Here is a 57671-nt window from a genome sequence, read left to right on the forward strand (position 1 = left end):
TCGCCTCGGCCGTCGAGGAGCAGACCGCGACGACCAACGAGATGGGCCGCAACGTTGCCGACGCCGCCACCGGCGCCTCCGGCATCGCGCGGGGCCTGTCGCAGGTCGCCGACTCCAGCGAGAGCGCAGCCCGCTCCGTCGCCAACACCACGGAGGCCGCGAACGAACTCGCCCAGCGCGCCGCGGAGCTCCAGACCCTCGTCGGACGCTTCCACTACTGATCCTCGCCCACCGCGGGCACAGCGAAGGGACACTCCATGTCGACGCAGTACTGCACGTTCCGCCTCGGCGGCCACCTCTTCGGTGTCCCCGTCGAGACGGTCCAGGAGGTGCTCCGCGAACAGGCCCTCACCAAGGTGCCACTCTCCTCGCGGGAGGTCTCCGGCCTCATCAACCTCCGCGGCCAGATCGTCATCACGATCGACCTGCGCGAGCGGATGGGGTTGCCGGCTCGCGAGGAGGGGCAGGAGGTGACGAACGTCGTCGTGCGGACGGCGGACTCCGCGACGAGCCTGCTCGTCGACGAGATCGGGGACGTGCTCGAGCCGGACCTCGACCGGTTCGAGGCGCCGCCGGACACCGTGCCCCCGCGTGTGCGCGACCTCGTCACCCAGGTCTGCAAGCTCGACCACGAGCTCATGCTCGTCCTCGACACCACGAAGGGCGTGGACGTCGACGTCGCCGCCTGACCTGCGGGGGAGTCCCCTCCGCCACCGCCTCTGATCGGATGGCGTCCTCGGTGACGTCATCCGATCACGCGTGCCCGCCCCCGAGTCGACGACGTCGGGGGCGTCCTCGCGTCCGTGAGGGTGAGGGTGAGGGGGCGCGGCCCGGCCGGGGCCGGTGTTCAGAGCTCTTCGCCGGCCTCGATCCGGTCGAAGAGCGCGACGCGGTCGACGTGGCGACCGCCCTCGAAGGACGCCTCGAGGAATGCGTCGACGCAGGCCAGCGCCATGTCGACGCCGACGAAGCGTTCGCCGAGGGCGATCATGTTCGCGTCGTTGTGGCGTCGCGACATCGCCGCCGAGTAGGGCTCGATGCAGACGACGCACCGTGCGCCGGGCACCTTGTTGGCCGCGATCGAGATGCCGATGCCGGAGCCGCAGACGAGGACGCCGAAGCGGGCCTCGCCCGAGGTGACGACATGCGCGGCGCGCGAGCCGTAGATCGGGTAGTCGGTGCGCTCGGGGGAGTTCGTGCCCACATCGAGGACCTCGTGACCGAGGCCGCGCAGGTGGTCCACGATGGCGTTCTTGAGGGTCAACCCGGCATGGTCGGCGCCCACGGCGATCTTCACGGTGACTCCTAGTCCGGCCCCGGGGCCGGCTCGCAGACGAGGCCGACCCCGGTCGGGGCGGCGCCACGATTCTGGCACGCCCCCCGACAGGCCCCGCGCCTGCGACCGATTCCCTTGTTTCGCGCGCGGATTCGCCGATGAGCAGACGTCAGGCCACTTCCTGCGCGTCCCTCCAGGAGTCCCTCGTGTCGTCCAGCTCGCCCACCCGTTCGCCGTTCTCCCGGGTGCCGCTCGCCACCAAGATCCTCTCGATCGGCGTCATCGGTGTCCTCGGGCTCCTGCTGTTCGCCGTCGCGACCTGGACGGGAGACCTCGCCTCCACCGACGCCACGGGGGAGCACGAGAGGCAGACCTCCCTCGCGCAGGACGCGTCCCGCATCGCGGCCCTCGACACCCGCCTCAAGGGTGCGACGACCGTGTACGTCCTCCAGGTCAACAAGGGCGACTGGGACGCCGCCGCCCCCGACTCCCCGGCCCGCGCCGCGGCCACCCAGGTGCACGACGAGAAGGCGTCCCTGCTCGGCGGACTGCCCACCTCCGGGATCGGCCCGCGGCAGATCGACGACATCGTGCGTCTCAAGGAGCTCGACCGGGAGTACGTGGAGGCCGAGAACGAGGGCGCTCGGGTCTATCTCACGAAGGACCGCAGGGGCGGCGCCCGGCACATCGACCGATCGTGGGCCCGGCTCGCCGAGAGCGGTACCGTCGCCGAACGGCTCGCCGAGTCGGCGACGGCCGCCGCCGAACAGGCCCAGGCCGACGCCGAGGCGGCCGCGGACCGTCGGCGCCTCGTCTCGATCGTCACCCTCGTCCTCACCGCCGGGGCGGTCGTGGCCCTCGCGTGGCTCGTCGCCCGGTCGGTCGCCGGGCGGATGCGCCGCGTCGAGCAGACCCTCACCGGCATGGCCGCCGGGGACCTCACCCGCCCGACCGGTGTCGAGCCGGGCGACGAGATCGGCGATCTCGCCCAGGCCGCCGACGCCACCCGGGAGTCCGTGCGTGCGGTCCTCGTCGCGATGGACGGCGCGACCACCGAGGTCACGCAGGCCAGCCGGCGCCTCGCCGAACACGCGGGGGAACTCGACCGCGGGGCGAGCGCCGCCAGTCTCGACCTCGAGGCCGTCTCCGGGTCCTCGGGCGAGGTGACGCATCACGTGCAGACCGTCGCCGCGGGCACCGAGGAGATGACCGCGAGCATCCGCGAGATCGCGAAGTCCGCCGGGGATGCGGCCGGAGTCGCCGCGGGGGCCGTCGCCGTGGCCGACCGCACGAACGGGACGATCGCGAAGCTGGGGGCGAGCTCGGCGGAGATCGGTGAGGTCGTCAAGGCGATCACCTCGATCGCCGAGCAGACCAACCTGTTGGCGCTCAATGCGACGATCGAGGCCGCTCGGGCCGGTGAGGCCGGCAAGGGCTTCGCGGTCGTGGCGAACGAGGTCAAGGACCTCGCGCAGGAGACGAGCAAGGCCACCGAGGACATCGGCCGCCGGATCGAGGCGATCCAGGCCGACACCGAGGAGGCCGTGACGGCCATCGCCGAGATCTCCGCGATCATCGCCCAGATCAACGACACCCAGTACGCGATCTCCAGCGCCGTCGAGCAGCAGAGCGCGACGACCGACGAGATGGGCCGCACCGTGCACGAGGCCGCGAACGGGGCCACGTCGATCTCCGACCGCGTCGCCCAGGTGAGCCGCATCGCGAGCGCCAACATGGACGCCTCGCGTGGGACCGCGGCGGCCGCCTCCGACCTCGGGGCCAGGGCGACGGAGCTGCGGGAGATCCTCGAGCGCTTCCGCTACTGACCCCCCGCCGCGATGACGTCGTCGATGACGTCATCGAATCCAGGGTCATGACCCCCGAATCGATGACCTCATCGATGACGTCATCCGATCGGTGGGCGCCCGGCGAGGGCCACGGTTCGGCCGGTTGCGCGGGACCGCTTGAGAACGTAGCGACCTCGCCGATGAGTGGGTGTGGCACCCGTCGGAGACGCGGAGCCCGCCACCGGGCCGCCGAACGGTGGCGAGGAGACCCCGACCGGGTCATGAGACCTGAGCAGCGAGGACGACGATGCGTGCACTGGTGATCGACGATTCGCGCGCGATGCGCACGATCCTGACCCGGACGATGGAGAATCTCGGGTTCGAGGTGGAAGCGGTCGCCGACGGCAGGCTGGCATTGGAGGCCGTCGAGCGGGGTCCCCTGCCGGAGGTCTGCCTGATCGACTGGAACATGCCCGTGATGAACGGGCTCGAGTTCATCGTCGAGGTGCGCAAGAACCGGGCCTGGCGCGACATCACGTTGATGATGGTGACGACCGAGGCCGAACAGGCCAACATCGTCCGTGCCCTCGCCGCCGGTGCTCACGAATACGTCATCAAGCCGTTCACCCCGGAGGTCATCGAGGACAAGCTCGCGATGCTGGGACTCCTGTGATGGCCGGGCCCAGAATCCGCGTGCTCATCTGCGACGACTCCATCGTCATCCGCCGCCTCATCACCGACGTGCTCAAGGCCGACGCCGAGATCGAGGTCGTGGGGACGGCGGTCAACGGCAAGAACGCGCTCGACAAACTCGCGATGCTCAAGCCCGACATCATGACGCTCGATGTCGAGATGCCCGTGATGGACGGGCTGGAGGCCCTCGTCGAGCTGCGCCGGCGTGACAAGAAGCTGCCGGTCATCATGTTCTCCACGCTCACCGAGCGCGGTGCGGGTGCGACGCTGGACGCGCTCGAGCGAGGCGCGAGCGACTACGTCACCAAGCCGGCGAACGTCGGTTCGGTGAGTGAGTCGATGGAGGCGGTGCGCAGCCAGCTCATCCCCAAGATCAAGTCCCTCACCGGGAGGGCGCCCATGCCGCCGAAGCGGGCCCGTCCCGCCTTCGGTGGGGAGCCCCCGCGGGGTCCGGCCGCCCCCGGCGCGCCCGGCGCACCCTCCGCGGGTGGTCCGATCACGACGGCCGGGCGCACCGGCAAGGTCGACGTCGTCGCCATCGGCGTCTCGACCGGTGGGCCCGACGCCTTGACCACGGTGATCTCGCATCTGCCCGGGAGCCTGCCGGTGCCGATCGTCGTCACCCAGCACATGCCGCCCGTGTTCACGCAGCTGTTCGCCCAGCGGCTGGACACGAAGTCGGCCCTGCACGTCGTCGAGGCACGCAACGGCGAACCCGTCGCGCTCGGCAAGGTCCTCATCGCCCCCGGCGACTACCACATGCGGTTCAAGCGCTCCGGGGACACCGTCACCGCCGTCACCGACCAGGGGCCGCAGGAGAACTACTGCCGCCCCGCCGTGGACCCCATGTTCCGGTCGGCCGCCGAGGTGTACGGCGGCAACGTGCTCGCCGTGATCATGACCGGAATGGGTCAGGACGGGCACCGCGGTGCCGAACCCATCCTGAGGGCGGGCGGCGCGCTCCTCGTCCAGGACGAGGCGACGTCGGTCGTCTGGGGAATGCCCGGTGCAGCCGTCGCCGCCGGGTTGCCGTGCGACATCATCCCTCTGCCGCAGCTTGCGGAGGCCATCGCGTCCCGCGCCTCATCCGGCCGTGGCACCATCTCGAGGAGCAGGGGAGCATGAGCCTTTCCGGATCTGACGTCGACTTCATCAGTCAGGTCGTGCGGGCGCGGTCGGCGATCGTCCTCGATCGCAGCAAGGAATACCTGATCGAGTCGCGTCTCGTGGCGCTCGCCCGTGAACGGGGCGATGCGTCGATGAGCGACCTCGTGCGGGCCCTCCGGGCGAACCCGACCGGGCCCGTCCGCGACCAGGTCGTCGAGGCGATGACGACGAACGAGACCTCGTTCTTCCGCGACGGCCACCCGTTCATGGCCCTGTCCAACGAGATCCTGCCCGGCCTGCTCGTGCAGCGCGGCCGGGAGCGTGCCCTCAACATCTGGTGTGCCGCGTGCAGCTCCGGCCAGGAGCCGTACACGATCGCGATGCTCATCCAGGAACTCATCGGGGCCGACCCGAGCTGGCGCATCCGGCTCCTCGCGACCGACATCGACAACAAGATGCTCGCCCGCACGCGAGAGGGCGTCTACACCCAGTTCGAGATCAACCGCGGCCTGCCCGCGCCGCTGCTCGTGCGGTACTTCGCCCGTCACGGCATGAACTACCAGGTGGATCCGCGGCTGCGGAAGATGATCGAGACGAGGTTCCTCAACCTCGCCGAGCCCTTGCCGCCGATGGGGCAGATGGACATCGTGTTCCTGCGCAACGTGCTCATCTACTTCGACGTCGACACCAAGCGCTCGATCCTGCAACAGGTCAAGAAGGCCATGCGTCCGGACGGCTACCTCTTCCTCGGCGGTGCCGAGACGACGATGAACGTCGACGACGGGTGGGAGCGGCAGAACATCGGCCGTGCCGCCGTCTACCGACCCCGCTGACGGGGACGGGTCGTCGGTCTCGGGCCGGGACGGTGAGGGGCGCCGGGGCATGGGCCGTGGGGCGGGTGGACGCCGGTGGCGGGGGTTCGCGCAACGGATGACCCTTCCCGGTCAGGCGTGCCCCTACTCTGGGCGCACCACTCCGGGTCACGTCCCGGTCCACCCCTCCCGGAAGAAGACCCGATGGAAGCTTTCGACCACCTCGTGACGGGGGCGAACGAGTACCTCACCGAGTGGGGCCTCGTCCCCCTCCTCGCCGTCTGCGGCCTGCTCTTCACGCTGCGCACCCGCGGCATGCAGTTCCGTTCCGCTCGCACGATGGTGCGGGTGATCGGCAGATCCCGGTCGGGGCAGGAGGGCGGCATCAGCTCCTTCCAGGCCTTCTGCATCAGCCTCGCGAGCCGCGTGGGCACGGGCAACATCGCCGGCGTCGCCATCGCCCTCGCGCTCGGTGGGCCGGGAGCGATCTTCTGGATGTGGGTCATGGCGCTGCTCGGCATGGCCACGGCGTTCGCCGAGGCCACCCTCGCGCAGATCTACAAGCAGCCGAACGACGACAACACGTTCCGCGGCGGGCCCGCCTACTACATCCAACGCGGCCTCGGCTCCCGCCCGGCAGGCATGGTGTTCGCCGTGTGCCTCATCTTCGCGTTCGGAATGGCCTTCAACATGGTCCAGGCGAACACGATCGCCGACGTCCTCTCCTCCGGGCACCGGGTGTCGCCGACGGTGACCGCCCTCGGTCTCGCCGCGCTCACCGCCGTCATCGTGCTCGGTGGCATCCGTTCGGTCGCGCGCGTCACCGAGTTGATCGCCCCGCTCATGGCGCTCGCGTACTTCCTGCTCGCCCTGGCCGTCATCGTCGTCCGGGCCCCCGAGGTACCGGGCGCGATCGCCGACATCCTCCGTGGCGCGTTCGGGCTCGACCAAGCGCTCGCGGGCACCGCGGGCGGCATGGCCGCGGCGCTCATGAACGGCGTCAAGCGGGGCATGTTCAGCAACGAGGCCGGTATGGGTTCGGCACCGAACGCCGCCGCGACGGCGACGGTCAGCCACCCCGCCCACCAGGGGATCGTGCAGGCCACCGGCGTCTTCGTCGACACGATCATCGTCTGCACGGCCACCGCCGTGATGATCCTCCTCGCCGGCCCGTCGGTGTACGTCCCCGGCCAGACGACGCGCGATCAGGCCGGCGCCTCCCTCACCCAGACCGCCCTCGCCTCCGAGCTCGGCACCTGGGTGGTGCCCGTGATGTCGGTGCTCATCTTCGTGTTCGCCTTCAGCTCCGTACTCGGCAACTCCACCTACGCCGAGGTCAACATGGACTTCCTCGGCGGCGGCCGCCTCGGCCGGATCGGCATCCGGCTGCTCGTCGTCGTCTCGGTGCTCATCGGCGCGCTCGCGAAGCTGGGCACCGTGTGGGATCTCGCCGACCTCGCGATGTCGCTCATGGCCCTCATCAACCTCGTCGCGCTGCTCTTCCTCGGCAAGTACGCCGTGCAGGCCCTGCGAGATCTCGAGCGGCACGAGCAGCGTCCCGAGGACGCGCGATACGTGCTCGACGAGCTGCCCGTCCGTCCGCGGGGCATCGTCGAGGGTGTCTGGCCCGAGCACGGCGCCACGGCTGCGGCCCCCTCCGCCGTCCAGGACCCCCACGGGAAGAGCTGACGCTCCCGCTCCCACGCGACCCCGTCCCGCCACCCGCGGGGCGGGGTCGCGCGCGTGCAGGGCCGGTCGAGACGGCGGGGAGTCGGCCACAGCGCCGGGCCGCGCCCGTCCAGGGTCACGACACGACCCGGGCGGGGATCCGTTGAGGTCGTGGGGGATTCGTCGGACGCGGCAGGCCTGTGTCCGAACCCACGATCTCGTTGCATCCATGCAGGTCACAGCGTTGTCCGTGGGTCGTTAGCGCTCAGGACCGCCCAGGGGACGCCGATGAGGGGTGAGGCCACGGATGGCTGCGGTCGCCACGGAGGGATGCCGGCGGGGTTCCTGCCACGACCCCGACACCTGCCATTCGAAGGGGAGCCGACACGCATGAGTTTCTTCATCGGCGACATCACGACGCGCACGCTCAACGAGGCCATGACCGGTCTGTCGATGCGTCAGCGCACGATCGCGGACAACCTCGCGAACATCGACACCCCCGGGTTCCTCGCCGGCAAGGTCGACTTCGAGAGCGTCCTCGCCGAGGCGTACGCCGAGGGACGAGACCCCGGCCGCATCGACATCGCGACCGCCCGCTCGCTCGAGCCCACGCGCACCAACGGCAGCAACGTCAACCTCGACGAGGAGGCCGTCGCCGGCCAGGAGACCCTGCTCACCCAGCAACTCATCGCCCAGGCCCTCACCGGCAAGTTCCGTTCGCTCCGCACCGCCATCAGCGGTTCGGGCGCCTGATCGAGAGGGTCCTCATGAGCGCCATGTTCGCCGCGATGAACGTCTCCCACTCGGGCCTCACCGTCAACCGCAAGTGGCTCGACGCGGTGAGCGACAACATCGCCAACATGAACGACGTGTCCCGCACGGACGAGGCCGCCTTCCAGGCGCGGTACGTCGTCGCCCGCGCCGCCGACTACGGCAAGCCCGCCGGCGCCTACGTCGCGGGCAACGTGTGGGGCAACCCCGAGGGCCGCGTCGTCGACATGCCCGACCATCCCCTCGCCGACGCGCGGGGACAGGTGCGGGTGCCCGACATCAACCTCTCCGACCAGATGGCCCAGCTCATGCAGGCCCAACGCGCCTATCAGGCCAACCTCGCCGCGGTGGAACGCACGAAGGCGACCTACGAAGCAGCGATCGGAATCGGCAAATGAGCATCGCCCCCCTCACGCCGTCGTTCGGGTTCGGCGTCACGCCCGGGTTCGGCCTCAATCCGGCCTCCGGTGTGTCGGCCACCCCGCCGCGCACCGACATCGCTCTCTCCGACCCCCGCCAGGGTGTCGCCTCGTTCGGTCAGATGCTCGCGGGGCGCATCGAGGCGTACGGACCGTCCTCGGTGCAGGCCGTGGGGGCGACCGGCCCTGCGACGATGCCGATCACCGCCACCGGGGGTGCGGCGCCGACGACCTTCGCGCAGCCCGAGGTCACGGCCGCGAACATGACGACCTGGGCCTCCGAGCCCTCCGATCTCGGCCGCGGGCAGCAGTCGGGTGCGACCGGCATGGTCGGGCGACAGCTCGGTGACCTCTCCGCGCTGCACGAGCGCAGCGACAAACTCGCCGTCGCCGCCGCCACCGGGAACCTGCAGGACATCCACGAGTACACGATCGCGGCGAACGAGGCGCAGGTGGCCACCCAGCTCGCCGTCAACGTGCGTGACAAGGCCCTCCAGAGCTTCAACGACATCATCCGGATGCAGCTGTGAACCAACGATTCTCGTCCGCCTTCACCAAGATCAGGACCACCTGGGGCTCGTTCACCGCCGGCCAGCGTGCCGTGACGGTGATCGCGCTCGTCGTGGCCCTCGTCGGTGGCGTCGCCTTCTACCAGTGGGCGAGCAGACCGACCATGGCCCCCGCCTTCACCGGTCTCTCCAGCTCCGATGCCGGAGCGGTCACGGCCAAGCTCGACGAGCTCGGCACGACCTACGAACTCGCCGACGGCGGCTCGACCGTCGAGGTGCCGGCCGAGCAGGTCGCCAAGACGCGGATCGACCTCGCCGCCGCGGGCCTGCCCGCGAACACCGAGAACAGCCAGGGTTACGGTCTGCTCGATCAGCAGAACTTCGCCTCCTCCGACTTCCAGCAGAAGATGGCCGCCAAGCGGGCTGCGGAGGGTGAGCTGCAGAAGGCCATCGACAGCCTCGATGCCGTCCAGAAGTCGACGGTGCAGCTCGCGTTGCCCGACGAGCAGGTGTTCACCGCCCAGCAGACGCCCACGACGGCCTCGGTCCTCGTCACGCCCAAGCCCCAGCAGCAGCTCAACGCGGGCCAGGTCGAGGCCATCGTCCACCTCGTGAGCAGCGCGGTGCCCAAGCTCACGGCGAACAACGTCACGGTCACCGACAGCTCCGGCCGTCTGCTCTCGGCGACCGGCGCGGGGGGTGCCGCGAGCGCCCTCGGCGACCAGCGTCTCGCGCAGGCCCAGGGCCTCTCGGCAAGCGCGCAGCAGAAGATCCAGGCGATGCTCGACAAGACCGTCGGGGTCGGCAACTCCTCGGTGACCGTCTCGGCCGACCTCAACTTCGACAACACCAAGGTGCAGTCGAACGAGTACATCCCCGCCCAACCCGGGGCCGTCCCCGTCCAGGAGGACCTCGAGACCGAGAACCTCCGCGGCAACGGTCAGACGCCCACCGGCGGTGTGCTCGGCCCGGACAACATCACCGTGCCGCAGGGCAACGCCGGCCAGAGCAACCAGCAGTACAACACCGAGAAGCGCAAGACGATCAACCCGGTCGGCACCCGCACGACCGTGACCGAGCAGGCGCCCGGTCGACTCGCCCGCATGGGCGTCGCGGTCGTCCTCGACGCGAACAAGACGGCGGCGATCAGCCAGACCGAGATGAACCAGCTCGTCGCCGCCGCGGCAGGCATCGACACCACACGTGGAGACGTCGTCAAGGTCAGCCGGATGCCGTTCGACACCCAGGCGTCCGCGGCCGCCGAGGCCGAGGCCAAGGCCGCGGCCGAGCAGGCCCGTCAGGACCAGCTCGTCGAGCTCGCGAAGAACATCGGTCTCGCCCTGTTGCTTCTGCTCGCCCTGCTCATCGGGTTCCGCAAGAGCCGCAAGAAGACGAAGACCGTCGAGATCGGCGACCTCGCCTCCTACGAGACCGACGCGCTCGGCCCCGCCGGGGCGATGCCGATGCCGGCCCTCCCGCCGCCCCCGGCCGAGTACGCCCTCGAGGACGACGAGATGCCGATCATCGAGGCCACGCCGATCGACCCGCAGTCCGAGGCCCGCACGCAGGCCCGCGCCGAGATCACCGCGCTCGTCGAGGAGAACCCCGACGAGGTCGCCCGGCTCCTGCGCGGCTGGATCGCCGAACGCAAGTGACCGCACGGCACACCGCGCACCGCGCACCGCACAGCCCTGACGAGGACGGAAAGGAGAGCACGTGAGCAACGCCGTCGCCCCTCACCTCACCGGTGTGCGCAAAGCCGCGATCCTGCTCGTGCAACTCGGGAAGGACGCCTCCGCGGCCATCCTCAGGTCGTTGCCGGAGCACGAGGTCGAGGCGCTCACCGCCGAGATCGCCCGACTCGAGGGCGTCGACGTCGAGGTGCTCGACGAGGTCCTCGAGGAGTTCCGGGGCCTCGCCAAGGCCCGCCAGTACTACGTCCAGGGCGGTGTCGGGTTCGCCGAGGAGATCCTCATCGCGACGATGGGCAAGGACAAGGCGCAGGAGGTGATGGACCGCCTCACGGCCTCGCTCGTGGAGCTGCCCTTCGAGTTCCTCCGCCGCGTCGACGCCAAGCTCATCCTCAGTTACCTGCAGGACGAGCACCCCCAGACGATCGCGCTCGTCCTCGCCCACATGCAGTCCGAACAGGCCGCGATCATCCTGTCGGGCCTCACCTCGGACATGCAGGCCGAGGTCGCCCACCGCCTCGCGATCATGGACCGCACCTCGCCCGAGATCGTCAAGCAGGTCGAGTCCCACCTCGAACGTCGCCTCTCCACCCTCGTGCAGGCGGCGGACTCCACCAAGGTCGGCGGCCTCAAGCCGCTCGTCGAGATCATCAACCAGTCCGACCGGACGACCGAACGCATGATCCTCGAGGGCCTGGAGAAGCGAGACCTCGAACTCGCCGAGCAGGTGCGCGCGCAGATGTTCATGTTCGAGGACATCGTCGGCCTGGAGGACCGGGCCGTGCAGGTCGTGCTCCGCAAGGTCGAGTCGAAGGACCTCGCCGTCGCGCTCAAGGGCGTCCGGGAGGACGTGCGGGAGAAGATCACCCGCAACATGTCCGAGCGGGCCGCGCTCGCGCTCGCCGACGAGATCAGCATCCTCGGCCCCGTGCGCCTCAAGCAGGTCGAGGAGGCCCAGGCCGTCGTCATCCGCGCGATCCGGATGCTCGAGGAGGCGGGCGAGATCGTCGTCGCCCGCGGCGGTGGGGACGAGTTCGTTGCCTGAGGGCCTGCGGTACACGCCGAACCGGACGAGTTACGTCATCCGGGCGGGCGAGGACGACACGTCCCGGCCGGCCCGGATGGCCGCCGACCTCAGGGAGACCGAGTTCGCCCCCGTCGGCGTCGCCGACCCGCGCCTCGTCGACCCCTATCTCGCCGACCTCGTCGAGAAGGCCAAGGAGGAGGCCCGCGCCCGCGGGTACGAGGACGGCCACGCCGCCGGGTTCGAGGCGGGACGGGCGGAGGGGCTCGACCTCATGGCGGCCCAGCGGGCCGAACTGCTCGACCGCGACGCGCGCGAGCGCGCCTCCCGCAAGGAGCGCCTCGGGGAGTTGCTCGCGAACATCGAGGTCGCGATCGCGGGCGCGCTCGACTACCAGGCCCCCGCGGTCACGCAGCTGCGGGAGGTCGTCACCGAACTCTCGGTGCAGATCGCCGAGTCGATCGTCGGACACCACCTCGAGGTGGGGGAATGCCGCGCCCGCGACGCCGTCATGCGAGCCCTCTCGCAGGTGCCGCGCCGCGCCACGGTCACCCTGCGGCTGAACCCCGCCGATCGCGAGGACGCCGTCGCGATCACCGGCGACATCCTCGAGTGGAGCATCGCCGACGTCGTCGCCGACCCGAGCGTCGCCCCCGGTGACGCCGTCGCGATGGCGACGAACCTCGAGGTCGAGGCGTGCCTGCAGGGTGCCCTCGACCGCGTCCGTCAGGCCCTGCTCGGATGAGCACGCCACCCGGTCTCGCCCCCGGTACGCCGCGTGCGTTCGGTGCGTTCGGTGTCGATGGTGAGCCGGGGACCCACGGCACGCCGGGTTCCCGAGGCACGCTCACGGCGGGCGCCCCCCTGCCCGGTCTCTACACCGATCTCGCCGGTCAGGCCGCCAAGGTCGCCCGACCGCTCGCCCGCGGACGGGTGACGAGCGCCGTCGGCCTGTCGATCGAGGTCTCGGGGCTCGAACTCGGCATCGGCGAGGCGGTGCGGATCATCGGCGACCACGGCCCGATCATGGCCGAGGTCGTCGCCCTCGGCGACGGGTACGCCGCCTGCCTGCCGGTGTCCGACCTGCGCGGCGTACGTGCCGGCAACCCCGTCCTGTCCACGGGCGCGCCGCTGCAGGTCCCCGTCGGCCCCGGTCTGCTCGGGCGCGTCGTCAACGCCCTGGGACAGCCGATGGATGACGGGCCGCCGTTGCGCGACGTCGTCATGACGAGCAGCGACGGCACGCCGCCGCGCGCGATGGACCGCGAGCGCATCACCGAACCCATGCCGCTCGGCGTCCGCGCGCTCGACACGCTCGTCCCCGCCGGCCGCGGACAACGTCTCGGCATCTTCGCCGGATCCGGTGTCGGAAAGTCCTCGCTGCTCTCGATGATCGTGCGCGGCACCGAGGCCCCGATCTCCGTGCTCGCGCTCGTCGGGGAACGCGGCCGTGAGGTGCGGGAGTTCATCGAGGGCGACCTCGGCCCGGAGGGGATGAAACGCGCCGTCGTCGTCGTCGCGACCTCCGACGAACCCTCGCTCGTGCGTCTGCGCGCGGCGTTCACCGCGACGCGGATCGCCGAGTGGTTCCGCGACCAGGGGCAGGACGTCATCCTCTGCATGGACTCCGTGACGCGTGTCGCGATGGCCCAGCGCGAGGTCGGCCTCGCCGCCGGCGAACCGCCCGCCACGCGCGGCTACCCGCCGAGCGTCTTCGGTCTCATGCCGCGGCTCCTCGAACGGGCGGGCATGGCGAAGACGGGGTCGATCACCGCGCTCTACACCGTGCTCGTCGACGGTGACGACCTCAACGACCCCATCGCCGACAACGTCCGCTCGATCCTCGACGGCCACATCGTCCTCTCGCGCGCCCTCGCGACCCAGGGGCACTTCCCGGCCGTCGACGTGCTCGAGTCGATCTCCCGTGTGACGAAGGCCGTGACGACGCGCGAGCAACGCGCCGACGCCACCGTCATGCGGCAACTGCTCGCGGCCCGCCGCGACGCCAAGGACCTCATCGACATCGGCGCCTACGTCAAGGGCAGTAACCCGCAGGTCGACCGAGCCCTCGCCCAGATGCCGGAGATCGACGCGTTCCTGCGTCAGGACATGGAGGACCTCACCCCGGCCGCCGAGGCGTGGGCCGAACTCCACCGCATCACCGAGTCGGGATGAAGCGCCCCGATCACGGGATCGCGAAGAGGCCGGACCGCTCGCGTGAGGCCCGCCGCCGGATCCGTCCCCCGTCCCGAGGCTGAACGGAGGCCGCCATGCCCGCATTCAGGACGCCCTACGACACGTTGCTCCGCGTGCGGCGGATCGAGGAGGACCGCGCGAAGGCGGAGATGGCCGGCGCGTCGCTCGCCGAGCGTGAGGCCGCCGGCACCTTCGAGCAGCGCCGCACCGACTACCCGCGGCTCGTGCGGCCGCCGGATGCTGAGACGGACCTGGTCCACTTCCGTCGACACCACGTCAGTGCCGAGGCCGCCGCCGCGTCGGTGACGCAGGCCCGTCAGGCTCTCGAATCCGCGCACGAACAGACCGAATCCGCCCGGAATGCCCTGCGAGCTGCGGCGATGCGCACCCAGGGGCTCGAACGTCTCGTCGATCGTGCCCGCGAAGAGCGCCTCGCCGAAATGCTCGACGCCGACCAGAAGGCGGCCGAAGAGAGTGCGTCCAGGAAGAGGAAAGGACGTCGATGACGATCGACACGAGCAGCCTCACCGCTGCCCAGGCGAGGGTCGCCCAGATCCAGTCGCTCTTCGCCGCTCCCACGGGTCCCGCCGCGGCCCCGACGAGCGCCGCGTCGCCGACCACCGGCGGGTTCGGCGACGCGATGGCGCGCGCCCAGGGCTCGACCGGCAAGGCGGCGGGAGCCGTCGCGCAGCACCGCGCGGGCGGCGACTCCGCGGCCCTCGTCGCCCCGGCACCCACCCTGCGCGCGACGGCGCCCACGCAGAGCTCCGGTACCGCGCGCAACGACGGTTCCGCGGGCCGCTCGCTCGGGCTCAAGGACGCCGATGCCGTGCTCGCGACGGCGAAGACCTACCTCGGTGTGCCCTACCGCTGGGGCGGCACCAACCCCCGCACCGGCCTCGACTGCTCCGGCTTCGTGCAGCTCGTCATGAAGCAGCACGGCATGTCCCTGCCCCGCGTCGCTCGCGACCAGGCCCGCCAGGGCGCGAAGGTCGCCTCGCTGGCCGAGGCCCGCCCCGGTGATCTCGTCGCGTTCGGTCGGCCGGTGCACCACATCGGGATCTACGTCGGCGACGGCAAGATGATCCACGCGCCGCGGACCGGCGACGTCGTCAAGATCAGCAAGGTTCACAAGGACCTCACCGCGATCCGCCGGGTCCTGCCCGAGCAGACCTCGGCCTCGCCCCTCGACCAGATCCCCGCCGCGGGTGAACGCGCCCGCACCACGACGGGCTCGGCCTCGGTCGCCTCCTCGCCGCTGCCCGCGGCCGGACTCGACACGACCAGGCTCGCCTCCACCCTCCGTACCGCGGCGATCAGCCCGAGCCACGTCGACTCCTCGACGTGGCAGGAGGTCGTCGCGGGCGCCGTCCGCGACAGCCTCGTCGGCTCCGACGTCGAGAACGCCGACGCCGTCCTGCAGTCCGCGCTCGCGGGTCTCGGCACCTCGGGGGCGGCCTCGTCGTCGACGGCGATGCTCGACGCCGCCTCACGGGCCGCGTCCGCCGCGGCCACGCTCGCCGCGGCGGGTGGTGCGCGCACCACGCTCGCGCCGGACGCGCTCGGCACCGGCGCACTCCAGCAGGCGCCCGCCCACCTGCAGCGACTCTTCCGCGACGCCGAGAGCCGGTACGGCGTGCCGGCGACCCTGCTCGCCGCGGTCGCCAAGCAGGAGAGCGGTTTCAAGGCCACCGCCGTCAGCCACGCCGGAGCCCAGGGGCTCATGCAGCTCATGCCGGGCACGGCCCGCGGGCTCGGGGTGCGCAACTCCTTCGACCCCGCCCAGGCCGTCGACGGCGCCGCCCGCCTTCTCCGCTCTCACCTGCGCACCTTCGGCTCCACCGAACTCGCGCTCGCCGCCTACAACGCGGGCGCCGGTGCGGTGCGCAGGTACGACGGGATCCCGCCCTACGCCGAGACCCGCAACTACGTCCGCCGCATCATGGCGGGGCTGGGAGTATCGGCATGACCGAGATCGCGGACGTCACCCGCACCCGGGGACGCACGACGGGCACCACCGAACCCTCCCGATCGGCTCCGGCCGCCGAGGGCTTCGACGAGGCCCTCACCGACGCCCTGCGCGGTTCCTCGACCGCTCCGGTCGGCGGCACTCCGGTCGGGACCGGTCGCACCGGTGCCGAACGCCGCGCCCCCGAGCCCTCGGCCGCCGCGGATGGGGTCGCCGGGCCCGCGGGGGGAGACGCCCCCGGGGGCGGTGGCCCGACGGCGACCGAGGGGAGCGGGGGCCTGCCCACCTCCGGGACCGAACTCACCTCGACCCGCTCTGCCGGCGCCGCGTTCGCGCGCCTCGCCGAACGGGGGCCGTGGCACCAGGCCCTGGCGGGTGTCCTCGACGCCGCTGCGGGGTCCATCGAGGCGACGGGAACCGACGGGACGAGGATCGCCGCCAGCACGAACGAGGTCGCGTCGAGCGACCCCACCGCGACCACCGACGACGCCGGCGCGGCTGTCGGCACCCTCGACATCACGGGGGGCGTCGCGGCCGTCGGCGTGAGCCCGGCCGTCGTGGCCTCGCCGACCGCCGCCGGCTCGGAGGTCGACCCGGTCGAGGGTGGGGTCACCGTCTCGGCGACCGGCACCGCCGAGGCGGTGTCGACCGCTGCAGGCGCATCCGACGCCACCCCGGTGGCGACGTCCACCGGTGCCGCGGGACGGGCCACGTCGGTCGAGGCCGCCGCCACCACGGTCGGCGACGCCTCGGGGCAGCAAGCCGTCTCGAGCGTGGCGACCGGACGGCTTGCCTCGGCGGCCGAGCCCGCACTCGGCGACAGCCCCGGCGGGGTCCCGCTGCGGCCCGGCGCCCCCGGTGCGGTCGGCGCCGGATCCGTGACCACCGGGGTCACGGACGCCGAACGGGCCCCGTCCTCCGGTCCTGTCGGGATCAGCGCCTCCGGCTCCGACGCGACCGACCTCACCCGAGCGAGCGGATCGACGACCCGGAGTGTCGACGGTGCTGCCGCCGTGCCCGTCCCCGCCGCCGCGACGGCGTCGGCGCCGGAGGCACCACCCGGCGATCGCCTCGGCGCCTCGTTCGGCGTCCCCGCTTCGGCGCCACCCGGGCGGACCGCCGTCGGCCCCGACGACGGGACGACCGGCACATCCGCGACCTCGGGCACGGTGCCCTCGTCGACCGTGCCCTCGTCGACCGCGGTCTCGGGCAGTGCGGTCTCGGGCAGTGCGCCCTCGGGCGCCGCGGTCTCCGACACGGCCGTGACGGGGACCGAGGCCGAGGCCGCCGGACGCCGGCCTGGTACGGCGGTCACCCCGCCGGGCGACGCCGACGCATCCGACGCGGGATCCGCACGACCGGACGCCTCGATCGGCGCCGAGACGAGAGGTGTGCCCGGTGGCGGCACCGCGCGCAGCACCGATGCGCCACCGGCGACGACGTCGGCCCCGGTCGCCCCCACGGGCGCGCGGCCGCCCACGGCGGGTGTGACCGAGACGCCCGACGTGACCACTCCGGAGGACGTGCCCGTGGCCGTCACCCCCACACCGCGGCCGGCACCTCGTCCTCAGGCCGGGCCCATGGCCGACGGCGCCGAGACCACGGTGCGACGTCACGACGAGCCGGGAGGACGGGTCGAGCCGCTCTCCGCCGTTCCCCCTGCGCCCCGTGCCGAGGCCGTGACGACGGGCTCCGGTCTCGGCGCCGACACTCGCCGCGACTCGGGGGGCTCCGGCCAGAACGCGCCGAGCCCGACGGCCTCGTCGCGACCCGACGGAACCGGATTCGTGCAGGCCGAGCGAGGTTTCACCGCCCCCGCGTCCGCACCCACCCCGACGGCGGCCTCCCCGGCGCCGCACACGCCGCCGATGGCCGACCAGCTCATGCGGGGGATCACCCCGATGCTGCGCGGCACCGACGGGTCGCACCACGTCACGCTGCACCTCAACCCGGCACACCTCGGCAAGGTCGACGTCACATTGGAGCTGCGGGGTGGTGAGGTCGCCGTCGTCATGCGCGCCCTCGACAGCCAGGCCCGTGAACTCCTCCGCAACGGCGCGGACGACCTGCGGGCACAGCTCGCCGGCATGGGGCTGCAGGCCTCGTCGATCGATGTCGACGCCGGCTCGTCCGACCGTGGTCGGCCGACCTGGGCCGACGCCGCCGAGGCCCAGGAACGTGCCGCACGCGCAGCGGTGCGTGACGGTTCCGGCTTCACCCTCGACGCCGAGCCCGACGTCGCCCTGGAGCCGCGCGTCCCGACCGATCAGCTCACCTACGCCCCTGCCACCCGGGGGACGGCCACGGCCGCTCCCACCGACGCCTGACCGGCGCTCCCCGAGGAGGACACCCATGACCATCGCGACCGGAGCCACCGGCGCCACCGGGTCGACCGGCGGCTCGCCGACTGATCAGACCACCTACGTCACCATCACGCAGCCCGACGGCGCCACGATGCGCATCCCCCAGTCGAAGGCGACGTGGGACCCGACGACGAAGACGTGGGTCTCGAACGTCACCCCCGAGATGACCGCGCAGGCACAGGCGATCAACCGCAAGTACGGCATGTCGCTCGACGCCGACGACTTCATGAAACTCCTCGTCGCGCAGATGCGGTTCCAGGATCCGAGCAAGCCCGCCGACACGACCGCGATGATGCAGCAGACCGCCTCCATGGCGATGCTCGAACGCGTCAACGAGTTGTCGACCAACGCGGAGGCGATGTCGAAGGCCGTCAAGGACCTCACGAACAGCAACGACCAACTCATGGCCTACTACGCGGGTCAGCGGGTCGAGCAGCGAATGTCCACGGCCGTCGGGATGATCGGCGCCTCCATCGCGTACGCCGACTCCGCTGATGCGTCCAAGACGCTCGCCGGAGTCGTGGAATCGGTCAGGTTCTCCCCCTCCGGGCCGATTCTTGTCGTGAACGGCAAGGACGTGCCGCTCGGATCGGTCACGTCGGTGACCTCACCTGCCACGCCGACGACCGCCCCGGCGCCCACGACGGGCACCACCGGTTCCACTCCCTCCACCGGAACCACGACCGCCACGGACGGCACCTCGGGGAGCACCCCCACCGCCAAGACCGGCAGCTCCGGTACCCCTGCGTCATAGTCCTCGGGCACCCGCCCGAGAAGGAGGACTTCTCATGATCCGTTCGATGTGGTCGGCCGTCTCCGGTCTGCGCAACCACCAGATCTACCTCGACGTCACCGGCAACAACATCGCCAACGTCAACACGCACGGCTACAAGTCCACCCGCGCCGTGTTCGAGGACAGCCTGTCCCAGACCATCCGCGGCGCGGCCAACCCCGATGGTGAGAACAACGTGGGCGGCTCGAACCCCACGCAGGTCGGTCTCGGGGTCCGCCTCGGCCAGATCTCCGGTGACTTCAAGCAGGGTGGCCTGCAGGTGACGAACGTGCCGACCGACATGGCCATCCAGGGTGACGGGTTCTTCGTCGTCCAGCGCGGTGAGCAGAAGTTCTACACCCGCAACGGCGCCTTCAGCCTCGACAAGGCCGGCGACCTCGTCACCGGCGACGGCAGCTACGTGCTGAACGTCGACGGCGAGAAGATCAACATCAGCTCCGAGACGTATACGTCGTGGCAGATCGCCCCCAATGGCACCATCACCGGCTTCAGCGACGACGCGCCCGAAGGCGAGGAGATCGCCGTCCTCGGCGTCGCGCGGTTCAACAACCCCCAGGGCCTGGACCGCGTCGGCGGGTCGATGTTCCGACCCACCCTCAATTCCGGCGACCCCCAGGTCGGGCAGCCCGACACCGACGGCCGGGGCCAGGTCATCCAGAACACCCTCGAGCTGTCGAACGTCGACCTCGCCGGCGAGTTCACCAACCTCATCATGGCCCAGCGCGGTTTCCAGGCGAACAGCAAGATCGTCACGGCCTCCGACGAGGTGCTCAACGACCTCATCAACATGAAGCGCTGACCCGGCGCTTCCGCCGCCGGGCCGTTCGCCCTGCGTCGACGCTGCCACGTCGACCTCCTCCGCCCACGTGCGGCGACCGCGGCCGGCGTGCTCACCGCGAGCGCGCCGGCCGCCCACCCGTCTCGTCCCCAGAAAAGAGCCCTGCATGTTCCGTGCTGCCGATTCCGCGATCTCGGGAATGCGCCAACACCAGCTCTTCATCGACGTCACCGGGAACAACGTCGCGAACGTCAACACCGACGGCTACAAGATCGACCGGGCGATGTTCGAGGACACCCTCTCCCAGGTGGCCCGAGGCCACGGGATCACACCGATGCCCCAGCCCAACGGCGCGATCAACCCCGCGATGCTCGGTCTCGGCGTCTCGACCCGCGCCGTCTACGGGGAGTTCCACCAGGGCTCGTTCATCACGACGAACAAGGCCACCGACGTCGCGATCGGCGGGTCGGGGTACTTCGTGCTCCAGGGCCGCGGCGAGCGCACCTACACCCGCAACGGCAACTTCAGCCTCGACGCCGGAGGCGTGCTGCGCGCCGGTGACGGCAAGGCCGTCCTCGGGGTCGACGACCGCCCCATCCGCATCCCCGACCCCAGGGCGACCCCGTCGAACTTCGCGATCGACCAGCGTGGACGCGTCGTCGCGCAGGGTGCCGGAGGCCGCGAGATCGTCCTCGGGCAGGTGCAGATCGCGCGGTTCGCCAACGACGCGGGCCTGGAGCGCATCGGCAACACGGAGTTCCGTCCGACCGTCGCCTCCGGAGCCGCCCAGGCCGGTGCCGCGGGGACCGGTGGACGCGGCGAGGTCTACGCCGGCGTCGTCGAGGCGAGCAACGTCGACCTCGGCCGCGAGCTGACGAACCTCATCATGGCGCAGCGCGGTTTCTCCGCGAACTCCAAGGTGCTCACGACGATGGACGAGCTCGCCGACTCGGTGAACCAGATCCGGCGCTGACGCCCTCGGCTCCCGAACGCCGCGACCCCGCTGCGGGGCCGTGGCGTTCGCGGTGTGCTGGAGGCGGGAGAATGGCACGCCACGCACCTCGATCCCAGGACGGCCATGCTCGACTTCCTCGCCGCCGACCACCTGCTGACGATCATGCTCGTGCTCACCACGGGCGCCCTCCTCGGCCAGGTGCCGTTCGGGCCGTTGCGCTTCGGGGCCGCCGGTGCCCTGTTCATGGGCCTCGTCATCGGGGCCGTCGACCCGCGTTTCGGTGAGGGCAACGACCTCGTCAAGAGCCTCGGCGTCGTCCTCTTCTGTTACACCGTCGGCCTCGCCGCGGGGTCGACGTTCCTCTCCGACCTGCGTCGGCAGTGGTCGCTCATGGCCGCCGGGGTCGTGGGGTTGGGCGCGATGGCCGCGGTCGCCGCGTGGCTCGGGCACCTGCTCGGACTCACCTCCGCGCACGTCGCCGGCCTGTACGCCGGTGCCCTCACCTCGCCGGCCATCGACGCCGCGACGACGGCGACCGCCGGTGACGGGGACACCCTCGTCGGCTACGCCCTCGCCTATCCCACCGGAGTGGTGCTCGGGATGATCGTCGTCGCCCTCCTCGTCGGCCGCCGGTGGCCGGGGACGTCCGACACCCCTTCCCTGGCGGAGGCCGGGCTCACCGCGGTCACCGCCCACGTCGACCGCGACACCCCCGTCGAGGACGTCCCCGGGTTTCTCGCCCAGAGCGTCAAGTTCAGCTACCTCGAACGGGGTGGGGTCGTGCGCGTCGCGCGGGGGCGCGGCTCGTTCCTCGTCGGGGACCGGGTCCTCGTCATCGGCTCGCCCGACGACGTCGACCGGGCCGTGCAGGCCCTCGGCACGGTCGACACGCAGGCCTCCCTCACCGACCATCGCCGCGTCGTCGACTTCCGCCGGTTCCTCGTGAGTTCGCCGGACGTCGTGGGGCGCCCGCTCGGCGACCTCGACGTCCACGGACGGTTGCGTGGGGTGGTCACCCGGGTCCGCCGCGGTGACCTCGACATGCTCGCCCGTGACGGCCTCGTCCTCCAACCGGGAGACCGGGTGCTCGCCGTCGTCCCTCGCGAGTCCCTCGAGGAGGCGACGAGCTTCTTCGGCGACTCCGAACGGCACGTGAGCCAGGTGGACGCGCTCACGTTGGGGCTGGGCATCGCGCTCGGGCTCCTCGCGGGTGCCGTCCGTCTGCCGCTGCCCGGGGGCATCGAGTTCCACCTCGGCCCCGCCGCCGGGCCTCTCGTCGTCGGGATGGTCCTGGGCACGCTGCACCGCACCGGCCCGTTCCGATGGGACCTGCCCCAGGCCGCCGCCGGGACCCTCCGGCAGCTCGGCCTCATGATCTTCCTCGCGTGCGTCGGCCTCGCGTCGGGTCCGGCGTTCCTCGACCAGGCGTTCACGCCGACGGGAGTGACGGTCGTCGTCGTCGCCGGGGCCTCGATGCTCGTCGGGGGAGCGATCGTCTTCCTCGCCGCACGGCTCATCGGCCTCTCGGCGCAACGGGCCACCGGCGGCTTCGCCGGATGGGTGGGTCAGCCGGCGATCCTCGCGTTCGCGAACTCCCGGGTCAACGACGAACGCATCGACTCCGCCTACGGTGCCCTCTTCGCCCTCGGCACCATCGTCAAGATCCTGCTCGTGCAGGTCATCGCCCGCTGACCCAGCCCCCGCACCCGGGGGGATGCAAAACGGCTCCCGACCGATCAGGTCAGGAGCCGTTCGTCAGGGTCGGGGTGACAGGATTTGAACCTGCGGCCTCTTCGTCCCGAACGAAGCGCGCTACCAAGCTGCGCCACACCCCGGAGCCCCCGTGAGGGCGACCGCCTCACCTTAGCGGACGGCGGCTCGGAACACCGAATCGGGTTCGCGGCGTCGAGGTCGGCGGGTGACCGGGGCCGGTCCTCGATGGCGCGCCCGCCTCAGGGGCGGGGGACGAGCGTGAGCAGGCTCGCCTCGGGGCGGCAGGAGAACCGGATCGGCGCGTAGGGCGACGTCCCCAGACCGGCCGAGACGTGCAGGTAGGCCGCGTCGCCGGGAGCCTGGGCCGAGTCGATCCCGTCGGCGCCGGGCCACCACCGCGACACGCCCTTGACCCGGTGCCGGTCGAGGTCGCAGTTCGTCACGAGGGCCCCGTAGAAGGGCACCGCGAGCTGGCCGCCGTGCGTGTGGCCGGCGAGGACGAGATCCGCCCCGTCGGCCGTCATCGCATCGAGGACCCGGGTGTAGGGCGCGTGCACCACGCCCATCGTGAGGTCGGCGGCCGGATCCGCGGGCCCGGCGACCTCCGCGTAGCGGTCGTAGCGCAGGTGCGGATCGTCGACGCCGAGGAGCTCGATGTCGAGGCCTTTCACCGTCATCCGTCCCCGGGCGTTCGTGAGGTCGACCCAGCCCGATCCGCGCAGCTCGTGGACGAGGACGTCGGTGGGCAGCCGGGGGGTCCGCGGCTTGGTCCGTTTGCGGACGAGGTAGTCGACGGGGTTCTTGCGCCCGGGGGCGAAGTAGTCGTTCGAGCCGAGGACGAATGCGCCGGGCAGGCCCCGCAACGGCGCGAACGCCTCCATGAGCGGCGCGATCGACTCGGGGTGGGCGATGTTGTCGCCGGTGTTGATGACGGCGTCGGGTTCCAGCTCGGCGAGGGCCGCGATCCACGCGCGCTTACGCCGCTGGTCGGGGAGCAGATGGACGTCGGAGAGGTGCAGGACGTCGATGGGGCGCGCCCCCGAGGGCAGCACCGGGAGGACGAAGCGGCGAAGTGCGTAGGCCTGCCGCTCGACGAGGGACCCGTACGCGACGGCTCCCACGCCCGCGAGAACGCTGGCGGCGGCGGTCTTGGTCAACGTGTGCATCGCGGACAGTCTTCCAGACGCCGCGACCGGCCCGCCCGAACGTGGTGGGCCGATCGCATGCATGGACGCTCAGTGGTGGCGACGCACCACTACTCGGGTCGACCGCCGCGCGAGAGCGTGAGCGTGACGGTGGCTCCGGCGTCGGCCCGCGTCGCGCCCTCGGGGGAGGTCTTGACCACGGCGCCGGGCGCCACGGCGCTCGACTGCTCACGGTTGTCGTCGACCTTCACCGAGAACCCCGCGTCCTGGAGGATCTGGGTGGCCGACTCCTGGCTGCGACCCACGACATCGGGGACGCTCACCGTCTCGCCGTTGTCCTTGGCCTCCTGCGGGGTGTCGTTCTCGATGAGGCGGAACCGCTCGGTGTCCATGCCGTCACTCGCCTTCGTCATGATCCGGCGCCACAGCGGCGCCGCCACCGTGCCGCCGTAGGCGTGCACCGAACGCTGCGTGTAGGGCGTGCCGTACCAGACGGCGGCCGCGAGCTGGGGGGTGTAGCCGGCGAACCACGTCTCGGTGCTGTTGTCGGCCGTGCCCGTCTTGCCCGCGGCGGGTCGCCCGAACGCGGCCTTGCTGCCCGTGCCGCCCTCGGCGAGGACGCCGGTGAGGATCTTGGTGGTGTCGTAGGCGATCTTGGGGTCGACCGCCCGGCGGCACTTGTTCTCGCCGATGGGCAGCTCGGTGCTGTCGAAGGCGATGACGCTCTCGACGGGGCGGGGCTCGCAGTACATCCCGCCCGAGGCGAGGGTGGCGTACGAGGCCGCGAGGGTGAGCGGTGAGGCGTTGTCGGCGCCGAGGACCGTGGCGGCGATGCCACCGACGCCGTAGTCCTTGCCGTCGGAGCGGTGCAGGCCCATCTTCTTCATGGTCTCGCGCTCGTTGCAGACACCGACCTTGGTGGCCAGCTGGGCGAAGGCCGTGTTGATCGACTTGACCGTGGCCTCGCGCAGCGTGGTCATGCCGTGTTCCTCGCCCTCGGCGTTGTACGGGGCGAAGTAGCGGTCGATGACCCCGCACTTCTCGCCGTCGAACTTTCGGCCGGGGATGTGCGTGCCGTCCGGGGGCGCGTAGAAGGAGCTGTTCGCCGTCATGCCCTGTTCGAGGGCGGTGACGACCGCGAACATCTTGGCGGTGGAGCCGATCTGGAACCCGCCGGAGGCGCCGTACTTCTGGTCGACGGCCCAGTTGACGCTGGTCTTGCCCGGGCCGCCGACGAGATCCCAGGTGGTGTTCTGCCCGATGGCCAGCACGCGCCCGGTGCCGGGCTCGACGACGGCCGCGGCCGCGCCACGGCGGGCGGCGTTGGTGGGGGAGACCCGGTCGGCGAGGACCTTGCGGGTGTACGTGGTGAGTGCGGGGTCGAACGTGGTGCGGATGTTGAGCCCGCCGTAGAACAGGCGCTTCTCGCGTTCCTCCGGTGTCTTGCCCAGCGCCGGCTGGTCGAGAAGCCAGTTGACGACGTAGTAGCAGACGTAGGGGTCGGTGGCCGAAGGGCAGGAGGGCTTGAGCGGCTGCACGTCCAGTCCGAGAGGGGCGTTCTGGGCCCGGCGCATGCGGGCCGTGCTGATGAGGCCCTGCTCGTTCATGGCGCTGAGGACGACGTTGCGGCGCTCGATGGCCCGCTTGGGGTTGTTGATGGGGTCGGCGGTGCCCGGGTTCTGCGCGAGGCCCGCGATCATCGCGGACTGGGGAAGGGTGAGATCCGCCGCCGTCGTGTCGTAGTAGCGGTGCGCGGCCGCCTCGACCCCGTACGCGCCGGCGCCGTAGTAGACGATGTTGAGGTAGCCCTCGAGGATCTGGTCCTTGGAACGGCGCTGCTCCATCGAGATGGCGTACTTCATCTCCTGGATCTTGCGGACGTACCCGGCGATGCCGGATCGCACCTGCGCGGCCTCGGCCGCCTTCTCGTTGCCGTTCTGCCGGGCCGTGGTGATGAGGAGCTGCCGCACGTACTGCTGCGTGAGCGTGGACGCGCCCTGCTTGTCACCGCCGCGCGCGGCCGTGGCGATCGAGCGCAGGATGCCCTTGCCGTCGATGCCGCCGTGTTCGTAGAAGCGCCGGTCCTCGATCGCGACCTGCGCCATCCGCATGTCGTCGCCGATCTGCGACAGGGGGACGACGAGGCGGTTCTCCTTGTACAACGTCGCCATGACCGATCCGTCGGCCGCGAGGATGCGTGACTGCTGCGCCAGGGGTGAGGCGGTGAACTGCGCGGGCAACGCGTCGAAGGCGGTGACCACCGACTTCGTCGACATGCCCGCGATCCCGGCGATCGGCATGAAGATCCCTGCGGCCAGCAGACCCAGCACGGTCGAGGCCGCCACGAAGGCCGTGAGCAGTCCGGCGACCGATGCCGCATCACCCTGACGTCGTTTCATGCCGACCAGCCTAGACGCCGTTCCTGACAAGCATTCGACACCGACAGGCACCGACGACACGGGTCAGGACCGCGGACTAGTCTATTCGGACCAGGGGGAACCATCCTCCCGGGGGATCGCGTCGCCGAGGCCGCATTCCTACCGTGGGAGACATCGACCCTCGTCGCAGGGAGGTGCGCCGCCGACGTCGCCCCTCGCGGTCCGCGGCCGGGGTGTCGAACGGGACGAGGCAAATCTCACCGGTCGCCGACGCAAGGACGAACAATGACGATGACATCAACGCCGATGCGGCGTCGTCAGTCTGACTGGGTGGAGGACTGGACCCCCCTGGCCGCCTGCCGTACCTCTCAACCCGACGAGCTCTTCGTGCAGGGAGCGGCCCAACAACAGGCCAAGCGCATCTGCCTCCGGTGTCCGGTCGTGGCCGAGTGCCTCGCCGACGCCCTCGACCATCGCGCCGAGTTCGGCGTGTGGGGAGGCATGACCGAACGCGAGCGCCGTGCGATCCTGCGTCGCCACCCCGCCGTCACCTCCTGGCGTGACCTGTTCCAGCGCGCCCGCGCCGAGGAACGCGTCGACTGATCGTCCGACCGCCCGATCACTCCCGAGACCGCCCCGGCATTCGACGCCACCGGGCGGCCTCCGTCCTGCCCGGGGTTTCGACCCCCGCGCAGGGATCAGACGCGGGGAGTGCCCGCGAGCGCGGCGCCGATCGTCCGCAACCCCTCCAGGTCGTGGACGTCCGTCGCCGCGACGGGCACCCGCACGAGGGGGATCCCGGTGTGCCGCGCCGCGAACTCCCGCGTGAGCGTCTCGTGCCGACGCGCCTCGCCCGCGGCGAGTGCGTGGACCTCGAGCAGGTCCGTCGCGATCACCGCGGCCGTCGTGGTCGTCGCCGCCCTCGCGGTCGGGGCCGCTGCGTCGGATGCCGGCGTCGAGGTTCCCCCGGCCGACGTCCCGACCTGGGCCCGCAGCGCTTCGGCGCCTCGAGAGGCCGCGTCGGCGGTGATCCTGTCGGTGCGGGACCGGGCCATGCGGTTGACGACCACTCCCGCGAGAGGCATGCCGTCGGCGTCGAGGCGGTCGATGAAGTACCCCGCCTCGCGCAGGGCGTCACGCTCGGGGGCGGCGACGACGACGAACGCCGTCTCCGGTTGCCGCAGCAACGAGTACGTATGGTCCGCGCGCTCGCGGAATCCGCCGAACATCGTGTCCAGCGCGGCGACGAGTCCGCGGACGTCCTCGAGCATCGAGGCGCCGAGGATCTTCGAGAGCACGCCCGAGGCCAGGCTGATTCCCGCGCCCATCACCTTGGTGTAGGCCCGCCCTCCCGCCTTGGCGGGCGCGACGAGCAGGCGGATGAAACGGCCGTCGAGGAACGACCCCAGCCGCGAGGGCGCGTCGAGGAAGTCGAGCGCCGACCGCGACGGCGGGGTGTCGACGACGACGAGGTCCCACCGCGAACCCCCGTCGGGGCCGCGCCGCTCCCGCAGCTGCCCGAGCTTCTCCATCGCCATGTACTCCTGCGTGCCGGCGAACGAACTGGAGAGCGCCTCGTAGAAGGGGTTGGCGAGGATCTGGGCGGCCTTCTCGGGGGTGGCGTGCGCCTGGACGACCTCGTCGAACGTGCGCTTCATGTCGAGCATCATCGCCTCGAGGCTGCCGCCGGCGGCGGTGTCGAGACCGGTGACGAGGCGGGGGGAGTCGTCGAGTTCGGTGAGGCCGAGGGACTGCGCGAGGCGCCGTGCCGGGTCGATGGTGAGCACCGCGACGCGTCGTCCCTGCTCGGCCGCTCGCACGGCGAGGGCGGCGGCGGTGGTGGTCTTGCCCACGCCTCCGGAGCCGCAGCACACGACGATGTGGACGCCGGGGTCGCGCAGCACGCGGTCGACGTCGAACGCGGGCGAGGTCGCCTCCCCGCGTCGGGAACGGGTGCCCTGGGCGGCGTCGCCGTGGAGTCGGGAGCGGGCGGCGCCTGCCACGGCCGAGCCGCCGGCGCCAGGCCCGCCGTGGGTTGTCGAGGTCACTGCCACACCGCCTGTTCCGCGAGCTGTTGGGCGAGGATGCGCACGCCGCCCGGATCCGCGCCGCCGGCGATCCGGGGGAGGACGTAGAGCGGCCGGTCGAGGTCGGCGAGGACCGTGAGGAGCTCGTCCTCGAGGGCGATGCGTTCGGCGTGGTCGCGGGCCTCGGCGGCGAGCGCGGCGACGACGTCGTCCCCGCCCGGCAGGCCGACGCTCTCGAACGCGGTGCCGACGGCGGCGAGCTCCCCGTCGCCCTGGCCGAGCGCGGCGAGGGTCTCGGGGGAGAGCACGTCGTCCCGTGCCTGGTTGACGATGACCGCGCCGACCGGCACGTGGATCGAGGCGAGTTGGGCGACCGCGTCGACGGTCTCCTGCACCGGCATGTCCTCCAGCAGGGTCGTGAGGTGCACGACCGCGGTGCCCGAGCGGAGCATCCGGGTGATCGAGTCGGCCTGTCCGCGGATGGGTCCGACCTTGGCGAGTTCGGCGACCTCGTCGTTGACGTTGAGCACGTGACCGATGCGCCCCGTCGGCGGGGCGTCGAGGACGACGGCGTCGTAGGCGAACGGCGGCCCCGCCTGCGTGCCGCCGCCGCGGCGGCGCCGCACGGACTCGTAGACCTTGCCGACGACGAGGACGTCACGCACGCCGGGGGCGATCGTCGTGGCGAAGTCGATGGCCCCGGTCTTCTCGAGGATCGACCCGGCGCGGCCGAGCTTGTAGAAGATGTCGAGGTATTCGAGCAGGGCGGCCTTGACCTCGATGGCCAGGCCCCACACCTCACCGCCGCCGGAGACCTTCATGAGCAGCCGGTCCTCGATCGACAGCGGCGGCACGTCGAGCACCTGGCTGATGCCCTGACGTCCCTCGACCTCGACGAGGAGGACGCGGCGCCCGAGGCTCGCGAGCGTGAGCGCGAGGGCTGCGGCGACCGTCGTCTTGCCCGTGCCACCCTTGCCGCTGACGACGTGCAACCTGACCCCGGGCCAGTCCGGGAGGGTCACCTCGCTCGAGGCGTCGGGGGCGCGGGTGGGCCCGGGGGGGATCGGGGGCGGGGCGGCGGCCATGCCCTCACCTTAGGGAGCGCTCCGATCGCCCGCAGCCCGGATCTGCGTGTGGGCCCTCACGTCTCTCACGAGACGATCCGGGCACGTCGATCCCGCGGTCGACCGGGTCGCTGTCGGTGCGAGCGCCTATCGTTTCGGCCATGACCACGTGGGAGTACGTCACCGTTCCGCTCATCGTCCACACCACCAAGGCGATCCTCGACAACTGGGGCGCCGACGGGTGGGAACTCGTGCAGGTCCTCGTCATGCCCGAGGGCAATCTCGTCGCCTACCTCAAGCGCCCCGTCCAGTCCTGAGCCTGAACCCGCCCGCGCGGCACGGGGACCGGCCCGTCCCGCGCTCGGCCGGTCCCGCACCCCCGTACCCGCCCTTTCCGCGTCCCTCTCGCCCCGCATGTCGTCCGTGCACCCTCGACCGGGGCATCTCGACCGGGGCATCTCGACCGGGAGGGGTCGTCCGAGGAAACACCGAAGAAGGAGCACGTCCGTGAGCACCGTCGAAGACCGTCTTGCCGAGCTGAACCTCACCGTCCCCGACGTCGTGCCCCCGGTGGCGTCGTACGTCCCCGCCCAGCGCGACGGGCGTCGCATCTACACCTCGGGTCAGTTGCCGATGCAGGACGGCAAGCTCCCCGTCACCGGCAAGGTCGGCGAGGGACCGGGCCTCGTCACGCCCGAGCGGGCCGCGGACCTCGCCCAGATCTGTGCCCTCAACGCCATCGCGGCGGTGAAGAGCGTCGTCGGTGATCTCGACCGGGTCGCCCAGGTCGTCAAGGTCGTGGGATTCGTCGCGAGCGATCCCGCGTTCACCGGCCAGCCCGCCGTCGTCAACGGCGCGAGCGACCTGCTCGGACGCGCCTTCGGTGACAAGGGCGTGCACGCCCGCAGCGCCGTCGGTGTCGCCTCGCTGCCGTTGGACGCGCCTGTCGAGGTCGAGATCGTCGTCGCCCTCGACGAGGACGACTGAATCTCGGATGCGCCCTCTGGGCCAGGAAGGACGCGACGTGGACGCACGGCAGGACGTGCAGGTGGAGACCCGATACGCCGAGGTGCCGCCCGACCTCGGCGCGACGATCGCTCGGCCGGGTGCGGATTCGCTGGCGCCGGACGGCGGGTGGGTCCCGGGACCGGTGCCCGTCGAGGAGGGCGCCCGGCCGCGGGCCGCCTCGACGGTGATGGTCGTCCGTGACGTGGACCGCGACGCCGACGGCGACGAGGAGACCGACGACGCCCGCCCGGACGAGGACGGCACCGAGCACGACGCCGTCGAGGTGTTCATGCTGCGACGGCGGGCCTCGATGGAGTTCGCGCCCAACCGCATGGTCTTCCCCGGCGGGGGCGTGGACGAGCGGGACGCCGACGACGACCTGCCGTGGGCCGGGCCCGCCCCGCAGCAGTGGGCGCAGTGGCTCGCCGCCGACGAGGCGGAGGCCCGCGAACTCGTCGTCGCCGCGGCTCGTGAGGTGTTCGAGGAGTGCGGCGTCCTGCTCGCCGGGCCCGACGAGCAGACCCTCGTCGGCGACGTCTCCGGTGAGGAGTGGGAGGCCGAACGCGACCGGCTGCTCTCCCGGGAGCAGTCCTTCGCCGAGATGCTCATCCGCCGCGGGTTCGTCCTGCGCACCGACCTGCTGCGGCCGTGGGCGCACTGGGTCACCCCGGTCTTCGAGCCCCGCCGCTACGACACACGGTTCTTCGCCGCGCGCCTCCCGGAGGGGCAGACCCCCGACGACCGCACGAGCGAGGCGGACACCGCGGACTGGTTCCGCCCTCGCGCCCTGCTCGCCGAGGTCGCTCACGGGCGGGCGTCGATGATGCCACCCACCGTCGTGTGCCTGGAGCAGATCGCCGCCGCGACGGGCGCGGAGGAGTTCCTCGAGTCCGCGCCCCCGATGCTGCGCGTCATGCCGGTGTTGGAACGCACGGAGTCCGGAGAGCTGCGTCTTCGGATGGACCTGCCCGTGTCGGGAGAACGCGCATGAGCGCCACCCCGCCGCCCTCGCCGGTGGAGCCCGGCACGTGGCGGGGAGGGGAGGGATCGACCCACGCCGTCGCCGTCCTCGCCCCCAACCCGTCTCCGATGACGCTCGAGGGCACGAACACGTGGGTCATCGGCCCGCGCGGTGGCACCTCGTGCGTCGTCGTCGACCCCGGCCCCCCGGACGAGGGCCACCTCCGGGCGGTCACCGAGGTCGTCGACGGACGCCGTGTCGAAGCCGTCCTGCTCACCCACCGCCACCCCGACCACTCCGAGGGCGCGGGCGCGTTCGCCGAGGGCGTCCGGGCCCCCGTGCGGGCACAGGGACCAGGCGCCGAGGATCTCGCCGACGGCGACGTCGTCGAGGTCGACGGCCTCGAGATCGGGGTCCTCGCGACCCCCGGCCACACGGCCGACTCGCTGTGCTTCCTCATCGGCCCCGACGAGGCGCTCCTCACCGGCGACACCGTCCTCGGATGGGGCACGACGATGGTCGCCTGGCCCGACGGCCGCCTCGACGAGTACCTCGCCTCCCTCGACCGGCTCGCCGGCCTCACCGGCAGCGGGCGGGTGCGCCGGTTCCTGCCCGGCCACGGCGCGGGACTTCCCGACGCGCATGCCTCCGTCCACTTCTACCTCGACCACCGCCGCGAACGCCTCGACCAGGTGCGTGCGGCCGTGGCGGGCGGCGCCACCGACGTCCAGTCGGTCCTCGAGGTCGTCTACGCCGAGGTGCCGCGCGAGCTGTGGCCCGCCGCCGCGAAGAGCGTCGAGGCGCAGCTGCACCACCTGCGCGGGGAGTGAGACCCGGCGTCGACGACGGCCGTGTCGAGGGCCGCACCGATGGCCGCGCGGGGCGCGCTCCTCGCGCGTGCCGAGAGGCGCGCGGGCACCTGCCGGGGTGTGGCGCGGAGCCCGGCTCACCCCCGCGCCACCCCGCACCCCTGATCCGATGATGTCATCCGGTCGGGGAGGCGTCGGCGGGCGGGGTCAGGTCTCGTCCGGCTCGTGGGCCGGGAGGTCAGCGGCTGCGGCGGCGGAGGCGCTCGACGTCCATGAGGACGACGGCGCGCGCCTCGAGGCGCAGCCACCCGCGGGTGGCGAAGTCGGCGAGGGCCTTGTTGACGGTCTCGCGGGAGGCGCCGACGAGCTGGGCGAGCTCCTCCTGGGTGAGGTCGTGGGCGACGAGGACGCCGTCGTCGGTCTGCTTGCCGAACCGCTCCGAGAGGTCGAGGAGGGCCTTGGCGACCCGGCCCGGGACGTCGGTGAAGACGAGGTCGGCGAGGGAGTCGTTGGTGCGGCGCAGGCGCTTGGCGAGGGCCGCGAGCAGGCTCTGCGCGACCGCGGGCCGCTCGGAGAGGAACTGCTGCAGGCCGTCGTTGCCGAGGCCGATGAGGTGTGTCTCGGCGACCGCCGTGGCGGTGGCGTTGCGAGGGCCGGGGTCGAAGACCGACAGCTCACCGAACATCTCGCCCGGGCCGAGGATCGCCACGAGGTTCTCCCGGCCGTCGGTGCTGGATCGGCCGAGCTTCACCTTGCCGTCCTGGATCACGTAGAGCCGATCGCCCTGCTCACCCTCTCGGAAAAGCACCTCGCCGCGGCCGAGCCTGGTGGTCGACATGGAGGCCTGCAGCGCCGACACGTCCGCATCATCGAGGGCGGCGAAGAGAGGAGCTGTGCGTACGACATCGTTATCCACGGGTCTAGTGTGCCAGAGCACACTCGGGCACGACCCGCCTTGTCTCCCCGCCTACTCTTGCCCGGTGAGCATCGGCAGCGGCGCGGCCGCGACACCCTCCCCGAGCGAGTCCGCGGACACCGACTCGGCGACCGCCACACCCGCGCAGGCCACCGCGGAGACCGGCGCCGCCGATCGAGGCCGTTCCGCCGGGCGAGGACGTTCCGCCGTCGACGCGGGGGGATCGGAGACCGGGGGGCGCGGGGAGACGCCGTTGGCGCTCACCCGCCGAGCGCGACGGATGTACCGCACGCTCGCCCAGCGCTACCCCGACGCCCACTGCGAACTGGACCACCGCAACCCGTTCGAGCTGCTCGTCGCGACGGTGCTCTCGGCGCAGTCGACCGACGTCGGTGTGAACAAGGTCACACCCGCGGTCTTCGCGCGTTATCCCGACGCCCACGCCCTCGCCGCCGCGGACCGGGAGGAACTCGAGGCGCTCATCCGGCCGACCGGGTTCTTCCGCGCCAAGGCGACGTCGCTGCTCGGCCTGTCCGCAGCCCTCGTCGAGCGGTTCGACGGCGAGGTGCCCGCGTCCCTGGCGAGGCTCGTGGAGCTGCCGGGCGTCGGGCGCAAGACCGCGAACGTCGTGCTCGGCGACGCCTTCGGGGTGCCCGGGATCACCGTCGACACGCACTTCGGTCGCGTCAGCCGGCGGATGGGGTGGACGTCCGAGGAGGACCCGGTCCGGGTCGAACACGCCGTGGGGGCGCTCATCCCGCGCGCGGAGTGGACGGCGCTCTCCCACGTGCTGATCTTCCACGGTCGGCGCACGTGCCACTCCCGGCGCCCTGCCTGTGGGGCCTGCCCGGTGGCCCGTTGGTGTCCGTCTGCGGGGCTCGGGCCCACCGAACCCGCGGCGGCGTGGAAGCTGCTCACCGACGTCCCCCCACCCGGAACCGTTCCCCCACCCGCCACGATGGTCGGGTCGTGACGGCCCGCCCGGAGTGGCTCGAGCGCGCCGCGCACGAGGCCGCGCGCGCCCCGGAGGACTTCTTCATGCGGGGCCGTCCGCGTGGCACGGGCCGTCGCCACAGCGCGGTGCTCGTCCTCGTCGGCCCGGGCGGCGAGGGGCCCGAGACACGGGGATCCGACGAGGGCGCGTCGGACACGGGCCGATCCGCGACGCACGAGCCCGGCGCCGAGACCGTCGTCCTCACCGAGCGGACCTCCGCCCTGCGCTCCCACGCCGGTCAGGTGGCCTTCCCGGGTGGGGCGATCGACCCCGAGGACGATGGTCCCGTTCACGCGGCCATCCGGGAGGCGACGGAGGAGGTGGGGCTCGACCCCACGGGGCGCGACGACCTCGACGTGCTGGGCACCTTCCCGCCGGTGTTCGTCCCGGCCTCGGACTCCTCCGTCACTCCGGTGCTCGCGTGGTGGCCGACGCCACGGCCCCTGGCGATCACGTCGCCTGCGGAGGTCGACCGCATCCTCACCGTTCCGCTGTCGGTCCTCGCCGACCCGCGCCACCGCTTCACCGTCACCCACCCCGATGGTCGGCGCGGTCCGGGATTCGAGGTCGAGGAGGCGTTCGTCTGGGGGTTCACCGCCCACGTGCTCGACCGACTTCTCGTCCTCGGCGGTCTTGCGAGACCCTGGGACGACGGAGTCACCCGTCTCCTCCCCCCGCGCGTGAGCGGCGGACGTCCGCCCACGAAGGAGCCCCGATGACCGACGCCACCACCGCCAGTTGGGTGCTAGACGCGCTGCTCGTCGTCGGGCTCGTGCTCTACGCCGGCGTCGGGTACACGCGAGGTCTCCTTCACGTCCTCGGCAGCGTCATCGGCTTCGCCGGCGGCGGCGCGCTCGGGTTGCGGTTCGCGCCGGGCCTCGTCGAGCCGTGGTCCGAGCAACTGCCGGGCACGGCGCTCACGGTCATCCTGCTCACGCTCGTCCTCGTCTGTGCCCTCATCGGTCAGGCGCTCTGCGGGGCGGTGACGCGGCTGTTCGTTCGCGGTCGGCCGGTGCTCGGCCCCATCGACCGGGTCGGCGGGGCGATCGCCACCGCCGTCATCGCCGCCGCGACCCTGTGGCTCGGAGCCGGCCTCATGCGGGTCGCGTTCCCCGGCGACGTCGCCCGCGTCCTCGACTCCTCCAGGGTGCTGCGAGCGGTCGACGACCTGTCCCCGGTCCCTCGGGAGCGCGCGTTGGACGAGGTCACGGCGCTCCTCGTCCGGTACGAGTTCCCCCGTGTGTTCGAGGGCGCCGCGCCGACGTTGCCGGAGGGGGACGGCGACCCGAGCATCGCGAACGATCCCGACGTCCAGTGGGCGGGCCTCTCGGTCGTGCGGATCGACGCGAGCGCCCCGCAGTGCGGCGGGGTGCAGGAGGGCAGCGGGTTCGTCGTCGCCCCGGGGCTCGTCGTCACGAACGCGCACGTCGTCACCGGCTCCGACCACGTCACGGTCACCCGGGACTTCCTCAGCTCGACGGCGCGGGTCGTCGCGTTCGACCCGGGGCGCGACGTCGCCGTCCTCGCCGCCGACACGGCCGCCCTCTCGCCGCTGCCGATCACGCCGAACGCCGTCCCCGTGGGCACGAACGGCGCCATCGTCGGATTCCCCCTCGGCGGGCCCTTCCGGCTCGACGCCGCGCGGGTGGGAGCCCACATCACCGCCCGCGGCCGCGACATCTACGGGGAAGACACCGTCGTCCGGCACATTTACGGCGTCAGGGCGCGGATCCACCCCGGCAACTCCGGCGGGCCGTTGCTCACGACCGATGGCAAGGTCGCCGGGCTCGTGTTCGCCCGCGCGGAGGACTCGCCCGACACCGCCTACGTGCTTCGACCGGACGAGATCACCCCGGTCATCGAGTCCGCCGCCGCAGGGACCGAGGTCCCCGTCGGAGGCTGCGCGGCCGGCCGCTGAGCTCGCCCCGTCGGGCGATCCCCGTCACCCCCCGCACCAGGTCGTCGAGTCGGTCGCCTCCACCGACCGCTCGTCGATCCACATCTCCTCGATTCCGTCGCCCTCGCGCCCACCCCGCTGTCGAGACCTCACGACTGCCTGGCGAATCCCGCCACCCACGACAGACGCCCCACCGGCGAACCGGTGGGGCGTCTGTCGTGAGCCGGGATTCCGACGCGTGGACGGACCCGTGAGTCGGGCGGGGCGGGTCAGCGGGCGTCGGCCTCGGTCGAACCGGCGCCGGGGGTGCTGCGCGTGGGGCTGGCCGGGACCGGCCGCGGCGGGGGGCTGGTCAACGCCGCGGTGCCGTGCGTCGTCTGGTCGGCGAGGCGGGCGCGCTCCGTGGCCTCACCGGAGGTGCTGCGCTTGAGGGCCTCGATCGACTGCTTGGTGCTGTCGATCGTGCGCTCCGGCTTGGGGTCGACCTTCTTCAGGCCCTTGATGCCGAGCATCGCGGCGATCCCGGCGACGATGAACAGCACGAGCGTGACGATGAGGTAGGACAGCCACAGCGACAGCCCGAGGGCGTGGATGCCGAGGGCGATCGTGTGCAGCAGGAACACGAGCCCGTACAGCGCGACGACGCCCGCCACGGCCAGCATCACCCCCGCCTTGGCGAGCTTGGCGACGTCGACCTTGATCTCGGCCTGCGCGAGGGCGATCTCGTTGCGAACGATCGACCGGACGTTGTCGATCGCGTCCGCGACCAGCCGCCCGATCGTGGGGTCGGAGGCCCGCGGCGCCGCCGGGTCCGGGGTGGGGGGTGTGGCGTGGGACATCGGGAACCTCCTGTGCGGGCGTATGCCCTGGTGCATGTCAAGACGACCTTAGCGAGTCGGGATGCACGCGGCGAGACCTGGGGGCGGCCCAGCGCGTCGAGTGGCGTGGTGACGGCAGTCGCATGAGCGCGCGGTTCCCCACCCGTGAAAGGTCGGTGAACAGCGGGGCGATGCACACGAGTCGGTGCGACACCACGTTTCGGCCCGGTGACAGTGGAGACATGGCGTACGCCGACGCATCCGGACCGATCGCGCTCGCCCACCGTGGCGGTGGCGGCCTCGCACCCGAGAACACCCTCGCGGCGTTCGCCCTCACGACGGATCTCGGGTTCCGTTACCTCGAGAGCGACCTGCGACTGACCGCCGACGGGCATCTCGTGTGCTTCCACGATGCGACGCTCGACCGCGTCACCGACGCGCGCGGGCCGATCTCCGCACGCACCCTCGAGGAGCTCCGCCACGTCCGGGTCGCCGGACGCGAGAGGATTCCGACGCTGGAGGAGGCGCTCGAGGCCTTCCCGGAGGCCTACTTCTCCGTCGACCTCAAGGACGAACGCGCGATCGCGCCCCTCATCGCGGCGCTCGGACGACCCGGAGTGGCGGATCGGTTGTGCATCGCGGGAGCCTGGGACTCGTGGCTCGTCGACGTCCGACGCGAGGTGCCGGGGGTCGCGACGACCCTCGGCTGGCGCTCGCTCACGACGCTCATCGCGTGCGCCCGTGCGGGCATCCGCCCCCCGCGCCACGTCGCCACCGCGCCCTTCGCCCACGTGCCGGTGCGACTGGGGCGATTGCGGATTCATGTCGAGCGGGTCGTCGAGATGGCGCATGACCTGGGCATCCGGGTCGTCACGTGGACGATCGACGACTCCGACACGATGCACCACCTGCTCGACCTCGGCGTCGACGCCGTCATCACCGACCGACCCGACGTCCTCCGGGCCGTGTTCGTCGGCCGCGACCTGTGGCGTCCGATGAGTCCCACCCGGGCCTCGGGCGACGTGCGTCCCGCGTCCGCCCCCCGGACGCCGTCCGCCGGCCGCGGCAGGGGAAACCGGGGACTGTGTCCCGTCACGGGCTGAGCCGACACCCGGCATGATGGGAGGCGGCCACGGCACCGGCCGTGCCCACACCGACGACGCCCGACCGGCAGGGAACGGCCGGCCGGAGCGGTTCCGACGCCGGCCGATCGCGCACGAGTTCTCGACGAACCGACCTGGGCGGTGGGGGCACGCGGACGACGTCGGAGTTCGGCATGCCCGGGCTGGTGACCGCGACCGCAACGACGAGGGAGAGCACACATGAGCACGCGGATCGGGGTCCTCACCAGTGGCGGCGACGCGCAGGGCATGAACGCCGCGGTGCGCGCGGTGGTCCGCACCGCCGTTCACCTCGGCGCGGAGGTGTACGCGATCCACGAGGGCTGGCAGGGCGCCGTCGACGGTGGCGACGGCATCACCCCGATCGGGTGGGACGACGTCGGCAGCATCCTCCACCGCGGCGGCACGGTCATCGGGACGGCCCGGAGCAAGGACTTCCGCGAGCGCGCCGGGCAGCTCCGCGCCGCGCGCCACCTGCTCGAGCACGGCATCGACCGGCTCGTCGTCATCGGCGGCGACGGCAGCCTCACCGGCGCCGACGCGTTCCGCCGCGACTGGCCGGGGCTCGTGGCGGAACTCGCCGAGACCGGCGAGATCACAACCGAGCAGGCGCAGGCGCACCGGGCCATCATGATCGCGGGGCTCGTCGGGTCGATCGACAACGACCTCGTCGGCAGCGACATGACGATCGGCGCCGACTCCGCGCTGCACCGCATCGTCGACGCCATCGACACCCTCGCGAGCACGGCCGCGAGCCATCAGCGCAGCTTCGTCGTCGAGGTCATGGGCCGGCACTGCGGTTACCTCCCGCTCATGGCCGCGATCGCCGGCGGCTGCGACTACGTCCTCGTGCCCGAGATCCCGCCCGCCGACGGGTGGGAGGACGACATGTGCGACCTCCTCCGCGCCGGCCGCGCCGCGGGTCGTCGCGACAGCATCGTCCTCGTCGCCGAGGGGGCGCGCGATCGTCACGGCAACCCCATCACCGCGACGCAGGTCAAGGACGTCCTCGCGGAGAAGCTCGGCGAGGACACCCGCGTGACGATCCTCGGGCACGTCCAACGCGGTGGGGCGCCGAGCGCGTACGACCGCTGGATGAGCACGCTCCTCGGGTACGCCGCCGTGCAGGAGGTCCTCGCCGCGACGCCCGAGAGCACCCCGCACATCCTCGGCGTCCGGCACAACCGCATCGCGCAGCTTCCCCTCGTCGAGGCCGTGCAGCGCACCCGCGAGGTCGCGACGTTCGTCGACGAGGGCAACTACGAGGCCGCCGTCGCCGCCCGTGGCGCGAGCTTCGGCGACATGTACAGCGTCTTCGAGCGGATGTCACGGCCGCCCTCGCAGGCGGAGTCCTTCGAACGGATGCCACGCGTCGCCGTCGTCCACGCCGGTGGACTCGCACCGGGCATGAACACCGCCGCCCGTGCCGCCGAACGGCTCGGGCTGACCCGCGGGATGAACATCGTCGGCGTCGATGGCGGGTTCCCCGGCCTGCTCGAGGGCACCGTGCGCGACCTGTCGTGGGGTGACGTCGAGGGCTGGGCCGCCGAGGGCGGCGCCGAACTCGGCACCCGCCGACGCATCCCCACCGAGGACCAGCTCTACGCCCTCGGCCGCTCGATCGAGAAGCTCGAGCTCGACGCGCTGCTCGTCATCGGCGGGTACAACGCCTACCGGGCCGTGCGCCTCATGGACGCCGAACGCGGCCGATTCCCCGCGTTCGACCTGCCGATCATGCTCGTGCCCGCGAGCATCGACAACAACCTGCCGAGTTCCGAGCTCGCCATCGGCGCCGACACCGCGCTCAACAGCGCGGTCACCGCCCTCGACGCGATCAAGATGTCGGCGAGTGCGGCCCGCCGGTGCTTCGTCGCCGAGACGATGGGGCGCCGGTGCGGCTACCTCGCGCTCATGTCGGGCCTCGCGTCCGGCGCCGAAAGGGTCTACCTCCCCGAGGAAGGCATCACCCTCGCCGACCTCTCCCACGACGTCGCCGGGATGACGGCGTCGTTCCGCGCTGGCAAGCGGCTCTACCTCACGATTCGAGGCGAGCAGGCGAACGAGCTCTACACCACCGACTTCCTCGCCCGCCTCTTCGAGGAGGAGGGGCATGCGCTCTTCGACGTGAGGCAGACGATCATCGGGCACGTCCAGCAGGGCGGGAACCCCAGCCCGTTCGACCGCATCCTCGCCACCCGCCTCGTCACCCACGCCATCGACGGTCTGGCCGACCAGCTCACCGACGGCGACTGCGAGGCCCGCTCGGTCGGTCTCGTCGACGGCCGCGTCACCTTCGCGCCCGTCGCCCACATGGACGAACAGCTCGACCTCGTCAACCGTCGGCCCAAGAAGCAGTGGTGGCTCGACCTGCGTCCTGCACTCGCGGCCGTGGCCCAACGCGCCGCCCGCCCCGACGAGGCCACCATCCCCGTCCTGCGCGCGACCACCTGAGACCGCGTTCCCACGAGCACGTCGGCCCCCCTCGAGGTCTGATGTGGCAAGGTCGGCGGCGTCGAGGGGCCCGCCGGGGCGGGGCGGTAGCTTTTCCGCAGGTCGACGCCTCGCCGCCGGGCGTGGGATGACGTCGACTCCGCTGAGATTGCCGCATCGTCCGAGCGGGAGCGCGGGGGCGCGGCGTCGTCGGCGGGGTGGCGTGCGGGGTGCGTGTGCGCGTCGATGTGGCAATGGCGGCGGCGTCGAGGGGTGGCCACGGCGCGCGTCAGTGGTGTTGCCGCAGGTCAGCGCCTTGTCCTGTGGTGTGGGGGTGCGTCGACTCCGCTGATATTGCCACTTCGCCTGGGCGCAGGACGGCGCGAAGGTCTCCTTGCCGGAGCATCTCGGGACTCCCCACCGTCACGGCAGGATCGGCGGCGTCCTGGAGGGCCGCCGATCACCGAGGCGGGCGACCCGCGGTCAGTCGCCGGTGAACTCGCCCCGGCGCTTCTCCCGCATCGCGGCGAGGGCCTCGGCGTGGTCCTGCGTGTGATGCCCCAGGGGCTGCATCGCGGCGGAGAGCTCGAGGAGGGTCGACAGGCTGGAGTGGCCCGACTCCCGCAGGAGGCGCTTGGTCATACGGACGGCTCGCGGAGGGTTGACGGCGATCCGGCGGGCGAGGTCATGGGCCGCGGGGAGGAGGTCGTCGGGCTCGACCACCCGTGAGACGAGCCCCCACTCCAGGGCGGTGGCGGCGTCGACGCGGTCACCGGTGAGCGCCATTTCGGCGGCCCGCGCCGCGCCGACGACGCGGGGCAGGAACCACGCCCCTCCGTCGCCGGGGATGATGCCGAGCTTGACGAAGCTCTCGGCGAAGAAAGCACGCGTCGAGGCGATGCGCAGGTCACACATGAGGGACAGGTCGCAGCCCGCCCCGACGGCCGGGCCGTTGACGGCCGCGACGATCGGCACGTCGACGTCGTACAGCGCCCGCGGAATCCGTTGGATGCCGCGGCGATATCCCTCACGCAGCTCTGCCGGTGACCCGCCGAACATGCCGGACTTCTCCGCCATCGCGGTGATGTTGCCGCCGGCCGAGAACGCCGATCCGGCCCCGGTGAGGACGACGACGCGCACGTCGTCGTCGCGTGTGACCCGGGCAGCGGCGTCCACGATCGCCTCGACCATGTCGTCGTCGCTGATCGCGTTGCGGATGTCCGGGCGGTCGAGGGTCCACGTCTCGATGTGTCCGTTGCGGTCGACCCGCACCGGTGGACCGGACCGGTGGTCGCCGTCGTGTGCCGGGTCGCCGGTGTGATCGCCCGTCATCGGCCCACTCCGTCGGCCCAGCGGATGGGGGTCATGGTGAGGACGCCGGTGCCGCGCAGCCCGAGGGCGGTGAGGGCGTCGTCGAGGAAGGGGATGCCTTCACCCAGGGCCGCCCGGACGGCTCCACCGGCCAGGTCGGCGGTGAGGCGGTCTGGGCGAAGGCTCATGGTCGTGGGCGCGTCGGAGTTGTCCGAGGGCATGAACCGGTCGAAGATGCCGAGTTTGGGGCTGATGCGGGTCGTCGTGGTCTCCGGGTCGAGATCGGCCAGGGCGCAGGCGCGGTCGATCGCGGTGCGCAGCCCGCCGACGTGGTCGACGAGGCCGAGGTCGGCGGCCTGGGCGCCGGTCCACACCCGTCCGCGTGCCCGTGGCTCCAGCTCGTCGAGGGGCAGGCCGCGGTCCTTCGCCGCCTTGGTCGTGAAGTCGGCGTAGATCTCGTCGAGCATCCGCGACAGCAGGGCCCACTCGTCCTCGGTGAACGGGCGCTGGCCCGAGAGCATCCCCGCGTACCGACCCTTCTCGACGAGAGCACGGTTGATGCCGATCCGCTCGAAGCCGGCCTGGGTGACGAATTTGCCGGCGAGCACGCCGATCGAGCCGGTGAGGGTCGTGGCATCGGCGACGATCTCGGTGCTCGGCATCGAGATGTAGTAGCCGCCCGAGGCGGCGACCGAACCCATCGACGCGACGACCGGCTTCTCCTTCTTCAACTGCAGGATCTCGCGGCGGATCGCGTCGGAGGCGACGGCCGAACCGCCGGGGGAGTCGACCCGGAGGACGACGGCGCCGATCTTCTCGTCCTGGGCGACGTGTCGCAGCGCCGCCCCGAGCGAGTCCGACCCGATCGAGCGGCCTTCGAACGGGGAGTTGCCCGCCCGCCCGAGGTGGATGACACCGTTCGCCTGGACGACGGCGACGACCTTGCGGCCGCGTCCGCGCACGGCCTCGACGGCGGAGAACCCGGAGTCGTATCGCTCGACGTACCGCAGCTCGACATCGTCCTCGGCGCCGACCTTCTCCCGCAGCGCGGTGTAGGCCTCGTCGCGGTACCCGACGCGGTCGACGAGGCGGAGGTCGAGGGCGCGCTGAGGGGTCAGCGCACCCTCGTCGAGCACGGTGCGCACGTCGTCGACCTCGAGGCCGCGGCCGCGCGCGATTCCGGCGAGCGAGGTCTCGAGGGCGGACTCGGTGAGCGCGTCGAGCATCTCGAGGTTGGCCTCGGAGGGGTGGGTCTGGGTGTACAGCTCGGCGGCGCTCTTGTACTCGTGGCGTCGGTCGAACTGCGGCTCGACGTCGAGCTTGTCCAGGGCGCCGCGAAGGTGGAGCGACTCTGCGACGGCCCCCGTGACCTGGAGGTATCCGCTAGGCTGCAGCCAGACCTCGTCGGCGGCGGTTGCGACGAGGTAGCCCCAGGCCCCGTTGGTCATCTCGCCGTAGGTCTCGGCCCAGGCCACGACGGGCTTGCCGGAGTCAGCGAAGCCCTCGACGGCGGCCCGCACCTCCTCGGCGTGGGCGGGGGTGAGGGTCGGGGCGTGCGCGTGGACGATGAGCCCGAGGATCTTCGCGTCGCCGGCCGCCTCCCGGAGTCCTTCGACGACGGCGTGGAGGGTCGGGGTGTGGCGCTCGCGGAGGGCCTCCAGGGGCGAGGTCGGCGCCGTCTCGCCGATGCCGCGGGCGAGGTCGAGTTCGAGGAGGCAGGAGCCGGAGAGTCCCGGCACCTTGCGCAGGGCGTGGGTGTCGAAGGGCAGGCGGTCGAGGAGGTCGCTGATTCCACTCACCCCCCGCACGCTACCGACCCCCACCCCCACGGCGCGCGCAGAAAGAGTGGATGACGTCATCGGTCCGAGCCCGAGCCCGAGCCCGAGCCCGAGCCCGAGTCCGGGTCCGGGTCGGAGTCGGGTCGGCGTGGGGACAGCGGCCGCGTGAGGCGGCACCTCGTGACGCAGCGCCCCGACCGGCACGAGTCCGGTGGGGCGCTGCGGGGTGGAGCGGGTCGGGTGTCGGCTCCGGATCAGCCCCTGTTCATGCCCTTCTTGATGAAGTCCATGACGGACGCGTCGGTGAGGGTCGTGGAATCGCCGATCTCGCGGCCCTCGGCGACGTCCTTGAGGAGGCGTCGCATGATCTTGCCCGACCGGGTCTTGGGCAGTTCCGAGACGACCATGATCGACTTCGGCCTCGCGATCGGGCTGATCTCCTTGGACACGTGGGCCTTGAGGTCGGCGACGACCTTGTCCTCGTCGGATCCGGCGGCGTCGCCGCGGAGGATGACGAACGCCCACACGGCCTGGCCGGTCATGTCGTCGGCGGCGCCGACGACCGCGGCCTCGGCGACCGTCGGGTGACTCACGAGCGCCGACTCGATCTCCGCTGTCGAGAGGCGGTGGCCCGACACGTTCATCACGTCGTCGACGCGGCCGAGGAGCCAGATGTTGCCGTCGGCGTCGTACTTGGCGCCGTCGCCGGCGAAGTAGTACTTCTCACCGAACCGGCTCCAGTACGTCTCCCTGTAGCGCTGATCGTCACCCCAGATGCCGCGCAGCATCGACGGCCACGGCCGCGTGAGCACGAGATAGCCGACCTTCTCGGGCTCGGTGAACGGCTCGCCCGCGTCGTCGAGGATCTCGGCGCTGATCCCGGGGATGGGCCGCTGGGCCGACCCGGGCTCGAGCGTCGTGACGCCGGGCAGCGGCGAGATCATGATCGCCCCGGTCTCGGTCTGCCACCACGTGTCGACGATGGGGGCCGAGCCGCCGCCGATGTGCTCGCGGTACCACCGCCACGCCTCGGGGTTGATCGGTTCGCCCACGCTGCCGAGCACGCGGATCGAGGAGAGGTCGAACTTCGCCGGGATGTCGACGCCCCACTTCATGCACGCCCGGATCGCCGTGGGTGCGGTGTAGAGCACGGACACCTTGTACTTCTCGACGATCTCCCACCAGCGGCCTTGATGCGGGTGGTCGGGAGTGCCCTCGAAGACGACCTGTGTCGCGCCGTTCGCGAGCGGCCCGTACACGAGGTAGGAGTGCCCGGTGACCCAGCCGACGTCGGCGGTGCACCAGTAGACGTCGGTGTCGGGGTGCACGTCGTGGACGACGGCGTTCGTGTACGCCGCCTGTGTGAGGTACCCGCCGGAGGTGTGGAGGATGCCCTTCGGCTTCCCCGTCGTGCCCGAGGTGTAGAGGATGAACAGGGGATGCTCGGCGTCCATCGGCTGCGCCTCGTGCTGCTCCGGCTGCCGGTCGACGAGTTCGTCCCACCACACGTCGTGGTCGTTCCACTGCACGTCGGCGCCGGTGCGGCGCACGACGAGCACGTGTTCGACGGGGGAGTCCTCATGGGCGGCGGCCTCGTCGACCGCGGCCTTGAGGGGCGCCACCTTGCCCTTGCGGTGTTGCCCGTCGGCGGTGATGACGACGCGGGCCTCGGCGTCGGCGACGCGGCTGCGGATCGCGTCGGCGGAGAACCCGCCGAAGATCACGGAGTGCGGGGCGCCGAGCCGAGCGCACGCGAGCATGGAGACGACCGCCTCCGGGATCATGGGTAGGTAGATCGCGACCCGGTCGCCCTTGCCGACGCCCAGCTCGGTGAGGGCGTTCGCCGCCTGACACACCCGCTTCTGCAGGTCGGCGTACGTGATCGTCTGGGTGTCGCCCTCGGCGCCCTCGAAGTGGATCGCGACGCGCTCGCCGTGGCCGGCGTCGACGTGGCGGTCGACGCAGTTCTCGGCGACGTTGAGCTGCCCGCCGACGAACCACTTGGCGAACGGGGCGTTGCTCCAGTCGAGGGTCTGGTCGAAGTCGGTGCGCCACGTGACGTAGGCCCTGGCCTGGTCGGCCCAGAATCCCTCGAGGTCGTTCTCGGCGGCCTCGAAGAGGTCGGCCTTGCCTACGGCCTGATCGGTGAACTCCGGTGAGGGAGCGAGGTTGGCGTCGGGCACGTGGTCCTCCTGAGGTCGACGGCGGGGCCGGTGTGGTCGAGGTCACTTCTCGTCCGCACAGTACCGTCCGTCCGAGCCCGCGCGGGGTGGGAGGGCCCAGCGTCGGCGGCCGGTCACGTCCATGCGGCGAACGGCGAGCCGTCGGTGCCGCCTCTCCGACCCCCTCCTGGCGTGGCCGTCGTCACGGCGTCCATCATCTCCGTGCACCGTCACGACATCGCCACCCTGCGACGTCGTCACCGTCACGACGTCGGCAGGTCGCGAGGGCTCACTTCACAGCGGCGAGGGCGTCGACGAGTCCGTGGCCGTAGTAGCTGGTGACCGAGCCCTTGCGGCGGCAGCCGGTGTCGCGGGGGCAGGGCAACGGCCGGGCCTGCCGCTTGAGCATGCCGGTGAGCTGCGTCGGCGTGGCCTTGGGGTGGCGGGTGGCGAGCAGGGCGAGGACGCCGGTGGCGTGCGGGGCCGCCATCGACGTGCCCGATTCGATCGCGTACCGGCCACCGGGCACGGTCGAGAGGATCTCGTCGCCCGGTGCGGTGACGTCGACGATGCCGAGGCCGTCGTTGGAGTACGGCGCGAACTCCCGAGTGCGGTCGACCGCGGACACCGAGACGACGCCCTTGAGCTCCGTGGGCAGATCGGTGCACCCGGAGTTGATGCGGCGGGTGCGGGCACGCGCGTCGGTGGGGCTCTCGCTGTCGACGCCCTTCTTGGTGAGGTCGACACCGGAGTTGCCGGCGGCGGCCACGTTGACCATCCCGCGCCGTGCGGACCAGGCGAACGCCCGCTGCAGCGAGGTCTTGACGGCCCGCTGACCGGGCTGGTCGTCGCACCAGAAGACGAAGGGATCGACGAAGTAGCTGTGGTTGGCCACGCGGGCGCCGGACCGCGCTGCCGACATGACTCCGCACAGCGCGTACTCGGGGTAGATCATCCCCTGCTCGTCGACGACCTTGATCGAGGACAGGCGCACCCCGGGCGCCTCGCCGACGACGCCGACACCGTTGCGCGCGGCTCCGACGATCCCGGCGACGTGGGTGCCGTGCGGGTTGTTGGTGGCGCGCCACGCGCCGACACCCTTGACGGGTCGGCCGCCGTTGGTGCACCCGATGGAGGTGGCCGGGTCGAGGGCGCCCTTGAGGTCGGGGTGGGTGGGATCGACTCCGGAGTCGACGATCGCGACGCGGACGGCCTTGGACCCGCGGGTGACGCGGTGGGCTTGATCGGCGCGGACCATCGACAGGTTCCACAGCCCCCGCTCCCGCCCGCCGCGCGACCCGGAGGTGACCATGCGGGCCGACGTCGGGGTGGGGCGAACCGGGACGGTTCGGGTGGCGCCGGCCGACTCCACCCCCCGAGCGGTGCGCACGCGTCCGAGGAACCGGGCGTCGGTGGACTGGACGACGAGGACGCCGATCTCGGGCCACGCGGCGACGACCCGGCCCCCCGCACGGACGACCGCCCGGTGCCCGAGCAGACGGGTGTTGCGGGACGTGTCGCGGAGGTTGACCAGGTAGCTCGCCGTGCGCCCGTGCGTCGGACGCTGCGCGATCGGTGTCGAGGGCTGGTCGACCCCCCGTACGGGGGAGGGGGTGGCCGGCAGGGACGACGACGCCGTGACCGTGGCCGAGGCGGGAGCGTCCGCGAGGCCGAGGGGGGTGAGGGCAAGCACGGAGCACAGGGGGATCGTGAGTGCACGGACCACGACGGCCTCCTTTGGGAATCAGCGGGTCGGCGGCCCCACGGGCCGCACCGTACTGGCACCGCCATGAGGGGCGCCCTTTTCGTTCAGCCTAGGGGGTGACGCCGACAACCCTGTCCCCCGCGGGGCCGCGGCAGCCGTCGGAGGGGTGTCGGCGAGGGCGGCGGGGAGCCCTCCGAAAGAGTGCGGCGGCTGCGAATCGGCCCTGTTCACAGCGGTGTTCACTCGCGTCGCGACGCCGGGGGAGACCTCCCGGCGGGCCGGCGACCGTTCGGCGACCTGAACGCAACCCGTGAAAACCATGGTCGAAATCCTTGAGGCCGCGCCCGCGCACGTGTCTACTGGACCGGCCGGACGGTGATGTCCGACAACCCCCCTGAACTCAGGAGACTTCGTGAATCCATCCTCACGCCTCGCGCGCTTCGGTCTGGCCCTGACCGCGGCGGGCACGCTCGTGGCTCCCATGTCTGTCGGCTCTGCCTTCTCGGCGTCTGCCGCGCCGCAGGCAGATCCCTCCACTCCGGTGCCGGTCGTCGCACCCGAGGGGCAGACGATGAGCTACATCGTCAACGTTCGCACGGTCAACCACGGCCAGATCAAGAAGGCCGAGCGGCTCGTCGCCGCCGCAGGTGGCACGGTCGTCCAGCGGTACGAGGAGATCGGCGTTCTCGTCGTGCAGTCGACGCGCTCCTCGTTCCTCTCCTCGCTCCGCTCGGGCGACAAGGGCACCATCGCGTCCGTCGGTCCCACGCGGACGGTCCCGGTCAAGGAGGCCCCGGGCGCGGGTGTCGGCCGTCCTGTCCCGCCCGGTCACCGCAAGCTGGCCGACGTCGAGGGCACGTACACGGGCACGCCGTCCGGAGCCGCCCCCGGTCAGGACCCCATGGAGCCCGACCAGTGGAACAACCGCCTCATCAACGCCGACAAGGCCCACCAGATCACCGATGGTGACCGCAAGGTGACCGTCGCGATCGTCGACTCCGGCATCGAGGCCGACCACCCGGACCTGAAGGCCAACATCGTCCCGTCACTGTCGGTGAACTGCACCGTGAGTGGCGTGCCCGACTCGGCGGGTTGGGAGGCGACGACGAGCTCGCACGGGACGCACGTCGCGGGCACGGTCGCCGCCGCCCGCAACGGCGTCGGCATCGTCGGGGTGGCTCCCGCGGTCAAGCTCGCCTCGGTCAAGGTGGTCAACGACGACGGGTTCATCTACCCGGAGTACGCCCTGTGCGGCACGATGTGGACCGCTCGCAAGCAGATCCCCGTGGCCAACCACAGCTACTACATCGACCCGTTCCAGTTCTGGTGCGGCGACCAGGTCGACCAGGCCCCGGTCGTCGAGGCCATGCGTCGGGCCTACGCGTTCGCCGACAAGCGCGGCGTCGTCAACGCGGCCGCCGCCGGCAACTCCGCCTACGACCTCGCGAACAAGGGGACCGACGACACCTCGCCCAACGACTCCACGCCGATCCAGCGCACGATCAACAACTCCTGCCTCGACATCCCCACCGAACTCCCGGTCGTCGTGACGGTGTCGGCGATCGACTCGGCGTCGGCCCTCGCCTCGTTCTCGAACTACGGTGAGGGCGTCATCGACGTCGCGGCTCCGGGTCGTCGCATCCTCTCGACGTACATGGGTCAGCGGTGGCTGCTGTTGTCCGGTACGTCGATGGCGTCCCCGCATGTCGCCGGCGTCCTCGCGCTCCTCAAGGGCACGCATCCGAACGCGACCCCGCAACAGCTCGTGGCCCTGCTCAAGGCCCAGGCGACCGACCACGCCTGCCCCGCCGGTGACGCGCGGTGCACCGGTACTCCCGCGAACAACGCGTTCTACGGCGACGGCATCGTCGACGCCCTCAAGGCCGTCAAGCGCTGACGTCCCCCTCCGCCGCGGAGTCCTCCGCACGGACACGGCCCCGGACCACGAGGACCCCCCCTCGGTCCGGGGCCGCGTCGTGTCCGAGCTGCGAGCCCGCGCGGGTCGACGCCGCGAATCCTCGGCGGGCGCGCGACGCGCGGGACGTCGCCGGTGGCGGGTCGGCGGATCCTCCGGCGCGGGCACGACGACGCCGCCCCGGACGTGGGGTCCGGGGCGGCGTGATCGAGGGCGGAGACGGGGTCAGTGGGCGAGGACCTCGCCGGAGACGCCCGCGCCGGTGAGGGAGCGGACCTCCATCTCGGCGTACTTGGCCTCGTTGTACTCCTTGCTCGTGACCGAGCCGAGCCAACCGAGGAAGAACCCGAGCGGGATGGAGATGATGCCGGGGTTCTCCAGCGGGTAGAGCGCGAAGTCGGCGGTGGGGAAGATCGACGTCTCCTTGCCCGAGGCGACGGGGGAGAAGATGATCAGCAGCAGGCACGAGGCGAGACCGCCGTAGATGCTCCAGAGGGCGCCGCGGGTGTTGAAGCGCTTCCAGAAGAGCGAGTAGAGGATCGTCGGCAGGTTTGCGCTCGCCGCGACGGAGAACGCGAGGGCGACGAGGAACGCGATGTTCTGGCCGTAGGCGAGGATGCCGCCGGCGATGGCGATGACGCCGACGCCGAGGGTGGCGAGTCGGGCGACGCGCACCTCCTTCTCCGGTGAGGCGTGACCGCGGTTGACGACCTCGTTGTAGATGTCGTGGGCGATGGTCGCGCTCGTCGTGATCGTGAGGCCGGCGACGACCGCGAGGATCGTTGCGAACGCGATACCGGAGACGATGGCGAGGAAGACCGGTCCGCCGAGTTGGAGGGCGAGCAGCGGTGCGGCGGAGTTCGCCTTGCCCGCCGCGGCGTTGATGCGGTCCGGGCCGACGAGGGCGGCGGCGCCGTAGCCGATGAGGAGCGTGAACAGGTAGAACGCACCGATCAGCCAGATCGCGACCTCGACCGACTTACGGGCCTGCTTGCTCGTAGGCACCGTGTAGAAGCGGATGAGGACGTGGGGCAGGCCCGCGGTACCGAGGACGAGTGCCATCGACAGCGAGATGAAGTCGAGCTTCGTGAGGTCGGACTTGCCGTACTTGAGGCCCGGGTTGAGCAGCGCTTCGCCCGCCTTGGGCGAGTTGGCCACGGCGGCGTCCATGACGCCCGGCAGGCTGAAGCCGTAGAGCCCGAGGACCCACACCGACATGATGAACGCGGCGCTGATGAGCAGGCAGGCCTTGATGATCTGCACCCAGGTCGTGCCCTTCATGCCGCCGATCATCACGTAACCGATCATCACTGCGCCGACGACGGCGATGACGACGTTGATGGCGGCACGACCGCTGAGGCCGAGGAGGAGGGCGACGAGACCGCCCGCGCCGGCCATCTGGGCGAGGAGGTAGAAGAAGGACACCGCGAGGGTGCTCGTCGCGGCGGCCATCCGCACGGGACGTTGGCGGAGGCGGAAGGAGAGCACATCGGCCATGGTGAAGCGGCCGGTGTTGCGCATGAGCTCGGCGACGAGGAGCAGCGCGACGAGCCAGGCGACGAGGAATCCGATGGAGTAGAGGAAGCCGTCGTAACCCTGCAGGGCGATGGCGCCGGCGATGCCGAGGAACGAGGCCGCCGAGAGGTAGTCACCGGCGATGGCGAGACCGTTCTGCCGCCCGGAGAACGCGGCGCCCCCGGTGTAGTACTCGGCCGCGGACTTCTTGCCGGCGGCGACCTTGATGACGACCGTGAGGGTGCCGACGACGAAGATGACGAAGATCGCGATGTTGAGCAGCGGGTTGCCGACGTCGGGGGCGGCGCCCTCCATGGGGGCCAATGCAGTGAGCGTGCTCATCGGACCTCACCCGTTTCGGTGTCGTGCGGCGTGCCGGAGATGCGGGCGCGGAGGGCCTCCGCGCGGGGGTCGAAGACCCGGTCGGCCCAGCGCACGTAGGCGATCGTGATGCCGAACGTCGTGACGAACTGCAGGAGGCCGAGGATGAGGCCGAGGTTGATGTTCGAGACCACCTTGATGGACATGAACTCGGGGAAGTACGCCGCCAGGACGACGTAGGCGAAATACCAGACGAGGAAGAAGATCGTGCAGGGGAAGACGAATCCCCGGAAGCTGCGGCGTAGTTCCTTGAACTCCTCGCTCTCCTGCACCTGGCGGTACGGGGACGAGGATGTGGGGCTTGTCGTGTCCACCGACGAGCACCTCCTTGTGGTCGCGTCGAACGTTCGGGAAGGGGGCGACCCCGGTCTCGGGGCCGTGCGTGGGCCCACTCTCCGCCCGTGACCCGCGTCACCGGCAGAGGGCGCGGGGATCGAGAGTCCGGCGGTGCGTGCGTTGCGGCTGACGGCGGGGGCGTCGGCGCCGAGCGGTCGGGGCAGGACGCCGAGCGGGCGGCGCGCCACGCGGTGGCGGTGCGAATCAGACGCTGCGGCTGGGCTGGACGCCGCTCGAGCTGCGATCGGGGGTGTGGAGGCGGGTCATGATCCGCTGTGTGCCGCGTGGGACGCGGTCGGCCGTGGCGAACGAGGCGAGGACCGCGGTGACGAACGCGAGCGGCACGCTCCACGCCGCGGGGCGGGTGACGAGAAGGCCGAGCACTCCGCCGGGAACGTGCCCGGTGAGGACGGCAGCGGCGCAGGCGAACGAGCCGGCGGCCCCGGCGGCCATGCCGAGCGCCGCGCCGCGGGCCGTGAGCCCGCGCCACCAGACGCCGAGCGCGAGCAGAGGACACAGGGTGGAGGCGGAGACCGCGAAGACGAGCCCGACGGTCGTCGCGAGCCCGACGCGTCCCAGCGCGATGGTGATGATCAGGGGGATGAGCAGCGAGATCACCGCGGAGACCCGGAAGCTGAAGATCCCGTCCACGTCGTCGCCGGTCCAGGCGCGGAGCCGCGGGCGGACGAGGTCCTGGTCGACCACGCCCGTGACGGCGACGGCGAGTCCGGAGGCGGTCGAGAGGAAGGCGGCGAAGGCCCCGATGGCGAGGAGGACGACGAGCGCCTCCCCAAGGGCTCCCGGTGCGACCGCCCGCGGCAGGAGCAGGACGATCTCGTCGGCCTGGCCGTCGGCGGCGAGCTCCGGCAGGTACACCTGGCCGAGGGCGGCGTAGACCGGCGGGAACAGGTAGAAGAGCCCGAGCAGCCCGATGACCGGCACCGTCGTCCGCCGCGCGGCCTGCCCGTCGCGGTTGGTGTAGAACCTGACGGCGACGTGGGGCAGGCCCATCGTGCCCAGGCAGAGCGCGAGAAGGAGCGAGCCGGTCGCGTACATCTCCATGCCGGCCGACACCACGGGTGGTGTCGGCAACCGCGGTGTGGTGTGCCCGTCCCCCACCCAGATCGAGATCAGGACGAGCGCGGGGACGGCGATCGCGACCAGCTTGACCCAGTACTGCACCGACTGCAGGTCGGTGACCGAGCGCATGCCGCCCGACACGACGTTGACGGTCACCACCGTGACGACGAGGCCGCTGCCCACCCATCCCGGAGCGCCCGTGAGTGTCGAGACGGCGATGTCGGCGCCCTGGAGCTGGGGTACGAGGTACAGCCACCCGATGAGCACGACGAGGATCGAGGTGAACAGGCGTAGGCGGGGGCTCTGCAGCCGCAGCTGGGCGAAGTCCGGCAGCGTGTAGGCGCCGGAACGCCGGAGGGGTGCGGCGATGAGCCCGGCGAGGACGACGTAACCGAGGGTGTAGCCGACGGGGAACCACAGCATCGACCAGCCGTGCCCGTAGATCAGTCCGGCGATGCCGAGGAACGACGCGGCCGACAGGTACTCGCCGCCGATCGCGAACGCGTTGCGCCACGGGGTGACGCTGCGTCCCGCGACGTAGAAGTCCGAGGTGGTGCGGGACAGCCGGACGCCGTGGATCCCCCCGACGACCGTGGCGAGGCACGTGAGCGTGATCGCGACGATGACGGGCGCGGAGGTCACGGGGAGTCCATGAGCTCGACGAACTCGCGCTCGGCGCGCTCGGCGGCGCGGACGTAGCGGACCGTCAGCGTCACCGCGAGGGGGTAGACGAGCACGCCGAGCAGGGTCCAGGCCGTCGGCAGCTCGACGGCCCCCACCCGCCACGTCGGGGGGAGGAGGAACAGGGCCATCGGCAGGAGGACGACGAGCAGGGCCACGGAGGCGACGAGCGACAGGGCGAGGCGACGTTGCACACGCAGGATCGCGTCGACGTACACCTCCCCGAGCGAGGTCTCCTCGTCGAGATCCCGGTAGCGCGACCGGTCGCCGACCCGTGGGGCCGTGTGGCGTGGCGACGTCACCTTGACGCGGCGGGGGGCGCCGCGTCCGGGCGTGGTCACTCGGGCCTCACGACTGGCCCGTGCCGCCGCGCCGCGGGAGTCGGATGAGCCGGTCGCGCAGGTCGCGGGTGTGGCGCCGGCTCACCTGGAGTTCGATGCCGTCGCCGACGACGACGATGCTGCGCCCCCCGTCGGTGCGCACCTGGGTGATCGCGGGGAGGGAGACGAGGGTGCTGCGGTGGATCCGGGCGAACCCGGCCTCGGCCCACCGCTCCTCGAGGAGGGTGAGGGAGACGCGCAGCAGGTGCGAGCCCTCGGCCGTGTGCAGGCGGGCGTAGTCGCCCTGCGCCTGCACGTAGAGCACGTCGGAGCGTTGGACGAACGAGGTGACCCCGCCGAGTTCGACGGGGATCGTCTCGTCCGGCACGGTCGGGGTCGTCGGCGTGGGGGCGTTTCCCGTGCGGGCGGCGACGACGCGGCGCACCGCCTCGGCGAGTCGGGACTCACGGACGGGTTTGACGAGATAGTCGGTCGCCGACACGTCGAACGCGTCGACGGCATGCTGCTCGTAGGCCGTGACGAAGACGATCTGCGGCCGCTCGGCGAAGCGGGCGAGGACACGCGCCAGCTCCATGCCGTCGAGACCGGGCATGCGGATGTCGCAGAACAGCACGTCGGCCGGCGACTGCTCGAGGGCGCGCAGGGCGTCGGCGCCGTTGGCCGCCGTCCGGACCTCCCCGATGCGGCCGTCCTGTTCCAACAGCCACGCGAGCTCGGCACGGGTGGGCGCCTCGTCGTCGACGACGAGCGCCCGCAGCCCGGCCGTTCTCGGGGCGTCGGTTGCCATGCTCTGAAGAGTACGGTCTGCGGCCCGGCGCTCGGGGGGTTCCGGCTCGGACGGAATGGCGGCGGCGTGCAGGCCGTCGCGCGGAGGGCGGGCCGGACGGGGTGGGTCCCGGGGTCAGTGGTCGGGGTCGGGGTGGAACTTCGGCACCCGGAAACTCACGCGCGTGCCGGCTCCGAGCGCCGTCTCCACCGTGAGCCCGTACTCGTCGCCGAACGTCTGCCGCAGGCGCGCATCCACGTTCGCCATGCCGACGTGGTCACCTGCCTCGTCGCCCGCGAGGACGGTCCGGATGCGTTCCGGGTCGGCCCCTGCGCCGTCGTCCTCGATGACGATCTCGACCTCCGTGCCCACGTCGTGCGCCTCGATGCGGATGAGGCCGACGCCCGTCGCGGCCTCGATGCCGTGCTGCACCGCGTTCTCGACGAGGGGTTGGATGGCGAACGAGGGCACCCGCACACCGAGGACCTCCGGTGCCACCCGCAGCGTCACCTGCATCCGGTCGCCGAACCTCGCCTCCTCGAGCACGAGGTACCGCTCGATGTTGACGAGCTCGTCCGAGAGGGGGGTGAGCGGGCCGGTGCGGCGGAAGGTGTAGCGGGTGAAGTCGGCGAAGTCGAGGAGGAGTTCACGGGCGCGGGCGGGGTCGGTCCGCACGAACGAGGCGATGGCGGCGAGGGAGTTGTAGACGAAGTGCGGGCTGATCTGCGCCCGGAGGGCACGGAGCTCGGCCTCGACGGCGCGCCCGCGTTCGCGGCCGAGTTCGGCGATGTCGATCTGGGTCGCGATCCACACGGCGACGGCCTCGGTGGCGCGCACGAGATCGCTGGAGGATCCCTGATGGTAGGAGGCGAGCACTGCGACGACCCGGTTGTCGCTCACCACCGGCGCGAGGATGGCGGCCCGCATGAGGCAGTCGGGATCCTCGCAGGCGACGACGCGCTCGTCGAGGCGGACCGTGCGTCCGCCGGTGAGGACGGTGCCGAGCTGTGCGGCGAAGTCGCGGCGGTGGTGTTCGGACCGGCCCTCCCACGCGAGCACGCCACCGGCGTCCCCGATCGCGACGGCGTCGACGCCCAACAACGGTCGCAGGTCCCGGGCGGCCCGCGAGGCGGCCTCGGGGGTGAGCCCGTTGCGCAGGTGCAACGCCGCCGTCGACGCGGCGTGCAGGGTGCGGTAGGTCGCGGTGCTCTCCGGGGAGGCGATCCGACCGCGCAGCCGTAGCACCACCGCGACGAGGGTGAGGACGGCCGCGACCGCGGCGATGAGGGCCAGCACGAACGTGCCGGCGCCCGTGCCGAACTCCGGGCGTGCCAACACCGTCACGTCCATGCTCACGTCCGCACTCTACGAGGTGGACGGTCCTCGCCCGGGGCGACGACGCGGGACCTGCCGGTCTCGTCGGGGTGCCGCTCAGGGTCTCTCACCGTCATCGACGCGTCGTCCGTCCCGGACCGTGACCGAGGGCGGGGGGCCGCGGTGGTGCCGCCGCGGTGCTACCCGCGCGGTGATGCCGCCGCGGCGGGAGCGGCACGGAGGCGGGGACCGCGGCTCGGGACGATCGACGGCAGCGCGTCGGGCACGGTCGTCTCGTTCGGGGCGTGTGGCGGGAGGGGCGGCGGACCGGGACGGGACGCGACGGCCGCGGTGGCCGGGCGTGGGAGGGGTGTCACGCCGCTGCCGGTGAGGGGGTGGGGCAGGGCGCCCCTACGCTGGGCGGCATGCCCGACACCCGTGTCCTCGACTCGCTGCACACCATCGCCGCCTGGCCCGCCGTGGCCGAGGCCCTGCAGGAGGCGTCCGAGGCGTGCACACGGCTGCGCTGGCACGAAGGGCTGCGCCGACGCGCCCCCGAGGCGGCGGGGGAGTCGCGCGTGCGGGGGGCGCGGTGCTCGGCCGAGATGGACGGCGCGCGGTCCGACGACGCCGTCGTCCGCTCCTTCGTCATCGGCGCGACACCGTGGCCGGAGCAGCCCGACCCCGCCCTGTCGGTCATCCGCGGCGCCATCCAGGTGACGGCCGAGGCCGAGCACGTCGGCCGCATCGTCGGCACCGCACCTCGGCAGGCGCTCGCTCGTCTCCACACCGCCGCAGCCGAGCCGATCCTGCAGGGGGAGGACCGGTCCTTCATCGGTCGGCCCCGCGAAGGGCAGGAGTGTGCGGAGATGGCGGATCTCGGTCGGCCCCCGGCCGATGTGCCCGGGCGCCTGTCGGGCGTGGTCGATCTCCTCGACTGCGTCGGCACGCCCGGCGTGCCCGTCGCGCTCGTCGCCGCCCTCGCCCACGCCGAGATCGCCGTGGTGCGCCCCTTCCTGAGGGGGAACGGGCTGGTGGCGCGGGCGGTGGAGCGGGCGCTCGTACACGCCGGAGGGGTCGACCCGACCGGTGTGAGCGTGCCCGAGGCCGGTCACCTGCGCCGCGGTGCGACGCCGTACCTCGGCTCCCTCACGGCCTATGCCCGTGGCGGTCGCGAGGGCGTGGAGCTGTGGGTGCGTCACGTCGCCGGGGCGATCACCGACGGCGCGGCCGAGGGTGAACGGATCGCCGACGCCGTCCGCGCCGGGCGTCTCGACCTCGCGCCGTGAGTGGCTCGGACCACCGTCACCGAGCGATGCGGTCGGGCCCACCGAGCGACGGGGACAGGGGTGGCTCCCCCCGCAAGCGGGGCCGAGGCGGAGGGCGTCGGTCACGACGTCCCGTGGCCTCGTCGTGGGCGGCCGACGACGTCCTCGTGCCGCATCCGGCGTCCTCGTGTCGGCATCCGCCGCCGCACGCAGATCCATCGGCGCCACACCCGAACGCCCCCACGATCAGACTACGCCGCAATGACCGGATTCACGGGCGGAAAGCCTTGCTCCGAGCCCCTCGTAGGCGCATGCTGAACGTGTCGAGAAAACGAGGAATCGTCGGACCGACGCAGGTGAGCACACCGGGCACCCACACGCAGGCAGTCCACTGATGGACCGGTCCGCTTGATGGGCTTGACCCATCCGGACGGCTACGACAGCACGCTTGATCACCCGGTCGGTTCACCCGAGGACGGCACTCCTTCTCCAAGGGGTGCCGTCGTCGTGTGCCCTCGCGATCTCCCTCCCCTCCGTGCTCGGTTCCCCGTGCTCGGTTCCCCGTGCTCAGTTCTCCGACCCTCGCCCCTCCGGCAGGGGCCTGCCCCACTCCCGGTGGGGTCCTGGGGACGGAGATCGGCCACGGGCCCCGGAGGGGTCGTCGGCCCCGCCCAGCCGCGGTGCCGTGACGGGCCGCCGCAGTGCGGCGCGCGCGGGGCCCGCGGTGACCGCCGTCCGCAAGTCGGTTCTCCTGGGGCCACCCGTGTGCCGGCCACGTCGGGGTCGACCGGTGCGCGCCGCCGCGTCGACACGGCGTGTCGGCACAGGTCGGCCCCCCGTCGCCGGGGCCCGACCGGCGCCGCGACAGACCCGACCCGTCCCGAAGTCCCGGAGGTGGGATGCCGTGAATGCCAGGCGGGGCCTGTGCGGGCGTGTCTGTGCTGGTCACGGGCTTGATCGGGGGAGGCGTGCGGGCGGACGCATTCGAGCGACTTTCTCCCGACTTGGAATTGCCAATCGGACGTC

49 protein-coding genes, 1 tRNA gene and 1 pseudogene are annotated in these 57671 nt (G+C 71.9%); 33 read left to right on the top strand and 18 right to left on the bottom strand.

Translation table 11 applies throughout. From position 1 onward, the window contains the following. Together RT054_RS01740 and RT054_RS01745 are read left to right on the top strand one after the other, a co-directional pair. Nucleotides 1-221: pseudogene (locus tag RT054_RS01740) on the top strand (methyl-accepting chemotaxis protein); the annotation flags it as partial. A 36-nt stretch (nucleotides 222-257) separates the two neighbouring features. After that, complete coding sequence (locus RT054_RS01745) at nucleotides 258-689, top strand: chemotaxis protein CheW (protein WP_313021840.1); 432 nt, start codon at nucleotides 258-260, stop codon at nucleotides 687-689. Nucleotides 690-847: 158 nt separating this feature from the next. On the opposite strand, the gene rpiB is transcribed toward RT054_RS01745, so the two are convergent. Then, entirely contained in the window at nucleotides 848-1297 is a 450-nt protein-coding gene (gene rpiB / locus RT054_RS01750) for a ribose 5-phosphate isomerase B (RefSeq protein ID WP_312718637.1), read from the bottom strand. Nucleotides 1298-1434: 137 nt separating this feature from the next. Between rpiB and RT054_RS01755 the strand changes: the two genes are divergently transcribed. The 19 genes from RT054_RS01755 (at nucleotide 1435) to RT054_RS01845 (ending at nucleotide 22503) form a co-directional block, all read left to right on the top strand. Continuing rightward, on the top strand, nucleotides 1435-3102 hold the full coding sequence (locus tag RT054_RS01755) for a methyl-accepting chemotaxis protein (RefSeq protein ID WP_312718636.1): 1668 nt from the start codon (nucleotides 1435-1437) through the stop codon (nucleotides 3100-3102). 268 nt (nucleotides 3103-3370) lie between these two features. Continuing rightward, nucleotides 3371-3736: a response regulator gene (locus RT054_RS01760; protein ID WP_312718635.1), complete on the top strand. Its 366-nt coding sequence runs from the start codon at nucleotides 3371-3373 to the stop codon at nucleotides 3734-3736. Continuing rightward, nucleotides 3736-4881, top strand: coding sequence for a chemotaxis response regulator protein-glutamate methylesterase (locus RT054_RS01765; protein ID WP_313021843.1), 1146 nt, complete (start codon nucleotides 3736-3738; stop codon nucleotides 4879-4881). The genes RT054_RS01760 and RT054_RS01765 overlap by 1 nt, the downstream gene beginning before the upstream one ends. Further along, nucleotides 4878-5696 carry a protein-glutamate O-methyltransferase CheR gene (locus tag RT054_RS01770; RefSeq protein ID WP_313021844.1) on the top strand — a complete coding sequence of 273 codons (819 nt, stop codon included), beginning with the start codon at nucleotides 4878-4880 and terminating at the stop codon, nucleotides 5694-5696. The genes RT054_RS01765 and RT054_RS01770 overlap by 4 nt, the downstream gene beginning before the upstream one ends. A gap of 183 nt (nucleotides 5697-5879) precedes the next feature. After that, nucleotides 5880-7364, top strand: coding sequence for an alanine/glycine:cation symporter family protein (locus RT054_RS01775; RefSeq protein ID WP_313021846.1), 1485 nt, complete (start codon nucleotides 5880-5882; stop codon nucleotides 7362-7364). A gap of 369 nt (nucleotides 7365-7733) precedes the next feature. Continuing rightward, nucleotides 7734-8096, top strand: a complete 363-nt coding sequence (locus tag RT054_RS01780) for a flagellar basal body protein (protein WP_313021849.1) — start codon at nucleotides 7734-7736, stop codon at nucleotides 8094-8096. 23 nt (nucleotides 8097-8119) lie between these two features. Beyond that, complete coding sequence (locus RT054_RS01785) at nucleotides 8120-8512, top strand: flagellar basal body rod C-terminal domain-containing protein (protein WP_312720177.1); 393 nt, start codon at nucleotides 8120-8122, stop codon at nucleotides 8510-8512. Further along, complete coding sequence (locus tag RT054_RS01790) at nucleotides 8509-9063, top strand: flagellar hook-basal body complex protein FliE (RefSeq protein WP_313021850.1); 555 nt, start codon at nucleotides 8509-8511, stop codon at nucleotides 9061-9063. The genes RT054_RS01785 and RT054_RS01790 overlap by 4 nt, the downstream gene beginning before the upstream one ends. Continuing rightward, nucleotides 9060-10697 carry a flagellar basal-body MS-ring/collar protein FliF gene (gene fliF / locus RT054_RS01795; protein WP_313021851.1) on the top strand — a complete coding sequence of 546 codons (1638 nt, stop codon included), beginning with the start codon at nucleotides 9060-9062 and terminating at the stop codon, nucleotides 10695-10697. Before RT054_RS01790 ends, fliF begins: the two co-directional genes overlap by 4 nt. 61 nt (nucleotides 10698-10758) lie before the next feature. Then, the gene (gene fliG, locus RT054_RS01800) at nucleotides 10759-11778 is read left to right on the top strand and encodes a flagellar motor switch protein FliG (RefSeq protein ID WP_313021852.1); all 1020 of its coding nucleotides are present in this window, start codon (nucleotides 10759-10761) and stop codon (nucleotides 11776-11778) included. Further along, nucleotides 11771-12502: a FliH/SctL family protein gene (locus RT054_RS01805; RefSeq protein WP_313021853.1), complete on the top strand. Its 732-nt coding sequence runs from the start codon at nucleotides 11771-11773 to the stop codon at nucleotides 12500-12502. Before fliG ends, RT054_RS01805 begins: the two co-directional genes overlap by 8 nt. Then, on the top strand, nucleotides 12499-13932 hold the full coding sequence (locus RT054_RS01810) for a FliI/YscN family ATPase (protein ID WP_313021854.1): 1434 nt from the start codon (nucleotides 12499-12501) through the stop codon (nucleotides 13930-13932). The genes RT054_RS01805 and RT054_RS01810 overlap by 4 nt, the downstream gene beginning before the upstream one ends. 134 nt (nucleotides 13933-14066) lie before the next feature. Continuing rightward, nucleotides 14067-14459, top strand: a complete 393-nt coding sequence (locus RT054_RS01815) for a flagellar FliJ family protein (protein ID WP_313021855.1) — start codon at nucleotides 14067-14069, stop codon at nucleotides 14457-14459. Next, nucleotides 14456-15922, top strand: coding sequence for a transglycosylase SLT domain-containing protein (locus tag RT054_RS01820; RefSeq protein WP_313021857.1), 1467 nt, complete (start codon nucleotides 14456-14458; stop codon nucleotides 15920-15922). Before RT054_RS01815 ends, RT054_RS01820 begins: the two co-directional genes overlap by 4 nt. Next, entirely contained in the window at nucleotides 15919-18249 is a 2331-nt protein-coding gene (locus RT054_RS01825) for a flagellar hook-length control protein FliK (protein ID WP_313021858.1), read from the top strand. The genes RT054_RS01820 and RT054_RS01825 overlap by 4 nt, the downstream gene beginning before the upstream one ends. A gap of 25 nt (nucleotides 18250-18274) precedes the next feature. Further along, complete coding sequence (locus tag RT054_RS01830) at nucleotides 18275-19039, top strand: flagellar hook capping FlgD N-terminal domain-containing protein (protein WP_312720152.1); 765 nt, start codon at nucleotides 18275-18277, stop codon at nucleotides 19037-19039. A gap of 34 nt (nucleotides 19040-19073) precedes the next feature. Continuing rightward, nucleotides 19074-19877, top strand: a complete 804-nt coding sequence (locus RT054_RS01835) for a flagellar hook-basal body complex protein (protein WP_313021861.1) — start codon at nucleotides 19074-19076, stop codon at nucleotides 19875-19877. Between the two features lie 145 nt (nucleotides 19878-20022). Then, nucleotides 20023-20829: a flagellar hook-basal body protein gene (locus RT054_RS01840; protein WP_313021862.1), complete on the top strand. Its 807-nt coding sequence runs from the start codon at nucleotides 20023-20025 to the stop codon at nucleotides 20827-20829. 105 nt (nucleotides 20830-20934) lie between these two features. After that, nucleotides 20935-22503: a TrkA C-terminal domain-containing protein gene (locus RT054_RS01845; protein ID WP_313021864.1), complete on the top strand. Its 1569-nt coding sequence runs from the start codon at nucleotides 20935-20937 to the stop codon at nucleotides 22501-22503. Nucleotides 22504-22572: 69 nt separating this feature from the next. Here RT054_RS01845 and RT054_RS01850 read toward each other — a convergent pair. The 3 genes from RT054_RS01850 to RT054_RS01860 form a co-directional block, all read right to left on the bottom strand. Beyond that, nucleotides 22573-22646 (bottom strand) — tRNA-Pro (locus RT054_RS01850). A 117-nt stretch (nucleotides 22647-22763) separates the two neighbouring features. Then, nucleotides 22764-23690 (bottom strand): metallophosphoesterase, encoded by a 927-nt coding sequence (locus RT054_RS01855; protein WP_313021866.1) that lies wholly within the window; start codon nucleotides 23688-23690, stop codon nucleotides 22764-22766. An 89-nt stretch (nucleotides 23691-23779) separates the two neighbouring features. Further along, the gene (locus tag RT054_RS01860; RefSeq protein WP_313021868.1) at nucleotides 23780-26068 is read right to left on the bottom strand and encodes a transglycosylase domain-containing protein; all 2289 of its coding nucleotides are present in this window, start codon (nucleotides 26066-26068) and stop codon (nucleotides 23780-23782) included. Between the two features lie 285 nt (nucleotides 26069-26353). Between RT054_RS01860 and RT054_RS01865 the strand changes: the two genes are divergently transcribed. Further along, nucleotides 26354-26650, top strand: coding sequence for a WhiB family transcriptional regulator (locus RT054_RS01865; protein WP_396837187.1), 297 nt, complete (start codon nucleotides 26354-26356; stop codon nucleotides 26648-26650). Between the two features lie 95 nt (nucleotides 26651-26745). On the opposite strand, the gene RT054_RS01870 is transcribed toward RT054_RS01865, so the two are convergent. Then, on the bottom strand, nucleotides 26746-27951 hold the full coding sequence (locus RT054_RS01870; RefSeq protein WP_312720175.1) for an ArsA-related P-loop ATPase: 1206 nt from the start codon (nucleotides 27949-27951) through the stop codon (nucleotides 26746-26748). A 140-nt stretch (nucleotides 27952-28091) separates the two neighbouring features. Further along, entirely contained in the window at nucleotides 28092-29159 is a 1068-nt protein-coding gene (locus tag RT054_RS01875) for an ArsA-related P-loop ATPase (protein WP_313021869.1), read from the bottom strand. Nucleotides 29160-29299: 140 nt separating this feature from the next. Between RT054_RS01875 and RT054_RS01880 the strand changes: the two genes are divergently transcribed. From RT054_RS01880 to RT054_RS01895, 4 genes are all read left to right on the top strand, one after another. Then, a complete protein-coding gene (locus RT054_RS01880; RefSeq protein ID WP_313021870.1) occupies nucleotides 29300-29455 on the top strand; it encodes a DUF4177 domain-containing protein in 156 nt (51 codons plus the stop codon). 190 nt (nucleotides 29456-29645) lie between these two features. Further along, on the top strand, nucleotides 29646-30125 hold the full coding sequence (locus RT054_RS01885; RefSeq protein WP_312720136.1) for a RidA family protein: 480 nt from the start codon (nucleotides 29646-29648) through the stop codon (nucleotides 30123-30125). A gap of 37 nt (nucleotides 30126-30162) precedes the next feature. Beyond that, the gene (locus tag RT054_RS01890; RefSeq protein WP_313021872.1) at nucleotides 30163-31137 is read left to right on the top strand and encodes an NUDIX hydrolase; all 975 of its coding nucleotides are present in this window, start codon (nucleotides 30163-30165) and stop codon (nucleotides 31135-31137) included. Further along, the gene (locus tag RT054_RS01895) at nucleotides 31134-31937 is read left to right on the top strand and encodes an MBL fold metallo-hydrolase (RefSeq protein WP_313021873.1); all 804 of its coding nucleotides are present in this window, start codon (nucleotides 31134-31136) and stop codon (nucleotides 31935-31937) included. Before RT054_RS01890 ends, RT054_RS01895 begins: the two co-directional genes overlap by 4 nt. Nucleotides 31938-32154: 217 nt before the next feature. Here RT054_RS01895 and RT054_RS01900 read toward each other — a convergent pair whose 3' ends face one another. Further along, a complete protein-coding gene (locus RT054_RS01900; RefSeq protein WP_312720132.1) occupies nucleotides 32155-32832 on the bottom strand; it encodes a Crp/Fnr family transcriptional regulator in 678 nt (225 codons plus the stop codon). 280 nt (nucleotides 32833-33112) lie between these two features. On the opposite strand from RT054_RS01900, the gene nth reads away from it, so the two are divergent. From nth to RT054_RS01915, 3 genes are read left to right on the top strand one after another with little or no spacing between them, the layout of a single operon-like run. Next, nucleotides 33113-33805, top strand: a complete 693-nt coding sequence (gene nth, locus RT054_RS01905; protein WP_313022121.1) for an endonuclease III — start codon at nucleotides 33113-33115, stop codon at nucleotides 33803-33805. Beyond that, nucleotides 33802-34545 carry a CoA pyrophosphatase gene (locus RT054_RS01910; RefSeq protein WP_313021874.1) on the top strand — a complete coding sequence of 248 codons (744 nt, stop codon included), beginning with the start codon at nucleotides 33802-33804 and terminating at the stop codon, nucleotides 34543-34545. Before nth ends, RT054_RS01910 begins: the two co-directional genes overlap by 4 nt. After that, nucleotides 34542-35744 carry a MarP family serine protease gene (locus RT054_RS01915; RefSeq protein WP_313021875.1) on the top strand — a complete coding sequence of 401 codons (1203 nt, stop codon included), beginning with the start codon at nucleotides 34542-34544 and terminating at the stop codon, nucleotides 35742-35744. The genes RT054_RS01910 and RT054_RS01915 overlap by 4 nt, the downstream gene beginning before the upstream one ends. A 248-nt stretch (nucleotides 35745-35992) precedes the next feature. Here RT054_RS01915 and RT054_RS01920 read toward each other — a convergent pair whose 3' ends face one another. After that, nucleotides 35993-36562, bottom strand: a complete 570-nt coding sequence (locus tag RT054_RS01920; protein ID WP_313021876.1) for a phage holin family protein — start codon at nucleotides 36560-36562, stop codon at nucleotides 35993-35995. Nucleotides 36563-36783: 221 nt separating this feature from the next. Here RT054_RS01920 and RT054_RS01925 point away from each other — a divergent pair, with 221 nt between their 5' ends. Together RT054_RS01925 and RT054_RS01930 are read left to right on the top strand one after the other, a co-directional pair. Beyond that, the gene (locus tag RT054_RS01925; protein WP_313021877.1) at nucleotides 36784-37644 is read left to right on the top strand and encodes a glycerophosphodiester phosphodiesterase family protein; all 861 of its coding nucleotides are present in this window, start codon (nucleotides 36784-36786) and stop codon (nucleotides 37642-37644) included. Between the two features lie 219 nt (nucleotides 37645-37863). After that, the gene (locus RT054_RS01930) at nucleotides 37864-40113 is read left to right on the top strand and encodes a 6-phosphofructokinase (RefSeq protein ID WP_313021878.1); all 2250 of its coding nucleotides are present in this window, start codon (nucleotides 37864-37866) and stop codon (nucleotides 40111-40113) included. A 462-nt stretch (nucleotides 40114-40575) separates the two neighbouring features. Here the strand turns inward: RT054_RS01930 and RT054_RS01935 are convergent, their stop codons facing one another. The 4 genes from RT054_RS01935 to RT054_RS01950 all read right to left on the bottom strand — a co-directional run bounded on the left by RT054_RS01935 (nucleotide 40576) and on the right by RT054_RS01950 (nucleotide 47069). After that, nucleotides 40576-41424 carry a crotonase/enoyl-CoA hydratase family protein gene (locus RT054_RS01935; RefSeq protein ID WP_313021879.1) on the bottom strand — a complete coding sequence of 283 codons (849 nt, stop codon included), beginning with the start codon at nucleotides 41422-41424 and terminating at the stop codon, nucleotides 40576-40578. Further along, a complete protein-coding gene (gene sppA, locus RT054_RS01940; protein ID WP_313021881.1) occupies nucleotides 41421-43202 on the bottom strand; it encodes a signal peptide peptidase SppA in 1782 nt (593 codons plus the stop codon). The genes RT054_RS01935 and sppA overlap by 4 nt, the downstream gene beginning before the upstream one ends. Nucleotides 43203-43435: 233 nt before the next feature. Continuing rightward, entirely contained in the window at nucleotides 43436-45364 is a 1929-nt protein-coding gene (acs, locus tag RT054_RS01945; protein WP_313021883.1) for an acetate--CoA ligase, read from the bottom strand. A 268-nt stretch (nucleotides 45365-45632) separates the two neighbouring features. Continuing rightward, complete coding sequence (locus RT054_RS01950; protein ID WP_313021884.1) at nucleotides 45633-47069, bottom strand: S8 family serine peptidase; 1437 nt, start codon at nucleotides 47067-47069, stop codon at nucleotides 45633-45635. A gap of 550 nt (nucleotides 47070-47619) precedes the next feature. Here RT054_RS01950 and RT054_RS01955 point away from each other — a divergent pair. Further along, a complete protein-coding gene (locus tag RT054_RS01955) occupies nucleotides 47620-48945 on the top strand; it encodes a S8 family serine peptidase (protein WP_313021885.1) in 1326 nt (441 codons plus the stop codon). 243 nt (nucleotides 48946-49188) lie between these two features. Here the strand turns inward: RT054_RS01955 and RT054_RS01960 are convergent, their stop codons facing one another. The 6 genes from RT054_RS01960 to RT054_RS01985 form a co-directional block, all read right to left on the bottom strand. Next, entirely contained in the window at nucleotides 49189-50820 is a 1632-nt protein-coding gene (locus tag RT054_RS01960) for a cation acetate symporter (protein WP_312719757.1), read from the bottom strand. Further along, nucleotides 50817-51173: a DUF485 domain-containing protein gene (locus RT054_RS01965; protein WP_313021887.1), complete on the bottom strand. Its 357-nt coding sequence runs from the start codon at nucleotides 51171-51173 to the stop codon at nucleotides 50817-50819. The genes RT054_RS01960 and RT054_RS01965 overlap by 4 nt, the downstream gene beginning before the upstream one ends. Nucleotides 51174-51399: 226 nt before the next feature. Next, nucleotides 51400-52917 (bottom strand): cation acetate symporter, encoded by a 1518-nt coding sequence (locus RT054_RS01970; protein ID WP_312719753.1) that lies wholly within the window; start codon nucleotides 52915-52917, stop codon nucleotides 51400-51402. Next, nucleotides 52914-53297 (bottom strand): hypothetical protein, encoded by a 384-nt coding sequence (locus RT054_RS01975; protein WP_312719752.1) that lies wholly within the window; start codon nucleotides 53295-53297, stop codon nucleotides 52914-52916. Before RT054_RS01975 ends, RT054_RS01970 begins: the two co-directional genes overlap by 4 nt. A 7-nt stretch (nucleotides 53298-53304) precedes the next feature. Then, nucleotides 53305-54084 (bottom strand): LytTR family DNA-binding domain-containing protein, encoded by a 780-nt coding sequence (locus RT054_RS01980; RefSeq protein ID WP_312719751.1) that lies wholly within the window; start codon nucleotides 54082-54084, stop codon nucleotides 53305-53307. 114 nt (nucleotides 54085-54198) lie between these two features. Beyond that, on the bottom strand, nucleotides 54199-55413 hold the full coding sequence (locus RT054_RS01985; protein ID WP_312719764.1) for a histidine kinase: 1215 nt from the start codon (nucleotides 55411-55413) through the stop codon (nucleotides 54199-54201). A gap of 389 nt (nucleotides 55414-55802) precedes the next feature. On the opposite strand from RT054_RS01985, the gene RT054_RS01990 reads away from it, so the two are divergent. Next, on the top strand, nucleotides 55803-56666 hold the full coding sequence (locus RT054_RS01990; protein WP_313021889.1) for a hypothetical protein: 864 nt from the start codon (nucleotides 55803-55805) through the stop codon (nucleotides 56664-56666). The last annotated feature ends 1005 nt before the right edge of the window (nucleotides 56667-57671 follow it).

This window comes from Mobilicoccus sp., from assembly GCF_032060985.1.
Taxonomy (GTDB): domain Bacteria; phylum Actinomycetota; class Actinomycetes; order Actinomycetales; family Dermatophilaceae; genus Mobilicoccus.

Coding starts and splice junctions, on each gene's coding strand:
- RT054_RS01765 (WP_313021843.1), top strand. CDS start 3,736: ATGGCCGGGCCCAGAATCCGCGTGCTCATCTGCGACGACTCCATCGTC.
- RT054_RS01820 (WP_313021857.1), top strand. CDS start 14,456: ATGACGATCGACACGAGCAGCCTCACCGCTGCCCAGGCGAGGGTCGCC.
- RT054_RS01880 (WP_313021870.1), top strand. CDS start 29,300: ATGACCACGTGGGAGTACGTCACCGTTCCGCTCATCGTCCACACCACC.
- RT054_RS01840 (WP_313021862.1), top strand. CDS start 20,023: ATGTTCCGTGCTGCCGATTCCGCGATCTCGGGAATGCGCCAACACCAG.
- RT054_RS01755 (WP_312718636.1), top strand. CDS start 1,435: ATGAGCAGACGTCAGGCCACTTCCTGCGCGTCCCTCCAGGAGTCCCTC.
- RT054_RS01830 (WP_312720152.1), top strand. CDS start 18,275: ATGACCATCGCGACCGGAGCCACCGGCGCCACCGGGTCGACCGGCGGC.
- RT054_RS01915 (WP_313021875.1), top strand. CDS start 34,542: ATGACCGACGCCACCACCGCCAGTTGGGTGCTAGACGCGCTGCTCGTC.
- RT054_RS01980 (WP_312719751.1), bottom strand. CDS start 54,084: ATGGCAACCGACGCCCCGAGAACGGCCGGGCTGCGGGCGCTCGTCGTC.
- RT054_RS01990 (WP_313021889.1), top strand. CDS start 55,803: ATGCCCGACACCCGTGTCCTCGACTCGCTGCACACCATCGCCGCCTGG.
- RT054_RS01785 (WP_312720177.1), top strand. CDS start 8,120: ATGTTCGCCGCGATGAACGTCTCCCACTCGGGCCTCACCGTCAACCGC.
- RT054_RS01775 (WP_313021846.1), top strand. CDS start 5,880: ATGGAAGCTTTCGACCACCTCGTGACGGGGGCGAACGAGTACCTCACC.
- RT054_RS01935 (WP_313021879.1), bottom strand. CDS start 41,424: ATGACGGGCGATCACACCGGCGACCCGGCACACGACGGCGACCACCGG.
- RT054_RS01895 (WP_313021873.1), top strand. CDS start 31,134: ATGAGCGCCACCCCGCCGCCCTCGCCGGTGGAGCCCGGCACGTGGCGG.
- RT054_RS01865 (WP_396837187.1), top strand. CDS start 26,354: ATGCGGCGTCGTCAGTCTGACTGGGTGGAGGACTGGACCCCCCTGGCC.
- RT054_RS01875 (WP_313021869.1), bottom strand. CDS start 29,159: ATGGCCGCCGCCCCGCCCCCGATCCCCCCCGGGCCCACCCGCGCCCCC.
- RT054_RS01770 (WP_313021844.1), top strand. CDS start 4,878: ATGAGCCTTTCCGGATCTGACGTCGACTTCATCAGTCAGGTCGTGCGG.
- RT054_RS01745 (WP_313021840.1), top strand. CDS start 258: ATGTCGACGCAGTACTGCACGTTCCGCCTCGGCGGCCACCTCTTCGGT.
- RT054_RS01955 (WP_313021885.1), top strand. CDS start 47,620: ATGAGCTACATCGTCAACGTTCGCACGGTCAACCACGGCCAGATCAAG.
- RT054_RS01845 (WP_313021864.1), top strand. CDS start 20,935: ATGCTCGACTTCCTCGCCGCCGACCACCTGCTGACGATCATGCTCGTG.
- RT054_RS01825 (WP_313021858.1), top strand. CDS start 15,919: ATGACCGAGATCGCGGACGTCACCCGCACCCGGGGACGCACGACGGGC.
- RT054_RS01920 (WP_313021876.1), bottom strand. CDS start 36,562: ATGTCCCACGCCACACCCCCCACCCCGGACCCGGCGGCGCCGCGGGCC.
- RT054_RS01810 (WP_313021854.1), top strand. CDS start 12,499: ATGAGCACGCCACCCGGTCTCGCCCCCGGTACGCCGCGTGCGTTCGGT.
- RT054_RS01760 (WP_312718635.1), top strand. CDS start 3,371: ATGCGTGCACTGGTGATCGACGATTCGCGCGCGATGCGCACGATCCTG.
- RT054_RS01835 (WP_313021861.1), top strand. CDS start 19,074: ATGATCCGTTCGATGTGGTCGGCCGTCTCCGGTCTGCGCAACCACCAG.
- nth (WP_313022121.1), top strand. CDS start 33,113: ATGTACCGCACGCTCGCCCAGCGCTACCCCGACGCCCACTGCGAACTG.
- RT054_RS01790 (WP_313021850.1), top strand. CDS start 8,509: ATGAGCATCGCCCCCCTCACGCCGTCGTTCGGGTTCGGCGTCACGCCC.
- RT054_RS01780 (WP_313021849.1), top strand. CDS start 7,734: ATGAGTTTCTTCATCGGCGACATCACGACGCGCACGCTCAACGAGGCC.
- RT054_RS01855 (WP_313021866.1), bottom strand. CDS start 23,690: ATGCACACGTTGACCAAGACCGCCGCCGCCAGCGTTCTCGCGGGCGTG.
- RT054_RS01860 (WP_313021868.1), bottom strand. CDS start 26,068: ATGAAACGACGTCAGGGTGATGCGGCATCGGTCGCCGGACTGCTCACG.
- RT054_RS01985 (WP_312719764.1), bottom strand. CDS start 55,413: ATGGACGTGACGGTGTTGGCACGCCCGGAGTTCGGCACGGGCGCCGGC.
- RT054_RS01960 (WP_312719757.1), bottom strand. CDS start 50,820: ATGAGCACGCTCACTGCATTGGCCCCCATGGAGGGCGCCGCCCCCGAC.
- RT054_RS01925 (WP_313021877.1), top strand. CDS start 36,784: ATGGCGTACGCCGACGCATCCGGACCGATCGCGCTCGCCCACCGTGGC.
- RT054_RS01930 (WP_313021878.1), top strand. CDS start 37,864: ATGAGCACGCGGATCGGGGTCCTCACCAGTGGCGGCGACGCGCAGGGC.